The organism is Streptomyces sp. NPDC060209, assembly GCF_042728155.1.
GTDB lineage: Bacteria > Actinomycetota > Actinomycetes > Streptomycetales > Streptomycetaceae > Streptomyces.
Genome location: NZ_JBHWZS010000032.1, coordinates 1 through 48,788 on the forward strand (window position 1 = coordinate 1; position 48,788 = coordinate 48,788).

General features: G+C 71.3%; 37 protein-coding genes and 2 riboswitches. Of the genes, 13 read left to right on the forward strand and 24 right to left on the reverse strand.

Annotated features, from left to right (window positions below):
- Positions 1–92: 92 nt before the first annotated feature.
- The gene (locus ACFWFI_RS09385) at positions 93–1,037 is read right to left on the reverse strand and encodes an NAD(P)-dependent oxidoreductase (protein WP_387387430.1); all 945 of its coding nucleotides are present in this window, start codon (positions 1,035–1,037) and stop codon (positions 93–95) included.
- A gap of 154 nt (positions 1,038–1,191) precedes the next feature.
- On the opposite strand from ACFWFI_RS09385, the gene ACFWFI_RS09390 reads away from it, so the two are divergent.
- Entirely contained in the window at positions 1,192–4,617 is a 3,426-nt protein-coding gene (locus tag ACFWFI_RS09390) for an AfsR/SARP family transcriptional regulator (RefSeq protein ID WP_387387432.1), read from the forward strand.
- Positions 4,618–4,786: 169 nt separating this feature from the next.
- On the opposite strand, the gene ACFWFI_RS09395 is transcribed toward ACFWFI_RS09390, so the two are convergent.
- Positions 4,787–5,704 carry a LysR family transcriptional regulator gene (locus tag ACFWFI_RS09395; RefSeq protein ID WP_387387433.1) on the reverse strand — a complete coding sequence of 306 codons (918 nt, stop codon included), beginning with the start codon at positions 5,702–5,704 and terminating at the stop codon, positions 4,787–4,789.
- A gap of 126 nt (positions 5,705–5,830) precedes the next feature.
- Between ACFWFI_RS09395 and ACFWFI_RS09400 the strand changes: the two genes are divergently transcribed.
- The 7 genes from ACFWFI_RS09400 to ACFWFI_RS09430 all read left to right on the forward strand — a co-directional run bounded on the left by ACFWFI_RS09400 (position 5,831) and on the right by ACFWFI_RS09430 (position 12,836).
- Positions 5,831–6,829 carry a fumarylacetoacetate hydrolase family protein gene (locus ACFWFI_RS09400; RefSeq protein WP_387387435.1) on the forward strand — a complete coding sequence of 333 codons (999 nt, stop codon included), beginning with the start codon at positions 5,831–5,833 and terminating at the stop codon, positions 6,827–6,829.
- Complete coding sequence (locus tag ACFWFI_RS09405; RefSeq protein WP_387387437.1) at positions 6,826–7,788, forward strand: cyclase family protein; 963 nt, start codon at positions 6,826–6,828, stop codon at positions 7,786–7,788. The genes ACFWFI_RS09400 and ACFWFI_RS09405 overlap by 4 nt, the downstream gene beginning before the upstream one ends.
- Positions 7,789–7,811: 23 nt before the next feature.
- Positions 7,812–8,942 (forward strand): FAD-dependent oxidoreductase, encoded by a 1,131-nt coding sequence (locus ACFWFI_RS09410; RefSeq protein WP_387387438.1) that lies wholly within the window; start codon positions 7,812–7,814, stop codon positions 8,940–8,942.
- Positions 8,939–9,943 carry an amidohydrolase family protein gene (locus tag ACFWFI_RS09415; RefSeq protein ID WP_387387439.1) on the forward strand — a complete coding sequence of 335 codons (1,005 nt, stop codon included), beginning with the start codon at positions 8,939–8,941 and terminating at the stop codon, positions 9,941–9,943. Before ACFWFI_RS09410 ends, ACFWFI_RS09415 begins: the two co-directional genes overlap by 4 nt.
- Before the next feature lie 13 nt (positions 9,944–9,956).
- The gene (locus ACFWFI_RS09420) at positions 9,957–10,895 is read left to right on the forward strand and encodes a VOC family protein (protein ID WP_387387440.1); all 939 of its coding nucleotides are present in this window, start codon (positions 9,957–9,959) and stop codon (positions 10,893–10,895) included.
- Positions 10,896–11,022: 127 nt separating this feature from the next.
- Positions 11,023–11,994 carry a fumarylacetoacetate hydrolase family protein gene (locus ACFWFI_RS09425; protein ID WP_387387441.1) on the forward strand — a complete coding sequence of 324 codons (972 nt, stop codon included), beginning with the start codon at positions 11,023–11,025 and terminating at the stop codon, positions 11,992–11,994.
- Entirely contained in the window at positions 11,991–12,836 is an 846-nt protein-coding gene (locus ACFWFI_RS09430) for an SDR family NAD(P)-dependent oxidoreductase (protein WP_387387443.1), read from the forward strand. The genes ACFWFI_RS09425 and ACFWFI_RS09430 overlap by 4 nt, the downstream gene beginning before the upstream one ends.
- On the opposite strand, the gene ACFWFI_RS09435 is transcribed toward ACFWFI_RS09430, so the two are convergent.
- The 7 genes from ACFWFI_RS09435 to ACFWFI_RS09465 all read right to left on the reverse strand — a co-directional run bounded on the left by ACFWFI_RS09435 (position 12,736) and on the right by ACFWFI_RS09465 (position 26,729).
- A complete protein-coding gene (locus ACFWFI_RS09435; RefSeq protein WP_387387445.1) occupies positions 12,736–13,602 on the reverse strand; it encodes a bifunctional 5,10-methylenetetrahydrofolate dehydrogenase/5,10-methenyltetrahydrofolate cyclohydrolase in 867 nt (288 codons plus the stop codon). The two genes, ACFWFI_RS09430 and ACFWFI_RS09435, sit on opposite strands and share 101 nt — an antisense overlap.
- 21 nt (positions 13,603–13,623) lie before the next feature.
- Positions 13,624–13,709, reverse strand: a riboswitch (ZMP/ZTP riboswitch).
- 55 nt (positions 13,710–13,764) lie between these two features.
- Positions 13,765–15,777: a hypothetical protein gene (locus tag ACFWFI_RS09440; RefSeq protein WP_387387447.1), complete on the reverse strand. Its 2,013-nt coding sequence runs from the start codon at positions 15,775–15,777 to the stop codon at positions 13,765–13,767.
- Between the two features lie 14 nt (positions 15,778–15,791).
- Positions 15,792–20,297: a hypothetical protein gene (locus tag ACFWFI_RS09445; protein WP_387387448.1), complete on the reverse strand. Its 4,506-nt coding sequence runs from the start codon at positions 20,295–20,297 to the stop codon at positions 15,792–15,794.
- A 7-nt stretch (positions 20,298–20,304) separates the two neighbouring features.
- On the reverse strand, positions 20,305–23,220 hold the full coding sequence (locus ACFWFI_RS09450) for a hypothetical protein (protein WP_387387450.1): 2,916 nt from the start codon (positions 23,218–23,220) through the stop codon (positions 20,305–20,307).
- Positions 23,220–25,199, reverse strand: a complete 1,980-nt coding sequence (locus ACFWFI_RS09455) for a DUF6603 domain-containing protein (protein WP_387387451.1) — start codon at positions 25,197–25,199, stop codon at positions 23,220–23,222. Before ACFWFI_RS09455 ends, ACFWFI_RS09450 begins: the two co-directional genes overlap by 1 nt.
- Positions 25,200–25,272: 73 nt before the next feature.
- Complete coding sequence (locus ACFWFI_RS09460; RefSeq protein WP_387387453.1) at positions 25,273–25,959, reverse strand: hypothetical protein; 687 nt, start codon at positions 25,957–25,959, stop codon at positions 25,273–25,275.
- Positions 25,960–26,030: 71 nt separating this feature from the next.
- Complete coding sequence (locus ACFWFI_RS09465; RefSeq protein WP_387387454.1) at positions 26,031–26,729, reverse strand: hypothetical protein; 699 nt, start codon at positions 26,727–26,729, stop codon at positions 26,031–26,033.
- Between the two features lie 337 nt (positions 26,730–27,066).
- Here ACFWFI_RS09465 and ACFWFI_RS09470 point away from each other — a divergent pair, with 337 nt between their 5' ends.
- Both ACFWFI_RS09470 and ACFWFI_RS09475 read left to right on the forward strand, forming a co-directional pair.
- Entirely contained in the window at positions 27,067–27,789 is a 723-nt protein-coding gene (locus ACFWFI_RS09470) for a peptidoglycan-binding protein (protein WP_387387455.1), read from the forward strand.
- Positions 27,790–28,152: 363 nt separating this feature from the next.
- Positions 28,153–29,181 carry a pentapeptide repeat-containing protein gene (locus tag ACFWFI_RS09475; protein WP_387387456.1) on the forward strand — a complete coding sequence of 343 codons (1,029 nt, stop codon included), beginning with the start codon at positions 28,153–28,155 and terminating at the stop codon, positions 29,179–29,181.
- A 57-nt stretch (positions 29,182–29,238) separates the two neighbouring features.
- Here ACFWFI_RS09475 and ACFWFI_RS09480 read toward each other — a convergent pair whose 3' ends face one another.
- From ACFWFI_RS09480 to ACFWFI_RS09495, 4 genes are all read right to left on the reverse strand, one after another.
- Positions 29,239–29,943 (reverse strand): Med9 domain-containing protein, encoded by a 705-nt coding sequence (locus tag ACFWFI_RS09480; protein ID WP_387387458.1) that lies wholly within the window; start codon positions 29,941–29,943, stop codon positions 29,239–29,241.
- A 654-nt stretch (positions 29,944–30,597) separates the two neighbouring features.
- Entirely contained in the window at positions 30,598–31,419 is an 822-nt protein-coding gene (locus tag ACFWFI_RS09485; RefSeq protein ID WP_387387459.1) for an APH(3'') family aminoglycoside O-phosphotransferase, read from the reverse strand.
- A 415-nt stretch (positions 31,420–31,834) separates the two neighbouring features.
- On the reverse strand, positions 31,835–32,419 hold the full coding sequence (locus ACFWFI_RS09490; RefSeq protein WP_387387461.1) for a TerD family protein: 585 nt from the start codon (positions 32,417–32,419) through the stop codon (positions 31,835–31,837).
- Between the two features lie 242 nt (positions 32,420–32,661).
- A complete protein-coding gene (locus ACFWFI_RS09495) occupies positions 32,662–34,023 on the reverse strand; it encodes a peptidase C39 family protein (protein ID WP_387387462.1) in 1,362 nt (453 codons plus the stop codon).
- A 186-nt stretch (positions 34,024–34,209) separates the two neighbouring features.
- On the opposite strand from ACFWFI_RS09495, the gene ACFWFI_RS09500 reads away from it, so the two are divergent.
- Complete coding sequence (locus ACFWFI_RS09500) at positions 34,210–34,824, forward strand: uridine kinase family protein (RefSeq protein ID WP_387387464.1); 615 nt, start codon at positions 34,210–34,212, stop codon at positions 34,822–34,824.
- 367 nt (positions 34,825–35,191) lie between these two features.
- Positions 35,192–37,099 (forward strand): AAA family ATPase, encoded by a 1,908-nt coding sequence (locus ACFWFI_RS09505; protein WP_387387465.1) that lies wholly within the window; start codon positions 35,192–35,194, stop codon positions 37,097–37,099.
- A gap of 61 nt (positions 37,100–37,160) precedes the next feature.
- On the opposite strand, the gene ACFWFI_RS09510 is transcribed toward ACFWFI_RS09505, so the two are convergent.
- The 11 genes from ACFWFI_RS09510 to ACFWFI_RS09560 all read right to left on the reverse strand — a co-directional run bounded on the left by ACFWFI_RS09510 (position 37,161) and on the right by ACFWFI_RS09560 (position 47,331).
- A complete protein-coding gene (locus tag ACFWFI_RS09510; protein ID WP_387387466.1) occupies positions 37,161–38,243 on the reverse strand; it encodes a hemolysin family protein in 1,083 nt (360 codons plus the stop codon).
- Positions 38,240–39,634, reverse strand: coding sequence for a hemolysin family protein (locus tag ACFWFI_RS09515; RefSeq protein WP_387387468.1), 1,395 nt, complete (start codon positions 39,632–39,634; stop codon positions 38,240–38,242). Before ACFWFI_RS09515 ends, ACFWFI_RS09510 begins: the two co-directional genes overlap by 4 nt.
- A 188-nt stretch (positions 39,635–39,822) precedes the next feature.
- Positions 39,823–40,302, reverse strand: a complete 480-nt coding sequence (locus tag ACFWFI_RS09520) for a PH domain-containing protein (protein ID WP_387387469.1) — start codon at positions 40,300–40,302, stop codon at positions 39,823–39,825.
- Positions 40,303–40,341: 39 nt separating this feature from the next.
- Positions 40,342–41,190 carry an ATP phosphoribosyltransferase gene (hisG, locus tag ACFWFI_RS09525; RefSeq protein ID WP_387387471.1) on the reverse strand — a complete coding sequence of 283 codons (849 nt, stop codon included), beginning with the start codon at positions 41,188–41,190 and terminating at the stop codon, positions 40,342–40,344.
- 52 nt (positions 41,191–41,242) lie between these two features.
- Entirely contained in the window at positions 41,243–41,515 is a 273-nt protein-coding gene (locus ACFWFI_RS09530; protein WP_031097852.1) for a phosphoribosyl-ATP diphosphatase, read from the reverse strand.
- 35 nt (positions 41,516–41,550) lie between these two features.
- A complete protein-coding gene (gene ribH, locus ACFWFI_RS09535; RefSeq protein WP_073751806.1) occupies positions 41,551–42,036 on the reverse strand; it encodes a 6,7-dimethyl-8-ribityllumazine synthase in 486 nt (161 codons plus the stop codon).
- A 52-nt stretch (positions 42,037–42,088) separates the two neighbouring features.
- Positions 42,089–43,375: a bifunctional 3,4-dihydroxy-2-butanone-4-phosphate synthase/GTP cyclohydrolase II gene (locus ACFWFI_RS09540; protein ID WP_387387473.1), complete on the reverse strand. Its 1,287-nt coding sequence runs from the start codon at positions 43,373–43,375 to the stop codon at positions 42,089–42,091.
- Positions 43,372–44,016, reverse strand: a complete 645-nt coding sequence (locus tag ACFWFI_RS09545) for a nicotinamide mononucleotide transporter family protein (RefSeq protein WP_387387475.1) — start codon at positions 44,014–44,016, stop codon at positions 43,372–43,374. Before ACFWFI_RS09545 ends, ACFWFI_RS09540 begins: the two co-directional genes overlap by 4 nt.
- Positions 44,013–44,633 (reverse strand): riboflavin synthase, encoded by a 621-nt coding sequence (locus ACFWFI_RS09550; protein ID WP_387387476.1) that lies wholly within the window; start codon positions 44,631–44,633, stop codon positions 44,013–44,015. Before ACFWFI_RS09550 ends, ACFWFI_RS09545 begins: the two co-directional genes overlap by 4 nt.
- Positions 44,634–45,734, reverse strand: coding sequence for a bifunctional diaminohydroxyphosphoribosylaminopyrimidine deaminase/5-amino-6-(5-phosphoribosylamino)uracil reductase RibD (ribD, locus tag ACFWFI_RS09555; RefSeq protein ID WP_387387477.1), 1,101 nt, complete (start codon positions 45,732–45,734; stop codon positions 44,634–44,636).
- A 167-nt stretch (positions 45,735–45,901) separates the two neighbouring features.
- A riboswitch (FMN riboswitch) is annotated at positions 45,902–46,032 on the reverse strand.
- A 99-nt stretch (positions 46,033–46,131) separates the two neighbouring features.
- Positions 46,132–47,331 (reverse strand): ROK family transcriptional regulator, encoded by a 1,200-nt coding sequence (locus ACFWFI_RS09560; protein WP_387387479.1) that lies wholly within the window; start codon positions 47,329–47,331, stop codon positions 46,132–46,134.
- A gap of 141 nt (positions 47,332–47,472) precedes the next feature.
- On the opposite strand from ACFWFI_RS09560, the gene ACFWFI_RS09565 reads away from it, so the two are divergent.
- Entirely contained in the window at positions 47,473–48,702 is a 1,230-nt protein-coding gene (locus tag ACFWFI_RS09565; RefSeq protein WP_387387481.1) for an MFS transporter, read from the forward strand.
- Positions 48,703–48,788 lie beyond the last annotated feature (86 nt).

Genomic DNA, 48,788 nt, shown 5'->3' on the forward strand with positions numbered 1-48,788 from the left:
CCCCGGCCCGTGCCGGGGCGCTCACGCATGTCCGGGCGGGCGCCGCGGCCGGTCCACGGAACGCCGGGAGGCGGGTTCCTCGCCGAACCTGATCAGCCGTCCGCCCGGCGGTGGCGCAGCGACTCGATCGTGCGGGAGATACCGGCTCGGCCGTGGCCCTGGGTGATCTGCTCCGTGAAGAGCTCCTGGAGCGGCGCCAGCAGATCGACGGGAACCCCCTGCGCCCGGGTGGCGAGCAGGATGTTGGCCAGTCCCACCGCGTTGATGTCGAGGTTGGACGTCTCGGTGGTGTAGTCGCCGCTCTCGATCTCCTCGGCGAAGCCGGGCAGCGCCGCAGCGGCCTCGTGCAGCCAGCGCACCAGCAGCGTGGTGAGCTCGGTCGGTCTGATCCCCGCCGAGTCGCCGATGGCCAGCGCCTGGAAGAAGCCCGCGAACATCCCGTACATCCCGCTCAGCAGCGCCACGTCGTGCAGCGGGGTCGAGCCGGGGTCCGTGCCGACGAACACCGCGTCGCCGAGGAGGCCGAGCTCCTGCCGGTGCGTCTCGAAGGCGTCCGCCGCGCCGCTGTACAGGACGAACGCCTCGCGGGTTCCGATGGTCTGCGGCACCGCGTAGACCGCACCGTCGAGGTAGGCGGCACCCAGCCCGGCGACCCGGGCGGCCAGTTCGCGGGCCGGGCCGGGGGTGCCGCTGGTGAGGTTGACCAGAACCCGGCCGCGCAGGGCCTCCGCCGCCGGGTCCAGCAGCTGCCGCACGGCGTCGTAGTCCAGTACGCAGACGATCACCAGTTCACCGGCGGCGACGGCCTCGGCGACCGTGGCCGCCCTGCGGGCCCCGTCGGCCACCAGTGGGTCGGCCTTGGCCGCCGAGCGGTTCCACACGGTGGTGGGGTGGCCGTTGTCGAGGAAGGTACGTGCCAGTACGTGGCCGAGGTTGCCCAGGCCGATGACGGTCACGGACGTCCTGGCGGCTGCCGCCGCAGGCGTCGCGTCGCCGCTCGTGTCAGCGATCACGACTGCCTCGTGGGGTGTGTTCACGGTGTCCTCCCGGTGTGGTGGGTCCGGCTGTTCACGCCGGTTCTCCCTGACAGCGACCACTCTTGGGGACGGCGCTGCCGGTCCACTGCCGGTCCACTGCCGGTGCGGTGCGGGGCCGGTCGAGTGTGCCCCGGGCGCGGCTAGGGTGAACGCCATGCGCTTCGGAGTACTGGGCCCCCTCGCGGTGTGGACCGCGGACGGCGAACCGGTCCGCATCCCCGAGGCGAAGGTCCGCGCGCTCCTCGCACGTCTCCTCGTCCACCCCGGGCACCCGGTCTCCGCCGGCCGGCTGGTGGACGATCTGTGGTCGGGCGAGGAGCTGCCCGCCCATCCGGCCAACGCGCTCCAGGGCAAGGTGTCCCAGCTGCGCCGGGTGCTGGGAGCGGCGGAGCGGGGCGGACGGGGGCTGGTGGTCTCGCACTCCCGTGGCTATCTGCTGCGGGCGGACGACGGGGAGACGGAGGTGGACGCCACCGGATTCGCCTCGTCGGTGTCCGCCGCCCGAGCCGCCGAGGAACTCCGCGACCGGGAAGGCGCGTTGAGGGCGGCGCTCGGGCTGTGGCGGGGCCCGGCGTTCGCGGGTTACGCCGACGAGCCGTTCGCCCGGGCCGCCGCCGGCCGGCTGGAGGAGGACCGGCTCGTGGCGCTGGAGGAGTACGCGGAGGTACGGCTCGCGTCGGGAGAGCACCGGTCTCTGACCGGCGAACTCGGGGACCTCGTGGCCCGCCACCCGCTGCGCGAACGGCTCCGCGCGGCACAGCTGCTGGCGCTCTACCGGTCCGGCGGGCAGAGCGCCGCGCTGGACAGCTACCGGGACCTCCGCGACCGGCTGGCCGCGGAGCTGGGGCTGGACCCCAGCCGTGGACTCACCGAGCTGCACCAGGCGATCCTGCGGCAGGATCCGGCCCTGGACGCCGGACCGGGTCCGTCTCCGGCTCCCTCACGCACCCTGTCGGCGGCGCTCACTCCTCCGCCCTCCGTCAGCGCCGCGGCCGTCCCCGTACCGCTGCCCGGTGGGGGCTCCCCCCGGCCCCGTACGAACCTCCCAGCGCCCGTCGGCGAACTCGTCGGCCGGTCGGACGCCGTCGGCCGGGTCCGCGAACTGCTGGAGCGGGGCAGGCTGGTGACGCTCACCGGCCCCGGCGGGGTGGGCAAGACCCGGCTGGCGGTGGAGGTGGCCGGCCAGGTCCTGGACGCCTTCCCCGACGGCGTACGGCTGGTCGAGCTGGCCGGGCTGGAGCGCACCGAGGTGCCCGCCGATGTGTGTACCCTGGCGGAGACGTTGCTCGGCGCCCTCGGTCTGGACCTCCGTGAGGACACCGCGGGTGGCCCCGCCGCCGCGTCCTCGGTCGCCCCGGCGTCCCTGGTCGACCGGCTCGCCGCCGCATTGCGGGACAAACGGATGCTGCTGGTCCTGGACAACTGCGAGCACCTGGTGGAGGCCGTCGCCGCCTGGGTGGAACCGCTGCTGCGCACGGCCCCGCAGATGCGGGTGCTGGCCACCGGCCGGGAGCCGATCGGGCTGTCGGGCGAACTGATGTGGTCCGTACCCCCGTTGGAGCTGCCGCCGCCCTCGGAGACGGATCCCGGGGTCCTGCTCGCGTCCAGCGCGGTGCGGCTGTTCCTGGAGCGCGCCTCGAGCGCTCCGGGGTTCGCGCTGACCGGGGAGAACGCGGCGGCCGTGGCGACGCTGTGCCGCCGCCTGGACGGCATTCCTCTGGCGCTGGAGCTGGCGGCGGCCAAGGTCCGCACGCTCGGGGTGCACGGCCTGGTGGCCCGGCTGGACGACCGGTTCGGATTGCTGGCCGGCGGGTACCGGGGCGCGCCCGCGCGGCAGCGGACCCTGCGGGCGATGATCGACTGGAGCTGGGAACTGCTGGGCCCGGCCGAACAAGTGGTGCTGCGCAGACTCGCGGTGCATGCCGAGGGCTGCACACTGGAGGCCGCCGAGGCGGTGAGCGGCGGGGACGGCATACCTCCCGCGGACGTGCTGGATCTGCTGGGCCGCCTGGTGGACCGGTCCCTGGTGGTGCTGAACGACCTCTCCGACGGGCCCCGCTACCGGCTTCTCGAATCGGTGCGGGAGTACAGCTCGGACCGGCTGCGCGCGGCCGGGGAGCTGGACGCCGTGCTCCTGCGGCACAGCGATCACTACCTCGCGGCGGCGGAGCACGCGGCGCGGCAGCTGCGCGGCCCGGAGCAGCGACGGTGGCTGGAGCGGCTCGACGCCGACAGCGCCGACCTACGCCGCGCGCTGGACCACGCGGTACGCGAGGGCCTGGCCGACCGGGCCCTGCGGATGGCCGACGCGCTGGCCTGGTACTGGGTGCTGCGCTGCCGCTTCGCCGAGGCACAGCGTTCGCTGACGGCGGTCCTGGACGTGGCGGAAGCGGCGGCCCCGGCGGACGGCGCCCGCCCGGCGGATCTGCCGGGCGGGCGGTCTCCGGCTGGACCGGTGGCCCAGTCACGCGCGCGGCTCACGGCTCGCGCCCTCGCCTGGCGGACCGGCGTCGCGCTGTTGCAGGGCGACACCGCCGACGGCCCGGCGCGGATCGCCGCCGCCCTCACGGCGTACGAAGCCGTCGACGACCCGGAGGGCCACGCCCTGGCGCTCTGGTTCCTCGGCTGGGCCCAGCTCGGCGTCGGGGACGTGACCTCCGGCGAGGACCTGGCGGACCGGGCGTTGTCGCGGTTCCGTGCCCTGGGCGACCCCTGGGGTACCGCGGCCGCGCTGAGCCTGCGGGCCCGGCACGCGCTGGCGCACGGCGACCTGCCGGCGCTGCGGAGCGACGGTGAGCGCAGCGCCGAGCTGTTCGGCGGACTCGGGGACGGCTGGGGGCGGTTGCAGGCGGTCTTCCCACTGGCCTCACTGGCCGAGATCACCGGTGACTACGCGGCGGCGGCCCGGCTGCACCAGGAAGGGCTGGAGCTGGCCGAGGAACTCGGCCTGTGGACCGAGGCCGTCAAACGGCTGACAGGACTGGGGCGGATCGCCCTTCTCACCGGTGAGCTCGTCGATGCTCGGGCCTACCACCGGCGCGCCCACGACCTGGCCTCCGAGCAGAGTTACGAACCGGGCCGGATGAGCGCCGTGATCGGCCTGGCGCTCGGCGCCCGCCGGGAGGGCGACCTCGGCACCGCCGAGGAGCTGATGGGCCGTCTGCTCGTCTGGTACCGAGCGGTGGACTACGGGCCCGGAATCACCCTGGCGCTGGCCGAGCTGGGCTTCGTCGCGGAGCTCCGGGGAGATGCGCAAACGTCCGGGGCACGTCACCGGGAGGGTCTCGAAGCCGCCGCGAAGCTTGGCGATCCCCGGGCCACGGCACTGGCGCTGGAAGGGCTCGCGGGTGCGCACGCGTCGGGCGGACGGCCACGGGACACCGCGCTGCTGCTGGGTGCGGCGGCTGCGGCCCGGCATCGGGTGGCGGCGCCGCTCCCGCCCGCCGAGCGCGGTGACGTGGACCGGATCACGGCGGCGGCCCGGGCGTCGCTGGGACCGGAGGCGTTCCGCGCCGCGTACGAGGAGGGAGCGGGGCTGGGCCCCGAGGAGGCGTACCTCCTCGGCCGGACCGTGACGTGACGGCCACCCCGGCCTGCCGGGGAGGCCGGTGAGCGGGCGCGCCGGGTTCCGGGGCCTGCGCGCGCGTCCCGCCCGCCGCCATTCGGGGTTCGTGTCCCGAGGCCGCCGATCCACGGCGTGGATGCCGTTCGCGGGGAGGCCGGACGGCGGAACCCGGCAGTGGACGACGTCACGCCTCGGGCGGGCCTCCCAGGCGCCTGCCGACCCGGGCGGCGGTCTCCCGGAGCCAGATGTGGGCGGCGTCGTGCGTGTGTACCGGGTGCCACCACAGCGCTTCCCGGAGCGGCACCGCTGCGTACGGGGGCTCCACGATCCGCACGGCGACGAGCGGCGAGAGAAGCCGGGCGAGCCGGGCCTGGACCAGGGCGATACGCCGTGTGCCGGCCACCAGGAGCGGGAGCAACTGGAAGCTGTCGACGGAGACCTCCACACGAGGCTCGATGCCGAGCATGCCCAGTTGCCGTACGGCGGGGGCGTCATAGGTGCGCTGATAGGTGACCCAGGGCAGCCGGGCGAGGTCCTGGTGGGTGAGCCGGTCCTCGACGCTCGGGTGGTCGTCCGCGACGACGAAGACCCAGCGGTCGTCGTAGAGGTCGGTGGCGGGGAAGTCACTGATGACGCCGTGCGGCATGAGCAGGCCGTCGGTGGCGCTCAGCAGGGCTGCGGTGTCGTCGACCACCGTGGAGGGGGTCTGGGTGAAGCGCAGCCGGATACCGGGCGCCTCCTCGTGCACGACGTGGGCCAGTTCGGTGCCGAAGACGGCGACCGCGTAGTCGGAGGCGACCAGCTTGAACTCACGGCTCTCCTTGGCCGGGTCGAAGTGCGCCTGGCTGGCGAAGAGTCGCTCCAGCACGGCGTAGGCCGTGGACGTGCGGTCGAGGAGGACCTGGCCGAGCGCCGTGAGCTCGTAGTGGCCGCCGACCCGCGCGAGCAGGTCGTCGTCGAAGTGCCGGCGCAGCCGGGACAGGGCGGCGCTCATGGCGGGCTGGCTGAGCCCGACACGCTGCCCGGCCCTGGTGACGTTGCGCTCCTCCAGGAGGGCGCGCAGGGCGACGACGAGGTTCAGGTCGAGGCTGGCCAGATTCACGGGACTCCTGTTGCGGACGGCGCTGACCAGGCAGGAATAGACCCGGTGGATACCGATTATCCACAGAATCGATTTCCCTGATTCCGGGTGACGGGTCCAGATTGGTCACACCGCAATCAGGAGGACATGTTCGTGAAACCTGAATCCGCGTCCGCGCTCTTCGCCGGACCCTTCGCCCTCGGCACCCTGTCGGCCCCGGACGGTCCGGCATTCCCGGGCCTCGTCACTCCCGACGGCCAGGTGACCGACCTGCGGGTCGCCTTCGACGAGGAGCAGTTGACGGCCCGGGACCTGCTGGACCGCTGGGACACGGCTCTGCCGCGACTGCGCGCACTCGCCGACGGCGACGGCTTCGACCGCAGGCCGCTGGCCGGCTTCCGGGTGCACGCGCCCGTCGAGCCGCGGCAGGTGTTCCAGTCGGGGGCGAACTACCGGCAGCACGTGATCGACCTGCACGTCGCGCACCGGGCGCCGGGCGACGTCCGTTCCGAGGAGGAGCGTCGTGCGGAGGCGGCGGAGATCATGGACCGGCGGGCGGCCGAGGACCTGCCGTACGTCTTCATCGGCCTGCCGAGCGCGATCACCGGGCCGTACGACGACGTCGTGCTGCCCTCCTGGGCCGAGAAGCCGGACTGGGAGCTGGAACTGGCCGTGGTGATCGGCAGGCCCGCTCACCAGGTGTCCGTGGAGGACGCACCGGAGTACATCGCGGGCTACACCGTCGCCAACGACCTGACCGACCGGGCGACGGTGTTCCGCCGGGACATGCCGCAGATCGGCACCGACTGGCTGCGCAGCAAGAACGCCCCGGGATTCACCCCGCTCGGCCCCTGGATCGTGCCGGCCGGGTCGATCGCTGACACCGGGAACCTGCGGCTCACGCTGAAGCTCAACGGCGAGACCATGCAGGACGAGTCCACCGAGGACATGCTCTTCGACGTGGCGCGCATGATCTCCTACGCCTCGCAGTCCGCCCGTCTGCTCCCGGGCGACCTGGTGCTCACCGGATCGCCCGCCGGCAACGGCATGCACCACGGCCGTCTCCTGCGTGACGGGGACGTCATGGACAGCTCCGTGACCGGTCTCGGCGCGCAGCGCACCCGCTGTGTCGCGGAGGCGTCATGAGCCTGGACCGCACCGACCCCGAAGGCGCGATCGCGAGGGCGGCGGAGGAGCACTCCAACTGGGGCCGCTGGGGCCCGGACGACGTGCTGGGCACCCTCAACCTCCTGGACGAGGCGAAGCGCCGGCAGGGCGCGGCACTCGTCCGGCGCGGCGCCAGCTTCTCGCTCTCCCAGCGCTTCGACATCGACGGCCCGCAGAAGGGCTGGCGGCGGCGCACCAATCCGGTGCACACCATGCTGGACACCGGCACCGACGCCGCCCTCGGCAACCAGGGCCTGCCGCACGGCATCGGCGGTGCCGACGACGTGATCGCCATGCCGCTGCAGTGCTCGACGCAGTGGGACGGACTGGGGCACATCTTCGACCACGGCAAGGCGTGGAACGGCCGCCCCGCCGAGAAGGTCGTCACGTCCGATGGTGACCTGGTCACCGGCATCGAACACATGGCGCCGCACGTCGCGGGACGCGGCGTACTCCTGGACGTGGGACGGGTGGTCGGCAAGGACGGCGGGCTGCCGGACGGCTTCGCGATCACCGAGGAGCACCTGACGGCGACCGCCGAGGCCCACGGCGTGACCGTGGGACGCGGCGACCTCGTGGCGGTGCGCACCGGTCAGCTCGCCCGGGTACGCCGCGAAGGCTGGGGCGACTACGCGGGCGGTCCAGCTCCCGGCCTCTCCTTCACCACCGCGGGCTGGCTGCGGGGCAGCGAGATCGCTGCGATCGCCACCGACACCTGGGGCTTCGAGGTGCGGCCCAACGAGTTCGACCACGCCTTCCAGCCGCTGCACCAGGTCGCCATTCCGCACATCGGCCTGCTGATCGGCGAGATGTGGGACCTGGACGCACTCGCCGAGGACTGTGCCGCCGACGGTGTGTACGAGTTCCTGCTGGTCGCCGCCCCCCTTCCCATCACCGGCGCCGTCGGCTCGCCCGTCAATCCGATCGCCGTCAAGTAATCAGCGGAACAAGGGAGTTCCCCATGACTCAATCACGCACGATCCTCGTGGTCGGCGGCGGTGCGGCCGGAAACGCCGTGACGGTGCTGCTGCGGCGCGCGGGTTTCACGGTGGACCTGATCGAGGCCAGGGACGACTGGAACGCCACCGCGGGCTCCGGCATCACCCTCCAGGGCAACGCCTTGCGCGTGCTGCGTGAACTGGGTGTCTGGGACCAGGTGGAGACGTCCGGCTTCGGCTTCGGGGCTGTGGGCATCACCGCCCCCGACGGCACGGTCCTGCACGTCCAGGCCGACCTTCGCACCGGCGGCGACGACCTTCCCGCCACGGTCGGCATGCAGCGCCCAAGGCTCCAGCAGATCCTGATCGAGGCGGTTCGCGCGAGCGGCGCCCGTGTCCGTCTGGGCATCCGCGCCGAGACCTTCGACCAGGACGCCGACGGTGTCACGGTCCGGTTCACGGACGGCACCGAGGGCCGCTACGACCTGGTGATCGCCGCGGACGGCCTGGGCTCCGCCACGCGCGCGGCCGTCGGGATCGAGGCCGCGCCGGAGCCGACGGGCATGGCCATCTGGCGCGTGGCCGCCCCGCGTCCGGCCGGGGTGTCCCGCACGGACCTCGCCTACGGCGGCCCGGCCTACATCGCCGGCTACTGCCCCACCAGCGACACCACGCTCTACGCGTACGTCGTCGAGGCGAACCGCGACCGCGCCTCGATCCCCCCGGAGTCGTACGCCGACGAGATGCGCCGCCTGGCCTCCGCCTACGGCGGCAACTGGCCGGAGATCACCGAGCACGTCACCGACCCCGCACAGGTCAACTACACGTGGTTCGACCGCATGCTGGTCGAGGGATCGTGGCACCGCGGCCGGGTCGTCCTCGTCGGCGACGCGGCCCACTGCTGCCCGCCCACCCTCGCGCAGGGCGCCGCCCTGTCCCTGGAGGACGCCTGGGTGCTGGCGCAGATGCTGGCCGGCTCCGACACCTGGGACGACACCCTGTTCCAGGCGTACTACGAGCGCCGGATCACCCGCGTCCGCCCCGTCGTGGAAGCCTCCGTGCAGATCGGGCAGTGGCAGCTCGACGGAGTACGCGACGCCGATGTGCCCGGTCTGATGGGCCGCACCATGACTATGCTCCGGGAGCTGCCGTGACTTCCCCGACCGTGGACGTGCACGCGCACGTACTGCTCCCCGAGATCGAGGCGCTCGTGGCCGGGCTGCCCGGGCTGGCCGGCGCGAGGGACCTCGACTCCCGCCGGAACGGCCCCGACGCCCTGGCCGTCAGCGGCCCCATGGTCCGCAAGCGGATCCCGGCCCTGACCGACCCCGCCGTACGCCTGGCCGCGATGGACGCCCAGGGTGTGGACGTCCAGCTGGTCAGCCCGTCTCCCTCGCACTACCACTACTGGGCCGGCGAGGAGACGGCCGAGAAGGTGTACCGGACCGCCAACGAGGCGACGGCCGCGCACTGTTCGGCCGCTCCCGACCGGCTGCGCGGACTCGGGATCGTACCTCTCCAGCATCCGCGCCAGGCGGTGCGCGCCCTCGACCACGCCCTGGAACAGGGGCTGCGCGGGGTGGAGATCTCCAGCCACGCCCCGGAACGGGAACTGTCCGACCCGGCGTACGAGCCGTTCTGGTCCCGGGCCGACGAGACGGGCGCGATCGTCTTCCTGCATCCCTTCGGGTGCACGCTCGACGAGCGCCTGGACCGGTGGTACCTGTCCAACACGGTCGGCCAGCCCACGGAGAACGCCGTCGCCCTCTCCCACCTCATCTTCTCGGGGGTGTTCGACCGGCACCCCGGCCTGAAGCTGATCGCCGCCCACGGCGGCGGCTACCTCCCCACCCACATCGGCCGCTCGGACCACGCCTGGTCCGCCCGCTCCGACGCGGGTGCCGGTTGCGCCCACCTGCCGAGCAGCTACCTCAAGCGGCTGTACTTCGACTCGCTCGTCCACGACCCGGACGTCCTGCGGGAGCTGATCCGGGTGGCCGGGGCCGACCGCGTACTCCTCGGTTCCGACTTCCCCTTCGACATGGGTACCGAGGACCCGGTCGGTGCCCTGCGCGCCGCAGGACTTTCCCGGGCCGACTTCGACGCCGTACGCGGTGACAACGCCGCCGCCCTGATCGACCCCGCTCTCGCCTGAGGAGGAACCCACCATGAGCGCACGACTGCTCACCCACCTGCGTCACGTCGACCTGGCGGTGCCGGACCACGACAAGCAGCTCGACTTCTACGCCGGAGTCTGGGGCCTCACCAAGGTCGCCGAGGACTCCGGGATCTCCTTCCTGGCCGCCGAGGGCTCCCCCGAGCAGTACGTCGTACGGCTGCGCAAGGCCGACGAGAAGCGGCTCGACCTCGTCTCCTACGGCGCCGCGAACCCGGCCGATGTGGACACCCTCGCCGAACGGCTCCTGGCCGGCGGGGTGCGGCTGGTCTCGCGGCCCGGCGCCGTGGACACCCCGGGCGGCGGGTACGGCTTCCGCTTCTTCGACGTCGACGGCCGCACGATCGAGGTGTCCGCCGACGTCGAGGTCCGGCGGCACAGGAAGGTCGAGGAGAAGGAGGCCATCCCGGTCAAGCTCTCCCACGTCGTCCTCAACTCCCCCGACCTGAACCGCACCCGCCAGTGGTACGAGCGCCATCTCGGCTTCGCCCTCTCCGACACGCTCTCCTCGCCCCACATGGGCGAGGTCATGCACTTCATGCGGATCAGCAACCAGCACCACTCCATGGCCATCGCCCAGGGCCCGCACACCGCCCTGCACCACATCTCCTTCGAGATGCGCGGCATCGACGAATACATGCGCGGCTCAGGCCGCGTCATCCGGGCCGGCCACCGCAAGGTCTGGGGGCCGGGCCGGCACATGGCGGGCGACAACACCTTCACGTACTTCCTCGACCCGCACGGCAACACCGTCGAGTACACGACGGAGCTGGAGCTGCTCGACGAGGACACCTGGCACCCGCACGTCTACGACTTCTCCCGACCCGAGGTCACCGACCAGTGGGGCACGGCCAACGCGATGAACGAACTGGTCGCCAAGGAGTCCTTCAACGACCCAGATCGGGGCGTGTTCGTCGCCCCGCCGGTCTGAGCCCGGACCGCTCCCCGGCCGGTCCGAGCCCGGACAACTCCTCCGGGGCCGCCGCGGCCGTGTCCACCCGTCGCCACGGGACGCGGCCGCAGCGCCCCTCCTCCGTCCTCCCTTCAGGAGCCGCACGATGCGCTTCGCCTCCTATCAGCATCAGCACCGCCACCGGGTGGCCGTCGTGGAAGAAGACGGCACGCTCTTCCCGTTGCCCGGCGTCACGTCCCTCACCGCGCTGCTCGCGGAGACCGACGGGCTGCCCGGTCTGCTCGCCGCAGGCGCGGCGGCACTCGACGTGCCGGCCGGCCCCCATGTGTCCCGGGTCCGGCTGCTGCCTCCGCTCCGGCCCACCTCGATACGCGACTTCGTCACCTTCGAGGAGCATGTCGAAGGTGTGCGCCGCTCGGTCGACGGCGCCGCCGGCGTGCCCGAACAGTGGTACGAGGCACCGGCCTTCTACTTCACCAACCCGCACGCGGTCCACGGCCCGCAGGACGACGTCCCGGTGCCACCCGGCTCCGCCGTGCTCGACTTCGAACTCGAGGTCGCCGCCGTCATCGGCCGCGAGGGCCACGACCTCACCCCGGTGCAGGCCCGCGACCACATCATCGGCTACACGGTCTTCAACGACTGGTCCGCCCGTGATCTGCAGTCAGCCGAGATGAAGGTCGGCCTCGGCCCCTGCAAGGGCAAGGACACGGCGACCACCCTCGGCCCGTACCTCGTGACCCCCGACGAGCTGGAGCCCCGTCGGGACGCCGACGGCTTCCTGCGCCTCGCCCTGACAGCCGAGGTCAACGGCGTGACCGTCGGCGAGGACCTGCTCTCCAACATGAGCTGGACGTTCGAGGAGATGACCGCCTACGCGTCACGCGGCACCCGGGTCGTCCCCGGCGACGTGCTCGGCTCCGGCACCTGCGGCAACGGCGGATGCCTCGCCGAACTGTGGGGCCTGCGCGGCGAACAGACCCCGCCGCCGCTGAAGCCCGGCGACACCGTCACCCTCACGGTCGAGGGCATCGGCACGCTGACCAGCACTGTCGTCCCGGGTGCCGAGCCCGTGGCACTGCCGGCCGGCCGGCGCCGTGGCAGGGAGCGGCCGTGACCGGCCCGCGCGCCGGGCGGCTCCTGGACAAGGTCGTGGTCGTCACGGGTGCCGCCCGTGGTCAGGGCGCCGCCGAGGCGGAGGCCCTCGCCCGTGAGGGTGCCCGGGTCGTCGCCACCGACGTGGAACCCGGGGACGGCTGCCGGCGGCTCGACGTCACCAGTGAGAAGGACTGGGCCGGACTGGCCGCCGAGTTGCGGGACTCGTACGGCCGGGTGGACGGCCTCGTCAACAACGCCGGCATCACCTGGCGCGCCCGGGTCGGCGACGTACGCCCCGAGGACATGGCTCGGGTCCACGCGGTCAACGTCACCGGTCCCCTCCTCGGCATCCAGCACCTCGCTCCGCTGATGCCCCGCGGCGCCTCCGTCGTCAACATCGGCTCGTCGGCGGCCCTCACCGCCCACTATCCGGTCGCCTACACCACGAGCAAGTGGGCGCTGCGGGGCCTGTCGAAGACCGCGGCGCTGGAGCTCGGCACACGGGGCATCCGCGTGAACACGGTCCACCCCGGCTACATCGAGACCGAGATGACCGCTTCCGCCGCGCCGGCGTTCCGCGACGCGAACGTCCGGGAGACACCGCTGGGCCGCACCGGGACGGTCGACGAGGTCGCCCCGCTGGTCGTCTTCCTGCTGTCGGACGAGTCGTCCTTCATCACCGGTGCCGAGATCCCCGTGGACGGCGGCCTCACCGCGCACGGCGGCGTCAAGTCCGTCTCCGACGCCCTGCTCGACGGGCTCAGCGCTCCTGGGTCCCCAGCTGCCCCGCCGCCGCTCGCACCGTCTGCGCCAGAAGGACCGCGATGGTCATCGGCCCGACGCCGCCGGGGACCGGGGTGAGCAGACGGGCGCGGGTGAGGGCGGACTCGAAGTCCACGTCGCCCACGTTGCCCGGGTTGTATCCGGCATCGATCACCACCGCGCCGGGCTTGATGTCCTGGCCTCGGATCAGGCCGGGCCGCCCCACTGCCGCGACCACGATGTCGGCCCCCTGAACGATGCCCGGCAGGTCGGCGGTGCGGGAGTGGCAGTACGTGACCGTCGCGTCCTTCGCGAGCAGGAGCATCCCGGCCGGCTTGCCGAGAATCGCGCTGCGCCCCACCACGACCGCGTGCTTGCCCGCGAGTTCGACGTCGTACGCCTCGAGCAGCCGCATGATCCCGCCCGGAGTGCAGGACACGAAGCCCGGCCGCGCGAAGCTCATGGCGGCGAAGGAATGCATCGTGACCCCGTCGACGTCCTTCTCCGGGGCGATGGCCTCGAACGCCGCTCGCTCGTCGATGTGCGGTCCGCAGGGGTGCTGGAGCAGGATTCCGTGCACGTCCGGATCGTCGGACAGGCCGGCGAGGGTGCCGATCAGTTCGGCGGTCGTGGTGGTGGCGGGCAGACCGATGTGGCGGGACCGGATACCCGCCTTCGCACACCGGGCCCGCTTCATGCGGACGTAGGTGGCCGAAGCGGGATCCTCTCCCACCAGCACCGTCGCCAGGCAGGGACTGGTTCCCGTGCGTCGTGAGATGTCCGCTGCCGTGGCAGCGGTCTCTTCGGCGATGCGACCGGCAAGGCCGGTGCCGTCCATGAGCTGGGCAGTCCGGATCACGGACATCGTTGCCTCCAGGCGTGGCTGACCACTCGCCCAGGCGCACGGCAACGACTCCTCGTCAGACCGCTCCCCGGTGGTGCTCCACCTCAGCGCCAGTCACGGCCCACGCGGCACTGTAGTGGACGCCGCGTGCTCACTGTGCCCCCTTTTCGGGGTGCCGTGGGATCAGGATTCCTCCAGCACGTCGAAGCGGAGCCCGCTCGAACCGCTTCCCGTACCGCTGCGCTTGCGCCGTGTGGTCCAGGCGTGGACGGTGCCGTCGCTCGCTCGTGCGTACTGGCGGCTGCGCTCCACACGGATACCGGAACGCGGCACCTCCTCCTCGTGGACCCAGTCGGTCTCCGTCAGCAGGCGGCCGAGGGGCCTGGGCGGGGCCCATTCGCTACGGACCAGCCGGACGAGGTGGAGCCGGTAGGACTCCTGGTCCGCGAGGCTCTGCGGCACCAGCGGATACCAGTGCGCCGGAACTTCGGTGGCGACCTTGTAGTGGGTACGGCGGTCAGGCACGGCGCTCTCGGGCGGAGGGAGCGGGGCGGGCGCCGCACCGTCAGTCGCGGCAGGCGGGGCTGGAGGGGCCGGTGTCGCACCGTCAGCCGGAGCAGGCGGGGCTGGAGGGGCCGGTGTCGCGCCATCAGCCGCCGCGGGCGGGGCAGCCGGGGCGGGCGGGGCGGGCGCCGTACCGTCAGCCGCGGCAGGTGGAGCTGGAGGGGCGGCGGGCTGGGCAGGTGTCGCACCATCAGCCGCCGCAGCCGCCGCAGGCGGGGCAGCCGGGGCGGGCGGGGCCGGTGCCGGTGCCGCACCATTGGCCGGGGTGACCGCTACCGGGCCAGGAGGTGGTCCGGCGATCCATCGGTTGTACCGGTCGATCGGCTGGTCGGCGCGGTCGGCGACAGTCTCCTCGACGGCCCAGGCGAGATTGGCCTGTTCGTCGCGCAGGAGGAGCACGGACTCCAACGGCGGGCTCTCCAGCCCTCCGGAAAGCGACGCCGCGCGGTAGAACCACGGCGACGGAGCGGGTGTCGCGCTGTCACTCCCGCCTCCCATGGCGGCACCGCCGGACGTTTCGCCCAAGCCGTAGACGTTCCAGTCGGCGTCCTCCGCCGTGGCGTGGGCGAGGACGGACTCACCGCCGAAGACATCCGAGACGGTGCATTCGACGACCCTGCTGAGCGATCCCGCCAGTGTCGGAAGAGGAGCGCAGAACCAGTCGTTGTCGTAGACCGTGGCGAAGGCCACCAGCAGCAGCCGGCCGAGGTCCGCGGGTGACGCGTCGATCGAGCCGAAGTCGATACGGGCGTCCTCCATCTCCCAGAAACGGGCGACGGGCATACCGCCGTATCCCGCCGGTGTGGGAATGGTCTTCCGCTGGTCGCGGGTCACCATCGCCTCGGCGACCGGCACACGGGCCGGCGGGGCGTCGACGGCCCACCAGTCGAGGTGCCCGCCGTGGTACTCGGCTGCCCGCAACTCGACCTCGGGCAGCGTGGAGGCACGGACGGAGAAGGAATACTCCATGCGGTTGCGGTCCCAGGTGTTCGCCGCGGGTTCGACCGGCTCCGGCACCCGTGTCTTCCACCACGCGAGCCACTGCGCGGCGGTCGACGCCAGCGCCTCGCGGCTCTCGGACGGCACTCCGAACTTCTCCGCGGCGGCCTCGTCGCGCGCGGCGATGCGCTCCAGCCACTTCGCGAGGGCCACCGGGTCGGGAAGCCGGTCACGGACGGTTGCCGCCAAGGCGGCCGGAGCCAGGCCCCCGTACGGGCCGAAGGAGCAGACCCGGGCGAAGGCGGGGAGCAGTCCGAGGAGTCCGGCACCGGCCAGCGCACGCCTCCAGCGAATGGCGCCGGTGATGGAGAGACGTGCGTCCGGGCCGTCCTGGAGTTCCTGCTCGACCAGCGATTCGAGCACCATCGTCGAGGGGTCGTACGGCTTCCACCTGTCGCCTTCGGCGGTGGCGTCGCCTGCCGCGGCTTCCTCCGTCACGTCACCGCGCCAGTTGTCCAGCGGGTGCCTCTCCTGCGCGATCGACACGTTCACCGGCGTGGCGGCGTCGTCGCCCCTGAACTCGCCGAAGCCGTACTGCCGGGCGAGGAACCATGCCGCATCGTGGGTGGCGGCGGCGAGTGCCTCCTCCACGCCCGCATCGCGCGGCACGGGTTCGTACCGGAACATTGCCATGATTCCTCCACGGGTTAATGGAAGCCCCAGGTCCCCGGCTCGGCCCACTGCACCGGCAGCACGCCGCGCAGCTCTGTGAAATCGCTCAAGTCCATGCCGCGGACGCGTGCCAGGGCGAACGTCTCCTCCACCACTGCGTGTACGTCTTCCATGCACCAGCCGCGCATCGGATCGGGCGGTACGGCGAGCAGCCATGCCTGGGGTGCCCGCGCGTCCGGCTGGTTGTAGTGGAATGCGAGTGCCCCCATCTCCTCCTGCGCGGCTTCCGGAACGGTCTCGGTCCACGCGTCCACCACGAGCCCGCAGAGTTGGCCGACGGCCGGTTCTCCGTCCGCCCGCAGGACCGCGCAGTGACGCGGGGCGGGATCACTGCGGGAGGGCACGGGGGCCGGTCCGCGAGCGATCCACCTCTGCCCGGCCGGCGACTGGGTGACGGCCGTCCCGCAGGGCGTCGTCCCGGCCAGGGCTTCCGAGGCCGTCAGCGCGTCGCCGAGGGTGGCTGCCTGCGGTCTGACCCGTTCCATGTCCATCAGCCAGTCGCCGACGGCATCGTCGTCGGCGCCGTCCGGACGCGGGGCAGCCAGCGCGGCGCCGGCGGTGGTCCCGCCGAGCCGGAACACGGGCAGTACGGGAAGGGTTTCACCGAGTACGGAGGACACCGCCGTACGCAGCCGTGTGGCCCACTCCAGCACCTCTGAGGGCTCCTTCGGCGGCTCCGGGACCAGTTCGAGGGGCGAGTCGTCGAAGTGGTCGAGCACGAAGGCGGTCTGTGCCCGCAGGGACTCCTGGCCGGCGTCGTCGACGGGCGGGCCGAGGGAGCACGCGGCGTGAACGCCGTTGTCCGCGAGTCCGTCGAGGGTCTTGACGACGGCCTCGGCAGAGGTGGGAAGGGTCTTCGCCTGCTCGCGCAGCCAGGCGACTCCCGATGTGACGGCGTTCTGCCACGTCGTCACCCGGGCGGCCAGATCGTTCAGATCGGCGCCTGCCCAGTCGTCGCCCGCGTCGGCGTCCAGGTCGGACAGGAGCAGCGGCCGGGCCGTGCGCAGCACGTCGCCCAGCGAACGGCACAGGAGCTGGAGTTCCGCGAAACGGGCGGCCGAGGGCCGGGTGATGCGTTGCGGCGCGGAGCCGGTCACGTGGGCTGCGGCGTGCCGCACCAGCCGTCGTGCCAGCGGGGTGTCCTGGCTCAGAGGGTCCTTGGCCCCATCCCCGGAGGTTCCGGAGCCGAGCACCACATCCAGTGCGCAGACCCCGAGGTCCGCCAGACCGATGGCGACCGGCGCGGCGGCGTCGCCGAAGTCGAAGCGCCACGCGGCGGCGTCGCCGAGGCGCATCTGGCACCAGCGTTCCACCGCCGGTTCGAGCGTGGCGAGGGGTCGGCCGGGGGCCCAGCCGGCCGTGCCGCTCGCCGGTGCGAGGAGTCCGAGACGGAAGGTGAGCGCGACCGCCGAGCGTGGGGTACGGACCACCTCGAAGTCCTGCGGGAGGTTGTCCCCACGTGCGATGCCGTCGGCCGCCGCGCCCGCGCGGAGCGGATTGCCCGCTACGAGGTGGTGGACGCTCTCCGCGAGCAGCAGATCACCGACGGCGTCGACGGTGGCCTCGAGCTCCACCACCAGCGGTGCGGCCTGGTCCAGCAGCGGTGCCGCAGCGGTCCCCAGCTCCAGAGCCCCCAGGTCCCGGCCATGAGCAAGCCAGTCGTCGAGCAGTGCCTGCCCGTCGACGATGTCCCGCGCGGCTATCGCCGTGCGAGCCTCTTCGCCGCCCTCCGCGTTCGGGTCGACGAGTCCCGGCGTCGGATATCGGCTGCGGAGGACGTCGATGAGTGCGTCGAGCCGGGCGTCGTGCAGGCCGCGTTCCAGGGAGTATCCGAGCAGCGCGCTGAGCGTCTGCCCGGAGCGGATGCCGTCGACGACGGCGAGGGCGCGGCGCACACGGCTCGAGGCGAGGTTGACGTCGAAGGCCTGTCGGTCGGCGTGGCTCAGCCAGCCGGAGCGGAGCACGGCGAGGGTGGTGGCGTGGTGCATCGACGGTGCGACGAGGTAACCGTCGTTCGTCTGCTTCGCTCCGGCGGCACCGCTGTCGTTGTCGACTCCGCCGGTCTCCTCGGCGGGCACTTCCCCCTCAGCGGGCGCCGCCCCCTCGGCCGGCAACTCGCCCTCCGTGGAAACCTCTTCGGCGGGCGCCGCCCCCTCAGCGACCACCTCTTCCGCGGGCGCCTCCCCCTCCGTGGCCCCCTCGCCCGTGCCGGTCTCCCCTTCTTCACGGGGGCCGACGTCCGTGACCCAGCCGTAGGCGCCCAGGTGGGTCACGGACGGGCTGTTGCTCCTCAGCTTGTCCAGCCGGGCCGAGGCGGCCGAGGTCATCCAGGCGTCCAGGCGGTACGTCTGGGTGTCGAGCACTTCCATCAGCAGGCGTTCCACGCGCGGCAGGTCCCCGCCTATCCGGTCCTCCACCTCCGCCAGTTCACCGAATGCCAGGCAGATCCAGTCGTAGGAGTCCGGTGTGACTCCGGTGCCGGCCGTCACCTGGTCGTCGAGCAGCCTCACAGCCGGCTCCACGGACCCACCGGAGGTCAGCCGGTCCTGCAGCCGCTGGTGGTGGAGGCGTATGACCATGATGGCGAGATGGTAGAGAAGGCCAAGCTTCCCCGTGGAGGCCCCGTCGATGACTCCCTTGAACGCGTTGAAGCGCTCAAGGCGTTCCGGGGGCAGTTCGTGCTGGGCCGACAACAGCGAAGCTGTTTCCTGCCACCAGTCCCACATCCCGCGGAGGGGTGCGTGGCCAAGCACCTCCCGCAGTTCCGGCGTGGTCTCCTCCGCGACGGTGAATTCCTGCGGAGGTCCCGGCGGGACCTCCTCGAGGCCCGGTGGGAGCGACCAGGCGAACCCGCTGCGATGCGGGATCGAGCCGGTGGGGGTATCGGGCGGCACCTGCTCGGGTGGGGCCGGGACGGGCGTCTGGAGGATGTAGCGCAGCCGCCGGGACGCGGGCAGGCGGTGCAGCAGGTCATTGATGACAGCATCCGGGTCGCCACCTGCGCCGGCCTGTGGCGCCCGCCAGCCGTTCGACTCGGCGTAGGTGCGGAATTCGGAGATGTGGTTGAGGATGCGCAGGTCGACCTCGGTTCCGTGCCAGAGGTCCAGCGAGGTGGTGGGAAGGATCCCGTACGGCTGACGCCCGACGCGGACCGTGGGCAGCGGACCTCTGCCGCGTACGTGGTCCACGAAGTGGGAGACGAGGAACAGCAGGTCGGGATGGGGCGTCACGTTGCCCTCGTTGTCGAAGGACCGCCAGTTGGTGGAGGCCGCGGTCAGCGCTCCGACGGCGGCGTGCAGGTGGAGAAGCAGGTCGTGGTCGTCCTCGGCAAGCCCGTCGGTGACCTCCGCGAGCACCGAGCCGGCGCCGGGACCGAGCGCATGCGCGACGCGGGCCGCGGCCTGATGGCTGTCGGGCCGGTAGGCGGCGTGCTGCCCGGCGATCTGCTCCGGGGGCGCCGGAGGGGTCAGGGTGCGCCAGGCCGACCTGGTCCTCGTCGTGTTGTTGGTGGGCGTGCCGGTGGGCAGCACGGCGAGTCCGTCGGTGCAGCGATGGGCCTCCAGCAGGGTCCCGACCAGGCCTGCGGTGTCCTGCGAAGGCGCGCTGCGCACCCCGGCGACCGTGAGGAGGGCGAAGTGCCGGGGCAGGTCGCCCAACGGGACCCTGACTCCCATACCGACCTTGACGGCCTCGGTGAAATCGGTGAGCCATAGCGGCGGTGCGGTGGCCGACGGCCCCAGTCCGACGTCCAGCGTCTCGGGCACCGGCTCGCCCTCCTGGCGCCAGGCGATTCCGATCTGGCCGTCGCCGGTCACCTGGTAGCCGGAGAAGACGAGCCGGTCGGGCAGCACGTAGCAGCGCGCCGGCCTGGTCCACGCGCTGTCGCGCAGAGGCGGTTCGCCGGCGGGGGGACCAGGGGCGGCCGCACCGCCGTCGCCGGAGGACGGAGTCTGGGGGGCCGTCGCCTCCGTGGGGCGCGCCTTCGTCGTCCAGGCGGCCCGCCCGGGCCCGATGGACGCGACCAGCTGCCTCCAGGCCGCGGCGCGCTTGTCCTGGTCGTCCCCCGCGGCCGCCACCTCTTTCAAGTACGCGTCGGTCGCCGTGCGTTCGGCAGCGGTGAGCGCGGTCTCGTGGGAGTCGACGTGGATTTCGTCGGGGTAGGCGCGGATCCACAGCTCCGGTCCGCTCCCGTCGACGGTCCGGAACACCGTCTCCAGGCGGAGCGGCAGGAGCAGCAGCGGGTCCTTGGCGCCGTCGGCCCACAGCGGGGGCGCCTGGCCCGCCAGTTCGCGGTAGGTTTCGCGTACCTGCTGGAGATGGGTGTCGGCGGCGTCGACCTCCTGCCGTTGACTGAGCATCTCCTGTTCCAGGTTCGGCTCTTTGAGCAGCATCCGCTTCTCGTAGCCCGCCAGTCCCGCCCGGGACCAGTTCAGTGCGATGCGGGCGTCGGCGACCGCTCGGTGCGCTCGTGCGAGTTCCATGTCCACTTCAGGGCTCTCCGATCAGGCTGCGGGCGGACCTGACGACTCGGAACGGCCGTTGCAGGGCCATGTTCGCCACTTCGGCCGCGTTCCACCGCCCGGGGATCACGGGCCCGGGTGTGCCGTCCGGAGCGACGACCCTGCCCTCCACGTCGGCGAATCCGCGGCCGTCGCCGACCGTTGCCCAGCTCAAGTCGCTCCATGGCGGTTTGGGCTGTTCCTCCTCCATGGGCTCGTCGGCCTGGGCGGATGCCGTCTCCGGGGTGTCGAAGCCGAACCTGATCCGGTAGGCGTTCTCCGCGAGGACGAACCACCAGTCGTGGATGTCCGCCTCGGGGAGCTCGAAGGCGTATCCGCAGGTCTGCTCGTCCAGCTTGAGGACCATGGTCGGACGCTGCCAGGTGCTCTCCCCGAGATCGCTCTGCTGCCGGGCCGCCGGCGGGATGGCGGCGACCGTCATGTTGGGGTACCGGCGTACGAGCGGGCCGCGGATCACGAGCACGTCCAGTCCGCCCGCGCCGCCCGTCAGTTGGGCGCCCAGCTCTCCGTCCGCCGGCCAGGTGTGGATCGGTGGGACGTCGGAGAGCCCGTCCGTGCGGGGCCAGAACAAGCTGAACGGGCTGCCTCGCAGGTCGGTGGGGTACTCGCGCCAGCGCATCTCGCGGTTCATCTCGTTGTTGACGCCGACCATGAAGGCCGCGATGAACGGCGCGTTGGCTTTGAGGAGCACCGCGCGGTTCTCCGGGATCGCGGCGGAGCCGGGCAGGAACCAGTCCGGTGCACTGTCCTTGAGTGCGAGGGCCATCGGCGCGGTGAAGGCCGGACTCGCCATGATGGGATCGGTGGGAGAGGGCGTCTCGGCGCCGAGGAAACCGGGCGCCGCGGAGGCCATGGACGCGAGCCGCGCCGCGAGGAGCGGGCCGGGCTCGAACGCGGAGGCCAGCCGTGCGCACACACCGGCGGGGTCGACGGGCACGCCCAGCTCCAGGAGGTGGCTGCCCGGGTCGTCCGTCATCGTGTCCTGTGCGAGCACCTGGTGGTGCACCGGCAGGCTCATGGCCAGACCCGCGGCCATCGCGGTGAACTGAGCCGCCAGTTCCGGGACCAGCGGCCCGACGTTGGCAGCCGTGAATGCCCGCTCGACCGCCATCAGCCGGCTCGCGGTCATGGCCTCCGGGCTCGGCGTCCCTCCTCCGTCCGGTGCGGCGGGCTGCTCGCCCAGCAGCCTCCGGACCGGTGCCGAGACAGCCGAAGTCAGCGCCTGTGCCTGGCTGGTGAAGCCGTTCGCCTCGGCCGAGGTCGCCACGGCCGAGAGGACCCGCAGCAGTTCCCCGGCGTGCTGCGCGTCGTCCGCGCGCAATGCGGCTCCCACGCCTGCCACCAGCGCGTCGGTGGCCTCCCCCGGCAGTTGACCCGTCGATTGAGGGCCTGTGACGACAGGAGTCGGCAGCGGCGGGACGAGCTCGCCCTTGAGTGTCCGTTCGACGTATGTGCCCGGGTCGACGCCTGTGCGTCGGGCCACCGGCCCACGGGAGCGCAGCAGCCGGTGCAGGGCGGGGGCGGCGAGTTCCGTCGGCGCCGGGCTCACCGCGATCTCCGTCCCCAGCGGCAGCCCGTCCCCGGTCCGGACCCGGTCGTGGACCGGCGCCGCCAGCCGGATGAGCTCGGCCGGGGACAGCGTGGCGACTTCCCTGCGGTGCACGGACGCGGCGATCTCGGTGCAGAAGGCCGTGCGCCGCCTCAGCCGGTTGGCCTCCCGGACGGTCCCGACCTGTTCCCAGGCCTTGGCCATGAGGAACTCCTGGTTCTCACGCACCCAGTCGACTCCCAGCGCGGCCGCGATCCGGCGTTCGGGATTCAGGTTCAGGTCCGCCGGCCATCCGGTCTCGGCCGGTTCGATCGTGTGCCGTACGAGGTGGTCACCGCCGTAGAACGGTGGGCCCACGTCCTCGACCGTGCCGCGGCTGATGTGCTGGGCGACCCGTTGGCGAAAGTCCGCGAGCGCTGCTTCGGTCGCCGTGCCCTCCGGCGGGTCATGGAGGGTCAGCACACCCTGCACGGTGATCGTCTGCCGTACTTCGGGAGGATCTCCGGACTGCAGTGGGGCGCCGGTGCGCCATGGTTCCGTGATGTCGACCGTGCGCCCGCCCAGGCCGGCGATCTCCCCCGCCTTCAGCGGGACCACGGCCGTCGCGAGCTGCTCGAAGTCGCCGGCGGCGCCCGTCCGGAACCCCCAGTGGTAGTACACCGGCAGCCGCACCACACCCCGTCCGATCTGCCAGGCGTCGCCGAGCTGGTCGACGACGGCATGCCCGGAGCTGAGACCGGCGACCCTGCCCCCTTCGAAGGCAGGTACCAGACACGCCAGGTAGTCGATGCCCTTCTTGTCGGCGCCTTCCCCCAGCATCCGGGGGCACAGCAGTCGTGACAGCAGAGGGCCGGGCTGACCCGCGGGCCTTTGCACGTGCGCCCACGCCCAGGACGCCGCGAGGTCCGGCAGCACCGCGGAATCCACGTCGACGAAGGGCAGCGGTGTGCCGGGCTGCACAGGGTGCCCGTCGCGCTCGATGACGGCGAGGACCAGCCATGGACGCAGCCGTCCCAGGTCGGCCCGCGCGGGTGTGAACAGCCACGGCAGCTCCGGTACGTCGAACTCGACGGAGGCGAGGTAGTTGGGTTCCGTGTCGGAGCTCCCCGGTGCCGGATCCACGCGCACGATGTGCCCGGGGTCGATACCGATCACGCCCTCCGGACCCAGCATCCGCAGCCCGGTGTCGGGCGGATCCATGGGCACCGGCTGCCCGTCCGGGCCGGCGAGGGCCAGCTGCGGCTTCAGTTCCGGCAGGAGATGGGGCATCGTGTTGGCCACGGCGGCCCCGATGGAACTCTGCATGTACGGCGCGAACTGCAGATCTTGTGGCATCAGCCCTGCACCTCCCACTGCTCGACGGCGTTCAGCGCGGTCCTGCCTGCGAGCTGAAGCCGGATCTCGGCGTCGACCGGGGCGCCCCCCGCCTCGCCCGTCGGAACGAGCGCCGCCTCGTCCCGCCCGACCTCGGTCATCGACCAGGCCGACATGACCGCCAGCGGAGGCCGATCCGTCACCGTCATGGGCTTCTCCGTCGAGGGCCACCAGTGCGGATTGCCCACGGAGTCGGCGGCGGCCACCACCTCGACGTCCGCCAGCTCCACGATCCGCCGGGCCCTGCGGATCATCTTCAGCCGCCTCTCCTCGACGACCTTGGTCTCCCAGACGAGGCTTGCGGTGATGAACGCGGTGTCGTCCGGTACGCCGGTGTCCGTGACGAACTCGACTCCCGACCGGTAGTCGTCGAACGCCGGGCTGCCGAGCTGTTCGTCCTCGGTCATCGCCGTGAAGAAGCCCGGAGCGAAGGAGTCGACGGTGATCCCGCCCTGCGCGTTCTCCTCGCCGAGCTTCGCGGCCGCGATGTCCCAACGCTGCGGCGGCTCAACCGGTGCCCGGCCGAATCGCTGGATGGGCACGCCGAAGGGCAGCACACGCTGCCGTGCCACGAGCCGGCCGTGCGGATGGACCCGTCCGCCGTCCGCGAGCAGCCGGTTCGCGTAGGAGGACAGGCTGACGGGCGAACGGTCGGATTGGGGTGGCAGGACCGTCCAGGCGCTCTGCTGCCGGAAGGCCTTCTTCAGCTCCGCCGCCAGATCGGGTGGTGGAGTGAGTACCGGCGGGGGCCTGTTGCCCCAGGTCTCGTCGAAGTCGAACGACGCCTCGAACAGGAAGAGGTCGATGCTGCCGCGCCCTACGGCGTGCCAGGGGGTCGGGCCCTCCAGCGTCAGGGAGAAGGCGATTCCCAACAGGGTCTCGCCGAACACCCTGACCGCGAGAGAGCCGCGCATGGACGCGGTGAACGCCAGTGCGGGCTCGAAATGGATCAGCACGTCGAGGCCGAACTGTCCGCGCAGACCGCATCCCGCGACCTCTGCCACCAGGAACAGCTGAGCACCGAACTGCACGGTGTTGCTGGTGATCGCGAAGTAGGCCTCGGCGCGCAACTGGAGCCAAGGCACCGGCGAGAGATTCATGCTCAGCCGGTGCAGAGCAGGCACACCACGTGGAATGGGGAAGGCCGGGTGGAAGCCGCCCGCGCTGAGCACGAACGTCGCGTCGGGGCCGCCCCGGCTCAGCACGAGCACGTCTCCGTCCAGGGGGATCCCGGCCATGTGAGAACCGGTCAGGCTCGCCATGAGGAAGGCGCTCGGCTCGGCGCTGTCGTACTGACCGGCGAACGTGGCCTTCAGCTCGATCAGCGGCACCGCCGGATCCGGAACCGCGACCCGCAGCACCCCGAGGACCGAAAGCCTTACGGGGTCGGGGAGTTCGGCGATGACGGCGGCCGACAGGGACACCATCCGGGCGCCCCAGGAGATGCGGAACATCGGTCCGACGACGAGCCGTCCCGGCATGACGGGGAAGAGGCCTGGCAGCCGGGGGATGACGCGCAGCGCCGCCTCCACGGGATCGGGCGGGAACAGCAGGTCGTTGACCGTGCCGTCCGCGATGCCGCTGATCAGGGCGTCCCGGTCCACCCCCCGGTTCACGCCCACGACTCCGCCGACTCCGCTGAGGGCGAAGCCCAGGCCGATCTGGATTCCGGGTTCGGGGAACGTCGCACCGAGCAGCACGATGAACGACGCGCCGCCGGGCCCTTTCAGCTTCACCTCCCCGAACGCTGTCGCGGTCACCACGGGCATGGCCGCGCTCATGACACCGGACAGCGAGCTGAAGTCGGCACTTCTGTCGAGCTGGCCGCGCAGCCGCACGGGCGGGAGCGGAACATCGACCGCCACTGATTCAGGGATTTGCCCCAAGGCCCATTTCTCCAGGTCAAGTCCCGGGATGACACCCATCTCGCGTCTCACCATCCATCAGTCGATGAGAGTGCCCCGATGTGTCAGCGCACTCTCCCGGCCCGCGCTCGCCGAGCTCGATGCGTCGTCACGGTTCTTCGGGACGGCCCTGGCCCAGGGGGAGCCAGTCCCAGAAGTTGTGGGTGCCCGCGGGCCGGTAGCGGACAAGCCCGGGAAAGTGCGGCATCCGCTTGAGCGCGTGCTGGGCTGCCGCCTTCCCGGCCACGTCGAAGGAGTCCGTGACGTCGCCGTGCCAGTAGCCGGCATCGTTCAGGTCATCGCCTGAGAGCTCGTGCGGCGGATCCACGCAGATCGGCAGGTACAACCGGTCGGCTCCGCCCTTGCCCGTGCACGCCTTGTCCAGCGCCCGGCCCACGAGCCAGACGTCGGAACCGCCGTCGGCATCGGGAGCGAACTGCCCCAGCATCAGGCGCAGAGGAGCATCGCCGACGCTCTTCCAGGCCACAGCGAACTCACCGGCCATCTCTCCGGTCTCGCCGCCTGCCTCCGGCTCGGAGCCGGGCACTCTGACGACCAGGCCGCTGCTCTCCGTCACAGGCCGCAGCCGCCAGCCTTCTGCCCGGCCGTCGGCGTTTCCGGCGATCGCGCCCTCCGCCCAGGCGTTCATGAACCCACCATGGCGGCTGGCCTGTGTCGGCGGCACCTCAGGTGGTGTGCTGACGCCCGCGTCGTAGCCGGCCTGCCAGCCTCGGGCTTCGACCGAGAGGTCGCTGCTTCCGTCCTTCGCATCGGCATAGGGATTGGTGAAGGGCATGATTCCTCGGCTCCTTCGTCGTCATGGGAGCTTTTCGTCGCCGGAACATCGGAGCGCCTCGACTCCCCCGGTCAGCACGTGCCGATTCCCGGGAGCCAGGGGCTTGGATGGTCGATGAAGATGTTGGAGATGTATCCCCCGAATTCGGGCAGGAAGGACCAGGCGTTGTTGGTGTGGCCGGCGGTGTTCACCGTGTCGCCTTCCACCTGGCAGGACACACGCACCTGGGTGGGGCCGGCCAGTACGGCGACGACGGGTGCGCCCAGCCGCGGCTCCTGACGCACGTTCACATCGCTTCCCCAGGTCGTGAAATCACCGCCGGTGTCACTGTGCTCATCCCGGCGGTCCTCCTCCGGGGTCCCTCCGAGAACGGGGAGGTTCCACGGCTGGCCGTCATCGCACAACGGGTCGGCCACGACTGAGAGATGAACGTGCTTGTCATGCGGATTCGCACCCTCGTACGGGCCCCACTGCCAATTGCGGTTGGTTCCTATGCGGCGGTTCGCGATGACGTACTTGATCCTGGGGTCCTGACTCGCCAACAGCTGGTCGGCGACCTCCTGGATTTCGAGCCCGTGGGTCGGATCGTGGGTGAAGTCCCGCGCAGTGACGATTCCCGGTCCGTACCAGGGGTTGTGGTCGCTCGCGCGTCCGGACGCCTGGTGCGCAGCGTCCCCGATACTGCCGTCGGAGACGGTGGAACGTTCAGGAAAACGGGTGTTCAGCTGATGCCGCAGCGTTTCCAGACTGCCTGCTACCCGCCAGTCCATCGTCAACACTTCCCCACGAAAGCCGAGTTTCCCTCATCAGGCACTCGCCGACCGATTCCGTCTCATCCTGTCGGGCACGGTGTGCACGCCGGCGTCCGGCCATCCGGTCGGAGGCGCCGCGGCAGTGCCCTCAGGTCCGGCCCGCGTCGACCGAAGCAGAAGTCGCTCAATGCTCGATCAGGCCTGTTCCCCAGTATCCGGCATTCGGGTGGAGCGTGCACCTCAGCCCGGAGTGCACCCCCGCTTCCTTTCTTCGACCCGCGACGCGAGAATGGAGAAAGGAATTGACAGCGCGTCCGCTCGAGGCTCCTTTGCCCGGGACGAGGAGGCGACACCCATGGTGCTGCTCCGCAACACACGATTCGGCAAATCAAATGAGGACATCCGTACGGTCCAGCGCGGCCTGATCGCCCGGGGCCGTGACATCCCGGACGGCGCCACCGGGCACTTCGGTGACCAGACCAGAGCCGCTTACGCGGCGGAGCAGCGCGCCCAGGGCTACACCGGGACAGACGCGGACGGCAACCCCGGCTGCACGTCCCTGACCGAGCTCGGGCGCCTCGCGGGCTTCCCCGTGGACTGCCGCGGCGCCGTGGCCTCCTCCACCAACCCAGGCAAGCTCAGCCTGACCCAGGTCACCTACGACGACCCGCAGGACAAGGCGGGGAAGCCCGCGATGCAGGGCTACGCACGGAAGGCCTGCGCCATGACGGGCATGGACCCGCGGTTCGGACTTCCGGCACTGGTCACCATCACCGCCCGGGAATCCGCCTACAACAACCGGCACTGGCGGGTCAACACAACGGACTCGAACGCACGTGGGCGGACCATGGCCGACGGTCATCCGCAGGATTGCTCACGCGGCGCCACCCAGTGCGTTCCCACCACGTTCGCCGCCTATCACCAGGCGGAGACCGCGACGACGCCGTACGACGTGGTCGCCGATATGTGCGCCACCATCAACTATGTGCGTGATCGCTACGACGTGAACCGGGCGGGTTCGAATTTCGCCTCCCGCGTCCAGCAGGCCGACCCGAAAAGGCCTCCCCGAGGCTACTAGTTTCTCGCGGTCCAGCTTCTCGGCCATTGCTCGCACAAGCGCCGCGATCCGGCATTGGGAACCGGCACACCGGACGGGATGGTTGCGAAAATCAATTATCCAGTGCGAAAAGAAATATGAGGCCCGGCCGGATTACCACACCACGCGGCGAATGCCGCACATCACGGTTCGTGCGCGCCCGTTCGTGTGCCCTCGCGGTGTGGCGCCATAGTTGCCCCGGCTCGATGGCGTGCCATTGGAATGGTGACGAAAGACCGTGGCACCGGACGGCTCCGCCGAATTGCACACCGGCGCGCCGGGGGGCGACGCCGTCGGCAGGGAAGAGGCGGAGCCGGGACGAGCGGCGCCAAGGCCCGCAGCCAGATGGACTGGGTCGGACTGGTGGTGGTCAGCTTGCCGGGACTGGCCGCGCTGGCCGCACTGCTGTTCACCTGGATGCAGGTGGGGCAGGCCAGCAAGGAGCTGCGCATCAGCGAGCAGGGGCAGATCACCAACCGGTTCAACGCGGCGGTCACCAACCTGGGATCGGAGTCCGTGGATGTGCGCCTGGGGGGTGTCTACGGCCTGGAGCGCATCATGCAGGACTCCGTCCGCGACCATCCCACGGTCGTCTCCGTCCTCACCGCATACGTACGGCGTCACGCCCCCCTTCCAGGAGCCGGCGCCGAGAAGCGGCAGACCGCGTCGCAGGAGGTCGTTCCGGCCACGGACATCGAGGCGGTGATGGATGTCCTGGCCAAACGGCCGCTCGACGTCGACGAGGTGTTCAGGCTCGATGTGAGTCGCACCGACCTGAGGGGACTGCGATCCGGGCAGGGCGGCAGCAAATTCGCCGGGATGGTTTTCCAGGAGGCGGACCTGAGCGGCGCGGACCTGAACGGCGCGAACCTGATCAGCGCGAACCTCACCGACGCCGTGCTCCGCACCTCGAGTCTGATCGGCGCACGCCTGTCGGGTGCCGTCCTGAACGGCGCGGACCTGAACAAGGCGGACCTGAACAAGGCGGACCTGAACAGCGCGGAGCTGACCGGCGCGGACCTGACGGACGCGGACCTGAACGGAGCCTTCCTGACCGGTGCGCTACTGAACGGCGCCATCCTCGGCATCGCAGATCTCACCGGTGCGAACCTGTCCACGGCGGACCTGAGCAGCGCGGACCTGAACGGCGCACATCTGGCGTACGCGAATCTGACCGGCGCGGACCTGACCGAGGCCGACCTGACCGAGGCCGACCTGACCGGCGCGGACCTGACCGGCGCGACCTTGACCGAGGCCGACCTGACCAAGGCCGACCTGACCGGCGCGGACCTGACCGGCGCAATCCTGACCGACGCGCGTCTCACGGGCGCGAAGCTGAGTGGAGTCCGTGGGCTGCCGCCATCAGGACACTGAGTCCAGGTCCGCATCCCGGCTCCCGGGAGGTCACGGGAGCCTCGGGGCGTGGCCCCGTCAGTCCTCGGGTACGTAGTCCACACAGGAGGAGAACGGGTTTCGCTGCATGCATACCAACAGTGCGTGCAGCTCGGTCTTTTCCTGACTGGCCCCCGCAGCCACCGTCGCGGCGCACGACGGACCGGAAAGGCCCCAGAGGGATCCGTCCGACCAACCGACCTGGCGCGTTCGGTTCTCGACCGTCTCGACACATGCCGCAGACGGCTTGTAACGCTTGATCTCCTTCATCAGTTTCAGGTACTGGACATTCTTGAGCGCCTGGATCCGCTGCTTCACCTTCTTGAGGGCCTCTTCCCGCTCTTCCGGCGACGCCTTCGGATCCTGCACCGTCCGCAGCGCGTTGCAGGCTTCCTCGATGCGCTTCTGGATCTCCTTCCGGTCCTTCGGATCCTCCGGCGCCGACCGCGAGCCATGGAGTGCCTCCAGCCCCGCACCGGTCTCCCCCAGGCTCTTCATGGCCCACTTGGGCCCCTGCGGCGCATTCGACTGCGGCGGAGGCTCCAGGGCGGCTTTCACCGCATCGGTCATCGCCTTCACGATCCGCGTGTACGCCGCGCGATCCTGCGGCGTCACACCCGGATCCTGGATCGCTTTCAGCGTCGCGGTGAGCCCTCCCAAGATATGCATGTACGTGGCCCGGTCCTCCGGTGCCGTATTCGGGTCGTCGATGAGGGAGAGCATTTCGGTCAGCACCTCCTTCACCTTCTTCCTCACCTCCGCCGGCGCCTGCGCTGTCCGATCCTCCACCTCGCCCTTCAGCTTCCCGGGCTCCTCCGGACGCGGAGACCCGTCCGGGGGCGGCGCGTCCGACGACTCCGGTGTGTCGCCGGACGGGGGCGTGTCGGGAGACGGAGGGGTGTCGGCCGACGGCGAGGTGTCACCGGGCGGCGGTGTATCCGGCTCCGTGTCCCCAGGTGGCGGCTCCGGCGGCGACGGCGGCTCCGGCGGAGGGGCCGGGGGTGTCGTTCCGGCCGGTGCTGTGGATGTGGCACGAGCAACGCCATCAGGCGCCGCCACAGCAGTGGTCACACCCGGCAGGGCAAATGTCGCAGCCAAGCAGGACGCGCCGACAATACGTGGGATTTGTCGCCGGGAGGTTTTGGCCATGATGGCTCCAGATGCTCTCGGGACGTGCTGTTCTGCCCTGGGAGTGCTTATGTCGGCCCGAGATCACCGGAAATACACAGTTCGACGGGCGCATGGGAGTCATAACAACTTTTGGCCCCCTCCCCACATCCCGCAACTCGGGCGCGACACACCCTGTAAAGAGCCGATCGCCAGGAATTGTTCAATCTGAACCTTCCGAGTTCGGCCGCCGGCCGGCAGCCGTAGCAGACCCCGCCCGTTCCGCGCCGATCAGCCCCAGGTGAGCGGGTCGAGGTGGAGGTAGAAGCGCAGGCGGTCGTGGTCCAGGGCGATGCCGTACCTCTCGGCGAACGCCATGTCCGCGGCGCGTGCCTGCTCCTCGTCCACCCATGTCTCTCGCGCGTCGGCGAACAGCAGCGCCAGATCGGCGTAGCGGTCGGCCGGCCCGAGCCGGCCCAGATCGATGAAGCCCGACACGTTCAGGGTCTGGGGATCGAGGATGATGTTGGGCAGGCACAGATCCCCGTGGCAGACGACCGTGTCGGCGACCTCCTGATCTCGTCGCCGAGGGACCTGCCGGGTGAGGCGGGTCAGCAGCTGCGTGGGGGGCGTGTGCTGCTGCTCCACGGGAAGGAACTCCGGGTTCACGGCGCCACGGGCCACGACATCGCGTGCCACGGCGACCATGGCGTCCAGCCCCCGGCGGAACGGGCACCGAGACACAGGCACCTCGTGCAGCCGACGGACCGCATCCGCGATGCGCTCCCAGGAGACCCGCAGCTCTTCGGCGGGCACCTGATCAGCGGGTACGCCGGGGACGGCACTGGTCACCAAGCAGGCGCCCGCGTCACCCGAGGACCAGTCGAGGACCCGGGGGCCCGGTACGCCCCGACCGCTCAGCCATGCGATCCGGTCGCGCTCGGCCAGCAGGTCGGCTGCGTCCCTGGCAGGCACGCACTTGGCATACCGGGTGGCGTCGGCACCGCGAAAGACGCGGGCTCCCGACTCGCCCGCGGTGACGGGCAGCCAGTCGCCGCCCCCCGTGCCGAGCAGCGCCGGGGATACGGACCGAGGTCCGGAGTGACGGCTCATCGCGCGGGCCTAGCCCGCCCCGCGTTCGCAGTTGCGGGATCCCCGCCCTGCCACGAACCGGCGTGCGGCAGGGCACGATCCGTGGCCGCCCACCACCACGACGACCCTGTGATCACTCGATCCGCCCCGGGCATCCGGCCGGCGGCCGCACCTCACTCGGATGCCGGTCCACAGCGACGCCGGTAGATGGCATGCCGAAATCTTAGGTCGCTGCCTGACAGCACTCAACCGCGATCGACATCTTCGAACCGAGCTGTACAAGCCTGGTGTCAGTGCGCCGGCCCGACCTCTTCCGGGGCGGGACGGTCGCATGAAGTGCCGTTCGAGAGGCTTCAGTTCACGGCAAAACACACCCGCCCATGCCCCGTCGCGAGAACGACGCGCCCCCGGCCGAGGGCCCTGGCGGGCGAGAGGCCTACTTACTGATCGCGAAGCGCATCAGGGCGTGCTCGTCACCCTGCTTGACCTTCCCCGTCACGTTGATCACTTCGAGTTTCCAGGCGCCGCCGACCCGAACGGCCTTCGCCACGGCGCAGCCGTTGTCCTGGGTCAGCAGGCTGGGCCAGATGTCGGCTACCTGCTGGGTGGTGCCGCCGGTCGCGTCGTAGACCTTGAAGCTGATGTTGCGGGCTTTCTGGAAGGAACTGCCCTTCTTGAAGGCGGCGGCGACGAACACGATCGATGTGATGTTGGCGGGGATGCGTGCGAACTCGACCGTGACGGTTTCGTCGTCGCCGTCGCCGCGCCCGGTCTGGTTGTCGCCGCTGTGCACGAGGGAGCCGTTGCCCATGGGGTCCAGCGAGTCCAGGCCCGCCATACGCACCGGGTCCGCGCCCTGCATGGCAATGGCTATCAGGTCGAGGTCGGTGCCGGTCTTGCGACGGAGCACACCCATGACCCCTCCGCTGCTACCGGCCGTAGGGTCCCAGGACACGCCGATGGACAGGTGGGTGACTCCGTCCAGGTCTGCCGGTCCGTCTTCCTTGCTGAGCGTGATCATGCGTGCGTCATCCTCTGCTGAGCGAACTACAACACGCCGAGTGTGCCTGGCGCCCCACCGGTTCCAGGCGCCGGGGCCCCGAATCCTCACGCCGTCCTTTTGCCGGCTGTCCGACCGTGAAGTCTCCCGATGGCCGGGACATCGCTCGGTCAAGGTCACGGTGGACCCCTACGGCCACCTCTCCCACGACGGCCGGGCACGCTGCCGTCAGGTCGTCGAGGCGGCCGCAGGGCCTCACACGGTCAGGTCAGGCCGAGCGACCGAAGTACGCGGCGCTGACGTGATGTCGGCACGACCGGCCAGTAGACGTAGCAGACCCCGCCCGTGCCGCTCCTGACCGCTCCGTTCGCGTCGTAGCGCTTCGTGCGGAGCCAGATGTTCTCCCACTCACGCCGCTGGTAGACGCGGCGCACCGCGTCGTTGGACGACGACGCCGGGTCGTTGGCGATCACATCGCCGTCGGCCGTGAAGCCGACGACCGTCATCAGGTGACCTGACGTCCCGTAACCCGCGCCCGTCAGCTCGCCCTTGAGGAACGACTGTGACGTTATGACCGGGATGCCGGCGGCGATCAGCTGCTCCAGATCGGTCAGTGATCCGAGCCGGGTGACCGCTGCGTTCATGTCCCTGTACGTCGCGGCGTAGGCGGCGTTGAAGGGCCAGTTGCCGCAGCCGTCGTACTGGTAGTCGAAGGTGTAGCGGGCCGCGTGGCAGACCTGCGGGTCGGCCAGACCCGGCTTGACCCAGGCCAGGTCCTCGGGGGTGGGCGTGCGGCCCCAGTACTCGATGATCATCTGCGAGGAGGTGGGGCTGCACCAGGCCTCGCCCCCGTTGTCGTATTCCGGGTACTCCCCCACATGGACGTTCTGCGAGTAGCGGGGCACCGCCAGTTCCCGGGCGGCGCCGGGTGCGGTGGCGGGGACGGTGAAGCGGTCGGGGACGTCCGAGGCCATGGCTCCGACCCGGTGCACCGTGGGCGTGAGGCGGGTGCCGGGGGTGCGGTGGAGGGTGAGCTTCAGGCGGTACGACACCAGGCGCAGCCCGCTCGCCGCGTCGTCCAGGGAGAAGGTGTCGGTCCAGACCGTGCTCCTGCCGTCGGTCTGGTCGTCCACGGAGGTGCGGCGGATGTCGGTGTCACGGGCGGCCCAGCGGCCCATCACGTACCAGGGCGTTTCCGTCCCGTCCGAGTAGCTGCCGCGCAGTTCGATCTGGATCCAGGTGCCCTGCGGGGTGTCGGCGTTCCAGGAGGCGATCACCTCGGTGGCGGGCACGGCCGAGCGGTGGACCGGGGAGGTCCAGGTCGCGTACTCCCAGGTGCTGGTCGTGCCGGTGTGCGGGTCGGTGTAGTCGGTGCTTCCGGCGGGGGTGGAGATCACCAGTCCGGGCCGGCGGCCGGCGACGGCGCGGGTCCCGGCCGAGGAGCCGCAGCGCCAGTCGGTGTACGTGGTCCAGAAACGGTTGTCCACGAGCGAGGCTGCCGCCGGGGATGAGGAGGTGAGGGAAGGGCCGGCACTCGCCGGGCCGGCGGAGGCCACGGCGCCGGCCCCGGCCGCTGCCGCGAGCGCGGCGGTGAGCACGGTCCTGCGTGAAGTCGGTCTGGTCATGGGCGAGACCCCCGGTCGTTGAGCGGATTGGGGCTGCGGGTGCCGATCGGTGCGCCAACTATTGCGGGTCGGGGCCGGATCCGGCCAGTGATTCGGCCCGTGCCGCAGCAGCAATATTGGTCTGGTCCACTGGCGTGACCTGCGCGGGGCCGGGGGCCTGCCCGCAGGGTCTCGTAGGGTGGAGCCATGAACGACCTGGCGGACCACGCGCGCCGGCTGCGCACTCTGCCCCCTTCCTGCGGACCGGTGCGGCTGATCGCGGTCGACGGCCACGCGGGGTCCGGCAAGAGCACGTTCGCCGACCGCCTGGCCACAGCACTCGGCGACGCCCCCGTGCTGCGCCTGGACGACCTGGCCACTCATGAGGAGCTCTTCTCCTGGACGGACAGGCTTCGCGCGCAGGTCCTGGATCCGCTCTCGCGGGGAGAGCCCGCGCGGTACGCCCCGTACGACTGGACGGCCCGTCGCTTCGGGCAGCCGAGGACGCTGGATCCCGCCCCCGTGACGCTGATCGAGGGGGTGGGCGCGGGCCGCGCGGCGGTGCGGCCGTTTCTCGCGGGGCTGCTGTGGATCGAGGGGGACAGCGCGACGTCCTGGGAGCGGGGCAGACTACGCGACGGCCCTGAGCTCTCTGAGTTCTGGGACGGCTGGACCGTCGCGGAGCAGCGGCATTTCACCGACGATCCCTCGCGCCCCTTCGCGGATGCGGTGATACGGAGGGTGCCCACGGGATACAGGTGGCTGGAAGGGCCCCGCCCGACAGCGGGGGCGAGTCGAATCGTCACGGACAGTGAAGACTGAGGGCCGCCATACCGGGCGGTAGGAAAAAGCTCCGGAGGCGCTCCAACTCGGCTTGACCGAGGGGCCGTACAGGTCTTACGTTCTCAATGTGCGGCTTTTCGGAGCCCCCGCAGACGCGAAGCCCCCGGTTGTTCCCCCGTGATCGGGGGCTTCGTTCTGCCCTCCCGGCCCCACCGGGCCGAGGCTTCCACTCACCCTCGGTCACCGCCCCCGAAGCGCCGGTAACGTACTTAACCGCTCACTCCCTGTGCAGGTACGATGCGTCTCGGTGTGGTCAATTCCCGTCCCCGGCGCGGTGATTAGGTGCGCCGCACTGGGCATGCTGTGCGGGCGGGACATTCTGGGGGCACGGTTTGTGGGGGACCTGATGGACATCGGCACGCCGGGCACGCAGGCCCCGGCCGACCTTGCCTGGCTGCGCGGGGTGGACGCCTACACCATGGGCGCGTACCCGCAGGCCGAGGAGGAGTTCAGAACCGCGGTGCGCCTCGATCCCGGCATGGCGGACGGCTGGCTGGGCCTGCACGCGCTGCGGATCGACACCACAACGGCACTGTTACGCATGCACCGCCATCGCGACCGCTTCGGCGAGCAGCGCGCCCGCCACCGCCGCACACTCAACTCGTGGTACTGGCTGGGCTGGTGGGTGCAGCCGGTGCTGGAGAGCCCGCGCGATCTGCTCCTCGCGCACGCCTCGCACTGGCTCGACGGCCGCCATGTATCCGAGCTGGACCGGGCGTTGGCCGGCCTGCCGCCCGTGGACACCGATGCCCAGGTGCGCTTCCTGCACGCCTGCCGCTCCTATCTGGTCAAGGACTGGGAGCAGCTCGTACGCACCACGGAGCAGCTCATCGATGATCCGCTGCTCGGCATCGAGGCGGGGCTCTTCGGTGGCATGGCCCGGGTGCGTCTGGAGATGTACGGGCAGGCGGAGCCTCTCCTGTCCGCCGCGCTGATGCGCTGCCGCAGTGAGCAGCCGCAGCGCAAGGAACTGCGCTACTGGCTGGCGCGGGCCCACGAGGGCACCGGCCGCAGTGCTGCGGCCCTGCCCCTGTACCGGGCCGTGCACCGCGTGGACCCGGCTTTCATGGACACCTCGGCCAGACTCGCGGCGATCTCCGAGGGAGACGGTTACGACGAGGCCGTCGATCTCGCCGCGGTCTCGCTGGCCGGCTTCGGTGCGGACGGCACGGGTGTGGAGGCCCGGACGGACGGGGACACAGCGCTCGACACCGATCTGGTGGACGGCAGGGAGCCCTGGCTCGGCGGTGACCCGCAGGTCCTGCCCGGGACGGTGGCACCACCGTCCGGCCCCGGCGGGGACGGGGCACGGGTGAAGCCGGGGGCTCCGCGGGCAGCCGTCTTCCCCGCGGGACCGAGTGATCCGGCGATGCTCGCGGAGGCCTTGGCGGAGCTCGAGCGCATGGTCGGACTCGAACCGGTGAAGCGGCAGGTCAAGGCCCTTTCCGCGCAGCTGAACATGGCACGTCTGCGTGCGGAGCAGGGGCTGCCCGTGCAACCGCCGAAGCGCCACTTCGTCTTCTCCGGCCCGTCCGGAACGGGCAAGACCACGGTCGCCCGGATCCTGGGCCGGGTGTTCTACGCACTCGGGCTCCTCGGCGGCGACCATCTGGTGGAGGCCCAACGGTCCGACCTGGTGGGCGAGTTCCTCGGGCAGACCGCCGTGAAGGCCAACGAGCTGATCGATTCGGCGCTCGGTGGGGTGCTGTTCGTGGACGAGGCGTACAGCCTCTCCAACTCCGGTTACAGCAAGGGCGACGCGTACGGCGACGAGGCCCTGCAGGTCCTCCTCAAGCGGGCGGAGGACAACAGGGACCACCTGGTCGTCATCCTCGCCGGCTATCCGGAGGGCATGGACCGGCTGCTCTCCACCAACCCGGGGCTGTCCTCACGCTTCACCACGCGGGTCGACTTCCCGAGCTACCGCCCCCTCGAACTCACCGCGATCGGCGGGGTGCTGGCCGGCGACAACGGCGACGTGTGGGACGAGGAGTCCCTCGACGAGCTGCGCAGCATCAGCGGGCACGTGGTCGACCAGGGCTGGATCGACGAGCTGGGCAACGGCCGTTTCCTGCGCACCCTGTACGAGAAGAGCTGCGCCTACCGTGATCTGCGGCTGTCCGGCTACGCCGCCGCGCCGACCCGGGACGATCTGGCCACCCTGCGGCTCCCGGACCTGATGCAGGCGTACGGCGAGGTGCTGTCCGGGCGAGGCCCCGTGAACCGGGGGAAGCAGGAGCCCGGGGCCCTGTGAAACAGCCGCCGGACGGCCCCAGAGGGACCGCCCGGCGGCGGAGGGAATCAGCCCGCGGGAGTCACCCCAGGGGAGCCATGGCCTTCGGCACGTCCACCGTGCGGCGGGGCACCGAGACGCGGTGGGCGGGGTCGCGGACCTCGCCCACGAGCATCTCCAGGACGTCCTCCATGGCGACCAGGCCGAGCACCTTGCCGGACGCGTCGGCGACCTGGGCGAGATGCGTGGCAGCGCGACGCATGACCGTCAGGGCGTCGTCCAGAGGGAGTTCGGCCCGAACGGTGGCCATCGGGCGCCAGATCTGCTGCGGGACGGCCCGCTCGCCGTCCTCCAGCTCCAGGACGTCCTTGACGTGCAGATAGCCCATGAACCCGCCGCCCTCCGCGCAGACGGGGAAACGTGAGTAGCCGGTCCGTACGGTCAGCTCCTCGATGCGGCGCGGAGTGACGGAGGGATCCACCGTCACCAGGGACGCCCGGTCCAGCAGCACATCGGTGACGGGCCTGCTGCCCAGCTCGAGGGCGTCCCCGAGGCGTTCCTGCGCCTCCGGTTCCAGCAGACCGGCCATGCCCGCGTCCTCCACCAGACGGTTGAGCTGCTCACTGGTGAAGACGGCCTCGACCTCGTCCTTCGGCTCGACCTTGAAGAGCCGCAGCACGAGCCTGGCGCAGGCCCCGAGCGCTGCGGTGACGGGCCGGCAGAGGCGGGCGAAGCCGACCAGGCCGGGGCTGAGCCACATCGCGGTCTTCTCGGGGGCGGCCATCGCCAGGTTCTTCGGGACCATTTCGCCGATGACGAGATGGAGGAAGACCACGGAGACCAGGGCGACCGCGAAGCCGAGCGGGTGGACGAGCCCTTCGGGCACGTGCGCCGCGTGGAAGACCGGCTCCAGGAGATGGGCGACGGTCGGCTCGGCGACGGCGCCGAGCGTGAGGGAGCAGATGGTGATGCCGAACTGTGCGGCGGCCATCATCTGCGGCAGGTTCTCCAGGCCGTACAGGACCTGTCTGGCCCGGCTCGACCCGCTTGCCGCGAGGGGTTCGACCTGGCTGCGCCGTACGGAGACGAGCGCGAATTCGGCGCCGACGAAGAAGCCGTTCGCCAGCACGAGGAGACCGGCGAAAGCCAGCTGTACGAGGCTCATCGCACGGCCTCCAGCAGGTCCTGGGTGAGCCGCTCAGGCCGCTCGGGCCGCTTGGGCCGTTCCGCCGGGGTGGCCGGTATGTCGGTCAGACTGACGAAGCGGACCTGCTCGGCACGGTAGTGGCCGACCTGACGGACGGAGATCCGCCAGCCGGGCAGCTCGGCCCGGTCACCGGGTGCGGGGATGCGCCCCAGCAGATCGGCGACCAGCCCCGCAACGGTCTCGTACGGCCCTTCGGGTACGTCGAGGCCTATCCTCCGCAGGGTCAGCACCCGGGTACTGCCTTCGACGTCCCAGCCGGCCCGTCCGTCGTCGGCGACGACGGACGTCAGCTCGGGACGGTCGGCGCCCTCGGCGTCGTGCTCGTCCCTGACCTCGCCGACGAGCTCCTCGATGATGTCCTCGAGGGTGACGACACCGGCGGTGCCGCCGTACTCGTCGACCACGACGGCTATCGGCTGCTCGCTGCGCAACCGCTGGAGCAGCTGTTCGACGGGCAGGCTCTCCGGCACCAGGAGCGGAGCCACGGCGATCCGGCTCACCGGGGTGCGCAGCCGGTCCTGGGAGGGGACGGCCAGGGCGTTCTTGAGGTGGACCATGCCGACCACCTCGTCGATACGGTCCCGGTAGACCGGAAAGCGGGACAGGCCGGTGGCCCGGGTGAGGTTGAGGACGTCCGCCGCGGTCGCCGACGCCTGCAGCGCGCTGACCTTCACCCGCGGGGTCATGACGTGCTGGGCGGTGAGGCCGGCGAGGGACAGGGTCCGCACGAAGAGATCGGCGGTGTCCTGCTCCAGGGTGCCCGCCTCGGCGGAGTGCCGGGCCAGGGAGACGAGCTCACCCGGGGTCCTGGCGGAGGCGAGTTCCTCGGTGGGTTCGACGCCCAGCAGCCGGACCAGCCGGTTGGCGACGGCGTTCAGGGCGGTGATCACCGGTCGCAGGAGGGTGGAGAAGCGGTGCTGGGGCCCGGCGACGAACCGGGCGACCTGGAGCGGCCGGGAGACCGCCCAGTTCTTCGGTACGAGCTCGCCGATCACCATCTGGACGGCGGAGGCGAACAGCATGCCGATCACGACGCTCACCCCGGGAACGGCCCCTCGGGGCAGTCCGGTGGCGGTGAGCGGTCCGGCGAGCAGCTGGGCGAGTGCCGGTTCGGCGAGCATGCCGACGACCAGCGAGGTGATGGTGATGCCGAGCTGGGTGCCGGAGAGCTGGAAGGAGAGTTCACGCAGGGCGGCGACGACGGTACGGGCCCGGCGGTCGCCTTCGGCGGCGGCGCGTTCGGCGTCCGGCCGTTCCACCGTGACGAGCCCGAATTCGGCTGCCACGAAGAACCCGTTGGCGAGGATGAGAAGGAATGCCGCGATGAGCAGCAACAGGGGGGTGGTCATGCCGCCGCCTCCGGAGAGAGGGCGGCGCAGGTACTACCGGACGATCCGTCCATTGCTGGAGGGAGTCACTCCTTGGGTCGCAGGAATGTGCCCCGCGGGCCTCGGAGGCCTTCTGGTGCGGGGCGGGACGCACCCGGTGCGCCACCGGTCCCAGAATAATCGGGATCGGGCCGTACGGGGCAGGGGGCTCAGCCGTTCTCCGTGGCGTTGTTCACTCCGCTGCCGTGGAATTCGACGAGAGCGCGGAGAGCGCGGGCGTCACTGATGGCCCGCGCCCTGGCGATTCCGGGCTGGATGCCGAGCGCGGGCATGCTGGTGCCGTCGCTGAGGTCGAGGAAGACCCACGGGTCGCCGGCGCGCAGATTGACGCGGAGGATCTCGGCCCAGGCCAGTCGGCGGGTACGGGTGATGTTGACGACCGTCACCCCTGCGTCGTCGGCCGTGATGCGGGGCCGGCTGAGCAGGGCGAGGACGCCGAAGAAGAGCAGGGCGACGAAGACGAAGCTGGTCCGCTCCCCCGGGCTGAGGTTCTCCAGTATCAGCGCGACCGCGGTGATGACGACGAACATCGCCGCCCCCACGGCCAGCAGGACCACCCGGGTGAGGGTGGGCCTGAAGGTGGCCGGAAGGGCGGGGAGTTCGGGCGGCCGGGGTGCGGGGGCGGACATGGCGGCTCTGTCGTCCTTAGGTGTGCTGTGGTCCGGCCGTCAGAGGCGGCAGGCGTGGATGGCCGTCGTGAGGATGGCGCGCGCGCCCAGCTCGTACAGGTCGTCCATGATCCGCTGGGCCTCCTTGGCCGCGACCATGGAGCGGACGGCGACCCAGCCCTCGTGGTGCAGCGGAGAGATGGTCGGCGACTCCAGCCCCGGGGTGAGGGCGACGGCGCGCTCCAGGTGCTCGACGCGGCAGTCGTAGTCCATCATCACGTAGCTGCGGGCCACCAGGACGCCCTGCAGACGGCGCAGGAACTGCTGCACCTTGGGGTCCTCGGCGTCGGCGCCCTTGCGGCGGATCACGACGGCTTCCGAGGACATGATCGGCTCACCGATGACCTCGAGGCCCGCGTTGCGCAGGCTGGTGCCGGTCTCGACGACATCGGCGATGATCTGCGCGACCCCGAGCTCGATGGCCGTCTCGACGGCGCCGTCGAGGTGGACGACGGAGGCCTTGACGCCCTCTTCGGCGAGGTGCTTCGCCACGATGCCCTCGTAGGACGTGGCGATCGTCATGCCGTCGAAGTCCTTGGGGCCGGTGGCCGTGCCGGGCTTGGTGGCATAACGGAAGGTGGAGCGCGCGAAGCCGAGCTGGAGGATCTCCTCGGCCTCGGCCCCGGAGTCCAGCAGCAGGTCACGGCCGGTGATGCCGATGTCCAGGCGGCCGGAGCTGACGTAGATCGCGATGTCGCGCGGCCTCAGGTAGAAGAACTCGACCTCGTTCGTGGGGTCGACGAGGACCAGTTCCTTCGACTCCTTGCGCTGCCGGTAGCCCGCCTCATGGAGCATCGCCATCGCAGGCCCGGAGATTGCACCCTTGTTGGGGACGGCGATGCGCAGCATGAGGTCAGGTTTCCTTTGTGCGGAGGGAGTTCCGGGACGTGCGGGGGTGTGCTCAGAGGTGGGCGTAGACGTCGTCGAGGGAGATCCCGCGGGCGACCATCATCACCTGGACGTGGTAGAGCAGCTGCGAGATCTCCTCGGCGGCGGCTTCCTTGCCCTCGTATTCGGCGGCCATCCAGACCTCCGCGGCCTCCTCGACGACCTTCTTGCCGATGGCATGCACACCCTTGTCCACCAGCTCGGCGGTGCGGGAGGTGGAGGGGTCGCCGTCGGCGGCCTTGAGCTGCAGCTCGGCGAAGAGTTCTTCGAAGGTTTTGTTGGCCATGATGGTCCTTAGAATACGGGGTCCCGGAGCGCTGCTCAGCGCCAGGGTTCGCTGACGGTGCGCAGTGTGGCGGCGGTGGCTACGGCGGCGGTGACCGCTTCGTGCCCCTTGTCCTCGTTGGAGCCCTCGAGTCCGGCCCGGTCCAGTGCCTGCTCCTCGTTGTCACAGGTGAGCACCCCGAAGCCGACGGGGACTCCGGTGTCGACCGTGACCTGGGTGAGGCCGTTGGTGACGCCCTGGGACACGTATTCGAAGTGCGGGGTGCCCCCGCGGATGATCACTCCGAGCGCGACGATCGCGTCGTAGCCGCGGCCGGCGAGCACCTTGGCCACGACCGGGAGCTCGAAGCTGCCGGGGACCCGGAGCAGCGTCGGCTCGTCGATCCCGAGGTCGTGCAGGGCGCGCAGGGCCCCGTCGACGAGTCCGTCCATGACCTTCTCGTGCCACTGGGCCGCGATCACCGCCACCCGCAGGTCTCCGCAGTTGCGTACGGACAGTTCGGGTGCGCCCTTGCCGCTCATGTCTCTCCTGTGTGTTCGTCGGTGCTTACTTGTTGCCGCGGGCCGGCGCGGCTTACTGGTTGCCGCAGGCCGACGCGGCGGCGTCGAGCCAGGGCAGGTCGTGCCCCATCCGGTCCCGCTTGGTGCGCAGGTACCGCAGGTTGTGCTCACCGGCCTGGACGGGCATGGGCTCACGCCCGGTGATCTCGAGCCCGTACCGCACGAGCGCGGCGGTCTTGTCCGGGTTGTTGGTCATCAGACGCAGGGTGCGCACGCCGAGGTCGCTCAGGATCTGGGCGCCCGCCGCGTAGTCCCGGGCGTCGGCCGGCAGCCCCAGTTCCAGATTGGCGTCGAGGGTGTCGGAGCCGCGCTCCTGGAGTTCGTACGCGCGCAGCTTGGACAGCAGTCCGATGCCCCGGCCCTCGTGGCCGCGCAGGTAGACGACGACCCCGCGGCCCTCGGCCGTGATGCGCTCCATGGAGGTGTGCAGCTGGGGCCCGCAGTCGCAGCGCTGGGACTGGAAGATGTCACCGGTCAGGCATTCGGAATGGACCCGGACGAGGACGTCCTGGCCGTCACCGATGTCACCGTGGACGAGTGCGACGTGCTCGACGCCGTCGGCGACGGAGCGGTAGCCGTACGCGGTGAACGGGCCGAAGCTGGTGGGCAGCCGGACCTCGGCCTCGCGGCGCACGGTGGGCTCGGCGCTGCGGCGGTAGGCGATCAGGTCCTCGATGGAGATGATCGTGAGGCCGTGCTTGCGGGCGAACGGGACGAGCTCGGGCAGCCGCAGCATCACGCCGTCCTCACCCGCGATCTCCACGATGGCTCCGGCGGGACGCAGCCCGGCGAGCCTGGCCAGGTCGACGGCGGCCTCGGTGTGGCCGTTGCGGACGAGGACGCCGCCGGAGCGGGCGCGGAGCGGGAAGATGTGGCCGGGGCGCACGAAGTCGCCGGGGCCCGCCTTGCCGCCTGCCAGCATCCTGAGCGTGGTGGCGCGGTCGGCCGCGGAGATCCCGGTGGTCACCCCGTGCTCGGCGGAGGCGTCGACGGAGACGGTGAAGGCGGTCTTCATCGACTCGGTGTTGTGCGTGACCATCTGCGGGAGTTCGAGGCGTTCCAGCTCGTCGTCCTCCATGGGCGCGCAGATCAGACCGCGGCACTCGCTCATCATGAAGGCGATGATCTCGGGGGTCGCCTTCTCGGCGGCGATGACGAGGTCGCCCTCGTTCTCCCGGTCCTCGTCGTCGACGACCACGACGGGCCGTCCGGCGGCGATGTCGCGGATCGCCTGTTCGACGGGGTCGAGCGAGAGGTCCTCGATGGTGCGGTCGTGCAACCAGGTGGGCTGGGCAGTCATGCCGTGGCTCCTTCCAGAGCTGGTGTCCGCGTACGCAGCCACCAGTCGCGCATGCCCCACAGGACGAGGGCGCCGTAGACGACGTAGATGAGACCGGAGAAGGCGAGTCCGCTGTGGAAGTTGAGCGGTACGCCGACGAGGTCGACGAGCAGCCAGGCGAACCAGAACTCGACCATGCCGCGCGCCTGGGCGATCATCGCCACGAGGGTGCCGGCGAAGATGTAGGCGTCCGCCCACGGGCTCCAGGAGAGCGACGGGAAGGCCGTGAACAGCCCGCCGACCGCGAGCGTGCCCAGCGCGGCGCCGCCGACCAGGTAGCCGCGCTCGCGCCAGGTGGCGAAGCGCACGGCGATGGACCCGTCCTGCGCCTGCTGCCTGCCGCGGGTCCACTGCTGCCAGCCCCAGACGGCGACGGCGATGACGATCAGCTGCTTGCCGACGCTGCCCGCCTGCTGCACGGAGACGTTGGCGGCGACCAGGACGACGCCGGACAGGAGCTGGGCGGGCCAGGTCCAGACCGAACGGAGCCAGCCGAGGGCCAGGGCGATCAGACCGATCGTGTTGCCGATCATGTCCGACCAGATGATGTGCTGCCCGAAGGCGCTGAACGCCTCCGAGTTCAGCCAGTCCAGGGCGTTCATGCGACCGGCTCCCCGGATGCCGGCGCGGCGCCGTGGCCGAGCAGGCGTTCGACGTACTTCGCGAGGACGTCCACCTCGAGGTTGACCGGGTCGCCGGGCTCCTTGATGCCGAGCGTGGTCAGCGCGAGGGTGGTGGGGATGAGGCTGATGGTGAAGTAGTCGGGGCCCGCGTCGACGACGGTCAGGCTCACGCCGTCGACGGTGATCGAGCCCTTCTCCACCACGTAGCGGGTCAGACCGGCGGGCAGGGAGATCTTGACGATCTCCCAGTTCTCGGAGATCTTGCGCTCGACGATGCGGCCCGTGCCGTCCACGTGTCCCTGGACGATGTGGCCGCCGAGGCGGCCGCCGAGGGCCATGGGGCGCTCCAGGTTGACCCGGGAGCCGGCCGTCAGCGCGCCGAGGCTGGACCGGTCCAGCGTCTCGGCCATGACGTCGGCGGTGAACTCGTTCTCCCCGAGGTCCACGACGGTGAGGCAGACGCCGTTGACGGCGATGGAGTCGCCGTGTTTGGCGCCCTCGGTCACGACGGGGCCGCGAAGTCGGAAGCGGGAGGCGTCGTCGAGCTTCTCGACGGCTGTGACCTCACCCAGTTCTTCGACAATTCCGGTGAACACTCAGTTTCCCTTCCGAGCAGGAACGGGGACGGCGGTGATGCGCAGATCGGGGCCGATACGGACGGTCTCGGTCACGTCGAGGCGCAACGCCTGGGAGATGGTGGAGATTCCGGCGTCGGCGAGGGCCGCCGGGCCCGCGCCGAGGAGGACCGGGGCGAGATAGCCGACGACGGTGTCGACCGCTCCCGCGGCGACGAAGGAGCCGGCCAGGACCGGCCCGCCTTCGAGGAGTACGGAACGGATGCCCCGGCCGTGGAGGGCGGCGAGCAGCGCGTCGATGTCCAGGCCGGGCCCGTCGGCGGCGCGCGGCAGGCGCAGCACGGCCTCCGCGGGAAGGTGGCCCGCCTCGGCGTCGTCGGCGACCGCGATCAGGGTGGGCGCGGACCCGTCGAGGACCCGGGCTCCGGGCCGGACGGCGGTGGCACCGGTGTCGACGACCACCCGGAGCGGCTGGGTGGCGCCCTCGACGCCGCGTACGCCCAGCTGGGGGTCGTCGGTGCGTGCGGTACCGGAGCCGACCACCACGGCGTCGGCCTCGGCGCGCAGACGGTGGACGTCGGCGCGGGCCTCGGGGGAGGTGATCCAGCGGCTGGTGGCGTCGGCTGCGGCGATCCGGCCGTCGAGGGTCGCCGCGTACTTCCAGAGGACGTACGGGCGGCCGAGGCGGACCGAGGTGAGCCACGCGGTGTTGCCGGCCTCCGCCTCGTCGTGGAGGAGGCCCGCCTCCACCTCGACGCCGGCGGCACGCAGGGTGTCCGCACCGCCGGTGGCCTGCGGGTTCGGGTCGCCCACCGCGTACACGACACGGCGGACACCGGCCTCGGTGAGTGCCTGGGCGCAGGGGCCGGTGCGTCCGGTGTGGTTACAGGGTTCGAGGGTGACGAGGGCGGTGCCGCCACGGGCCCGCTCGCCGGCCTCGCGCAGGGCGTGGATCTCGGCGTGCGGCCCTCCGGCGCGCTGGTGGAAGCCTTCGCCGGCCTGTTCCCCGGAGGCGTCGAGAATGACGCATCCGACGACCGGATTCGGGCTGGTGGCGCCGAGTCCGCGGGCTGCGAGCGTGATCGCCCGCCGCATGGCGGTTCTTTCGGCTGCGGTGGCCACCGGGTCCTCCTGCCTCTTCGGGCACGGACTCCGGGGCCTGTCGATGACGACAGATGAAGCGGAACGCAACAGGAGAACGCCGAAAACCGAATCCGTCGACACGGATGTGGGCGTCCCGGGACTTCCCGGAACACATCCGCCGACAGCGGCGTACCTGTGACGGCCCGCCGCGCACTGCCTCCCATCCGGACTTTCACCGTCGGTCCAGGAATCTCACCTGGTCAACCGGCCGCTGGATGCGGACGGGTCGCGGACTATAACCGCCGGTTCGGAATTACACCGACCCCGGAGTGCGCTGCTGCTGGTACAGAACTCATTCTGCCACGGTGTGGCTTGGTCCATACGGGTGCCCTCTGTGGAACAGATCACAGAGCGCCGCCGGCCGCTCTCCGGAGCGTCACCGCGCAGGGGCGAAGAGGACGTCCTGGGCGGCCTCCCGGGCGGCGAACAACGCGCCGCGCAGGACCGCGCCGCCGCCCAGCGTCCCGGCTCTGACCTCCGTACGGAGCGGTGACATCCGTGCCAGTCGCTCCTCCACCCGTGCGGCGAGCGCGTCGCCGCCGGCGCGGCCGACCTCGCCCGCCAGGACGAGGCAGCCGGGGTCGAGCACGGAGACGACCGCGGCGGCTCCGATCGCGAGGCGGTCGGCGAGCGCCCCGAGGAAGGCGTCACCGTCCGCGTCGTCGGCACGCAGCGCGGCCCGTACGGCGAACGCGGCGGCGGGGTCCTGCTCGTGCGCCCCGTCCGCGGAGGGGCCCCACGCCCTGATGCCGTGGTGCGCCGCAAGCTCGCAGACGGCGGCCGAGCCGACCAGGGAGTGGAATCCTCCGTCGCAGTTGACCGCCGAGGGGACCCCGGCGGTGCCCGGCACCGGCAGGAAACCGATCTCTCCCGCCCCGCCCGACGCGCCGCGGCGCAGCTTGCCGTCGAGCATGACGGCGGCGCCGATGCCGTGGCCGAGCCAGAGCAGCACGAAGGTGTCGCGGTCCCGGGCGGCTCCGATGCGGTGTTCCGCGACGGCGGCGAGGTTGGTCTCGTTCTCGACGAGGACGGTTGCGGACAGCCGCTGCTGGAGCTCCCTGACCAGGCCCCCGTGCCAGGCGGGGAGCCCGGCGGTGTTCCTGAGCTCGCCGGTGACGGGGTCGATCAGGCCCGGGGCGCCGATGCCGACGCTGTGCAGCGGGGCCGTGCCCGCGGTGCGGGCGGTGCGCTCCAGCATCGCGACGGCCCGCTCGACGGCGGGCCGTGTGCCGGTGTCGCTGCCGATCGGCAGCGTCCCCTCGGCGAGCGTGACGCCGAGCAGGTCCGCGACGACCACGGCGACGCTGTCCGTACGTACGTCGAGGGCGGCCAGGTGCGCCCGGTCGGCGACGATCCCGTACAGCCGGGCATTGGGTCCACGGCGGTCCGAGCCGCTCTCCCCGACGACCCGGACCAGGCCGGCGTCCTGCAGGCGGTCCACCAGATCGGCGACCGTGGGGCGGGACAGGCCGGTCAGGGTCTTCAGCTGAGTGGCCGTCAGCGGGCCGTCCTGCTGGAGGAGTCGCAGGGCGAGCCGGTCGTTGATGGCCCGGGCGGTGCTCGGGGATGCGGGCATGCCGGGATCCTTCCAGATCACTGACGGTCCGCCGCCATGGGGTTATTTATCAGGCAGGGTTCCTGATAGTTTACGGCCCGCACCGCACGACAGGCGCCGGGGGTACCGGCCTGCCGCAATTCCCAGGGGAGGGCACGGCGTATGACAAAGGATCCAGTGGTCCCGGTCTTCGGCACGGAGCAGGTCAGACGGGCCAGGTACGCGGTCGCCGCGGTCTTCGCCGTGCACGGGGCGGTGACCGGCAGCTTCGCGACCCGGGTCCCGTGGATCCAGGACCACGCCTCGGTGAGCGCGGGCCAGCTCGGTCTCGCACTCGCCTTCCCCGCCATCGGAGCCTCGCTGGCCATGCCGCTGGCCGGCAGCGTCAGTCACCGGTTCGGGGCCCGGACGGCCCTGCGGGGGCTGCTGGCGCTCTGGACGCTGGCGCTGATCCTGCCGGCCCTGGCCCCGAATCTGCTCACGCTCTGCCTGGCACTGTTCGTGTACGGGGCGACCGCGGGAATGTCGGACGTGGCGATGAACGCCCTCGGCGTCGAGGTGGAGAACCGGCTCGACAGGTCGATCATGTCCGGGCTGCACGGCATGTGGAGCGTGGGCGCCCTGATCGGCTCGGCGGCGGGCACGGTCGCGGCACACATCGGGGCCGATGCCCGGCTGCACCACACCCTGGCCGCCCTGGTGCTGACGGCGCTCGGCCTGGCCGCCTGCCAGGGCGTCCTGGACCTGCGCAGCGAGCCCGACGAGGAGCCGCCGCCGCGCTTCACCCTGCCGCCGAAGTCGGCGCTGGTCATCGGAGCGGTGGGATTCTGCGCGGTGTTCGCCGAGGGGGCCAGCATGGACTGGTCGGCGGTCTACCTCCGGGACGTCATGGACAGCTCGGCCGGGCTCGCCGCGGCGTCGACCACGGCGTTCGCCCTCATGATGGCCATCGCCCGGATCGCCGGCGACAAGGTCGTCGACCGGTTCGGGGCGGTGCGGACCGTACGGGTCGGAGGCGTCCTGGCCACGGCCGGCGGACTGCTCGTGATCCTGTCCTCCGGGCCGGTCCTGGCGCTGTGCGGCTTCGGGCTGCTGGGCCTCGGCGTGGCGGTCGTCGTGCCGCTGGCGTTCGCCGCGGCCGGACGCAGCGGCACGAACCCGAGCCGGGCCATCGCGGGTGTCGCCACCATCACCTACACCTCCGGACTCATCGCCCCGTCCGCGATCGGTTCGCTGGCGGAGGCGACCTCACTGCTCGTGTCGTTCGGCCTGGTGACGGTGCTGGCGTTCGGGCTGGTCCTGGGTGCGGGGGTGCTGCGGGCGGGCGATCGCAAGGTGGCCGAGGGCGGCATTCCGCAGCCGGCGCCGACCAGGAGCACGGCGGACGGCTGACGGCCGGGGAGCAGCGGGTCAGGGCCTCGACGAGCAGCGCGGCGCGGCCCGCGTTGGCGGCGGCGTCGACGTGCGGGACGGTCCGG

Excerpts from the sequence above, each read along its gene's own strand:
- ACFWFI_RS09450 (WP_387387450.1), bottom strand. The coding sequence starts at position 23,220 with ATGCCACAAGATCTGCAGTTCGCGCCGTACATGCAGAGTTCCATCGGG.
- ACFWFI_RS09500 (WP_387387464.1), top strand. The coding sequence starts at position 34,210 with ATGAACGACCTGGCGGACCACGCGCGCCGGCTGCGCACTCTGCCCCCT.
- ACFWFI_RS09400 (WP_387387435.1), top strand. The coding sequence starts at position 5,831 with ATGTTCGTGAAACCTGAATCCGCGTCCGCGCTCTTCGCCGGACCCTTC.
- ACFWFI_RS09540 (WP_387387473.1), bottom strand. The coding sequence starts at position 43,375 with ATGACTGCCCAGCCCACCTGGTTGCACGACCGCACCATCGAGGACCTC.
- ACFWFI_RS09470 (WP_387387455.1), top strand. The coding sequence starts at position 27,067 with ATGGTGCTGCTCCGCAACACACGATTCGGCAAATCAAATGAGGACATC.
- ACFWFI_RS09460 (WP_387387453.1), bottom strand. The coding sequence starts at position 25,959 with ATGCCCTTCACCAATCCCTATGCCGATGCGAAGGACGGAAGCAGCGAC.
- ACFWFI_RS09475 (WP_387387456.1), top strand. The coding sequence starts at position 28,153 with ATGGACTGGGTCGGACTGGTGGTGGTCAGCTTGCCGGGACTGGCCGCG.
- ACFWFI_RS09425 (WP_387387441.1), top strand. The coding sequence starts at position 11,023 with ATGCGCTTCGCCTCCTATCAGCATCAGCACCGCCACCGGGTGGCCGTC.
- ACFWFI_RS09515 (WP_387387468.1), bottom strand. The coding sequence starts at position 39,634 with ATGACCACCCCCCTGTTGCTGCTCATCGCGGCATTCCTTCTCATCCTC.
- ACFWFI_RS09455 (WP_387387451.1), bottom strand. The coding sequence starts at position 25,199 with ATGGTGAGACGCGAGATGGGTGTCATCCCGGGACTTGACCTGGAGAAA.
- ACFWFI_RS09420 (WP_387387440.1), top strand. The coding sequence starts at position 9,957 with ATGAGCGCACGACTGCTCACCCACCTGCGTCACGTCGACCTGGCGGTG.
- ACFWFI_RS09410 (WP_387387438.1), top strand. The coding sequence starts at position 7,812 with ATGACTCAATCACGCACGATCCTCGTGGTCGGCGGCGGTGCGGCCGGA.
- ACFWFI_RS09390 (WP_387387432.1), top strand. The coding sequence starts at position 1,192 with ATGCGCTTCGGAGTACTGGGCCCCCTCGCGGTGTGGACCGCGGACGGC.
- ACFWFI_RS09465 (WP_387387454.1), bottom strand. The coding sequence starts at position 26,729 with ATGGACTGGCGGGTAGCAGGCAGTCTGGAAACGCTGCGGCATCAGCTG.
- ACFWFI_RS09440 (WP_387387447.1), bottom strand. The coding sequence starts at position 15,777 with ATGGCAATGTTCCGGTACGAACCCGTGCCGCGCGATGCGGGCGTGGAG.
- ACFWFI_RS09435 (WP_387387445.1), bottom strand. The coding sequence starts at position 13,602 with ATGTCCGTGATCCGGACTGCCCAGCTCATGGACGGCACCGGCCTTGCC.
- ACFWFI_RS09485 (WP_387387459.1), bottom strand. The coding sequence starts at position 31,419 with ATGAGCCGTCACTCCGGACCTCGGTCCGTATCCCCGGCGCTGCTCGGC.
- ACFWFI_RS09545 (WP_387387475.1), bottom strand. The coding sequence starts at position 44,016 with ATGAACGCCCTGGACTGGCTGAACTCGGAGGCGTTCAGCGCCTTCGGG.
- ACFWFI_RS09560 (WP_387387479.1), bottom strand. The coding sequence starts at position 47,331 with ATGCCCGCATCCCCGAGCACCGCCCGGGCCATCAACGACCGGCTCGCC.
- ACFWFI_RS09490 (WP_387387461.1), bottom strand. The coding sequence starts at position 32,419 with ATGATCACGCTCAGCAAGGAAGACGGACCGGCAGACCTGGACGGAGTC.
- ACFWFI_RS09510 (WP_387387466.1), bottom strand. The coding sequence starts at position 38,243 with ATGAGCCTCGTACAGCTGGCTTTCGCCGGTCTCCTCGTGCTGGCGAAC.
- ACFWFI_RS09520 (WP_387387469.1), bottom strand. The coding sequence starts at position 40,302 with ATGTCCGCCCCCGCACCCCGGCCGCCCGAACTCCCCGCCCTTCCGGCC.
- ACFWFI_RS09505 (WP_387387465.1), top strand. The coding sequence starts at position 35,192 with ATGGACATCGGCACGCCGGGCACGCAGGCCCCGGCCGACCTTGCCTGG.
- hisG (WP_387387471.1), bottom strand. The coding sequence starts at position 41,190 with ATGCTGCGCATCGCCGTCCCCAACAAGGGTGCAATCTCCGGGCCTGCG.
- ACFWFI_RS09530 (WP_031097852.1), bottom strand. The coding sequence starts at position 41,515 with ATGGCCAACAAAACCTTCGAAGAACTCTTCGCCGAGCTGCAGCTCAAG.
- ACFWFI_RS09445 (WP_387387448.1), bottom strand. The coding sequence starts at position 20,297 with ATGGAACTCGCACGAGCGCACCGAGCGGTCGCCGACGCCCGCATCGCA.
- ACFWFI_RS09405 (WP_387387437.1), top strand. The coding sequence starts at position 6,826 with ATGAGCCTGGACCGCACCGACCCCGAAGGCGCGATCGCGAGGGCGGCG.
- ribH (WP_073751806.1), bottom strand. The coding sequence starts at position 42,036 with ATGAGCGGCAAGGGCGCACCCGAACTGTCCGTACGCAACTGCGGAGAC.
- ACFWFI_RS09495 (WP_387387462.1), bottom strand. The coding sequence starts at position 34,023 with ATGACCAGACCGACTTCACGCAGGACCGTGCTCACCGCCGCGCTCGCG.
- ACFWFI_RS09565 (WP_387387481.1), top strand. The coding sequence starts at position 47,473 with ATGACAAAGGATCCAGTGGTCCCGGTCTTCGGCACGGAGCAGGTCAGA.